Annotated in this window: 60 protein-coding genes and 2 pseudogenes (2 of these 62 cut by a window edge); 49 read left to right on the top strand and 13 right to left on the bottom strand. The window is 62.1% G+C overall.

Annotation, left to right across the window (positions count from 1 at the left end; all coding sequences use genetic code 11):
• The 27 genes from rplP to NKI31_RS13815 all read left to right on the top strand — a co-directional run.
• Nucleotides 1–301, top strand: the 3' portion of a protein-coding gene (gene rplP, locus NKI31_RS13685) for a 50S ribosomal protein L16 (protein WP_006205460.1). Its footprint begins 113 nt before the window's first position; only the last 301 of its 414 coding nucleotides appear in the window; its start codon lies beyond the left edge, outside the window; the stop codon is at nt 299–301.
• A 13-nt stretch (nt 302–314) separates the two neighbouring features.
• Nucleotides 315–515: a 50S ribosomal protein L29 gene (gene rpmC / locus NKI31_RS13690; RefSeq protein ID WP_006205459.1), complete on the top strand. Its 201-nt coding sequence runs from the start codon at nt 315–317 to the stop codon at nt 513–515.
• An 11-nt stretch (nt 516–526) separates the two neighbouring features.
• Entirely contained in the window at nt 527–766 is a 240-nt protein-coding gene (rpsQ, locus tag NKI31_RS13695; RefSeq protein ID WP_010909280.1) for a 30S ribosomal protein S17, read from the top strand.
• A gap of 72 nt (nt 767–838) precedes the next feature.
• Nucleotides 839–1,207, top strand: coding sequence for a 50S ribosomal protein L14 (rplN, locus tag NKI31_RS13700; protein WP_006205457.1), 369 nt, complete (start codon nt 839–841; stop codon nt 1,205–1,207).
• Between the two features lie 12 nt (nt 1,208–1,219).
• The gene (gene rplX, locus NKI31_RS13705) at nt 1,220–1,534 is read left to right on the top strand and encodes a 50S ribosomal protein L24 (protein WP_013531428.1); all 315 of its coding nucleotides are present in this window, start codon (nt 1,220–1,222) and stop codon (nt 1,532–1,534) included.
• The gene (rplE, locus tag NKI31_RS13710) at nt 1,527–2,126 is read left to right on the top strand and encodes a 50S ribosomal protein L5 (RefSeq protein WP_023672755.1); all 600 of its coding nucleotides are present in this window, start codon (nt 1,527–1,529) and stop codon (nt 2,124–2,126) included. Before rplX ends, rplE begins: the two co-directional genes overlap by 8 nt.
• Nucleotides 2,127–2,153: 27 nt before the next feature.
• Nucleotides 2,154–2,459 carry a 30S ribosomal protein S14 gene (gene rpsN / locus NKI31_RS13715; protein WP_010909282.1) on the top strand — a complete coding sequence of 102 codons (306 nt, stop codon included), beginning with the start codon at nt 2,154–2,156 and terminating at the stop codon, nt 2,457–2,459.
• Between the two features lie 12 nt (nt 2,460–2,471).
• Nucleotides 2,472–2,870 carry a 30S ribosomal protein S8 gene (gene rpsH, locus NKI31_RS13720; protein ID WP_006205453.1) on the top strand — a complete coding sequence of 133 codons (399 nt, stop codon included), beginning with the start codon at nt 2,472–2,474 and terminating at the stop codon, nt 2,868–2,870.
• Nucleotides 2,871–2,911: 41 nt separating this feature from the next.
• Nucleotides 2,912–3,445, top strand: a complete 534-nt coding sequence (gene rplF, locus NKI31_RS13725) for a 50S ribosomal protein L6 (protein ID WP_023682603.1) — start codon at nt 2,912–2,914, stop codon at nt 3,443–3,445.
• A gap of 139 nt (nt 3,446–3,584) precedes the next feature.
• A complete protein-coding gene (gene rplR / locus NKI31_RS13730) occupies nt 3,585–3,944 on the top strand; it encodes a 50S ribosomal protein L18 (protein ID WP_023682602.1) in 360 nt (119 codons plus the stop codon).
• 153 nt (nt 3,945–4,097) lie between these two features.
• Entirely contained in the window at nt 4,098–4,661 is a 564-nt protein-coding gene (gene rpsE, locus NKI31_RS13735) for a 30S ribosomal protein S5 (protein ID WP_006333394.1), read from the top strand.
• Between the two features lie 24 nt (nt 4,662–4,685).
• Nucleotides 4,686–4,883 (top strand): 50S ribosomal protein L30, encoded by a 198-nt coding sequence (rpmD, locus tag NKI31_RS13740; protein ID WP_006205449.1) that lies wholly within the window; start codon nt 4,686–4,688, stop codon nt 4,881–4,883.
• A 22-nt stretch (nt 4,884–4,905) separates the two neighbouring features.
• Complete coding sequence (gene rplO, locus NKI31_RS13745; RefSeq protein ID WP_023672760.1) at nt 4,906–5,376, top strand: 50S ribosomal protein L15; 471 nt, start codon at nt 4,906–4,908, stop codon at nt 5,374–5,376.
• A gap of 257 nt (nt 5,377–5,633) precedes the next feature.
• The gene (secY, locus tag NKI31_RS13750; protein ID WP_023672761.1) at nt 5,634–6,974 is read left to right on the top strand and encodes a preprotein translocase subunit SecY; all 1,341 of its coding nucleotides are present in this window, start codon (nt 5,634–5,636) and stop codon (nt 6,972–6,974) included.
• Nucleotides 6,971–7,579 carry an adenylate kinase gene (locus NKI31_RS13755; protein ID WP_352651839.1) on the top strand — a complete coding sequence of 203 codons (609 nt, stop codon included), beginning with the start codon at nt 6,971–6,973 and terminating at the stop codon, nt 7,577–7,579. The genes secY and NKI31_RS13755 overlap by 4 nt, the downstream gene beginning before the upstream one ends.
• 211 nt (nt 7,580–7,790) lie before the next feature.
• Nucleotides 7,791–8,159, top strand: coding sequence for a 30S ribosomal protein S13 (gene rpsM, locus NKI31_RS13760; protein WP_006205445.1), 369 nt, complete (start codon nt 7,791–7,793; stop codon nt 8,157–8,159).
• 127 nt (nt 8,160–8,286) lie between these two features.
• Nucleotides 8,287–8,676, top strand: coding sequence for a 30S ribosomal protein S11 (rpsK, locus tag NKI31_RS13765; protein WP_006205444.1), 390 nt, complete (start codon nt 8,287–8,289; stop codon nt 8,674–8,676).
• Nucleotides 8,677–8,778: 102 nt separating this feature from the next.
• A complete protein-coding gene (locus NKI31_RS13770; RefSeq protein WP_023682599.1) occupies nt 8,779–9,789 on the top strand; it encodes a DNA-directed RNA polymerase subunit alpha in 1,011 nt (336 codons plus the stop codon).
• 104 nt (nt 9,790–9,893) lie between these two features.
• Nucleotides 9,894–10,325, top strand: coding sequence for a 50S ribosomal protein L17 (gene rplQ / locus NKI31_RS13775; RefSeq protein WP_023682598.1), 432 nt, complete (start codon nt 9,894–9,896; stop codon nt 10,323–10,325).
• Between the two features lie 197 nt (nt 10,326–10,522).
• Nucleotides 10,523–12,016, top strand: a complete 1,494-nt coding sequence (locus NKI31_RS13780; RefSeq protein WP_023688416.1) for a DegQ family serine endoprotease — start codon at nt 10,523–10,525, stop codon at nt 12,014–12,016.
• Between the two features lie 47 nt (nt 12,017–12,063).
• Nucleotides 12,064–13,374 (top strand): replication-associated recombination protein A, encoded by a 1,311-nt coding sequence (locus NKI31_RS13785; RefSeq protein ID WP_023682595.1) that lies wholly within the window; start codon nt 12,064–12,066, stop codon nt 13,372–13,374.
• Between the two features lie 182 nt (nt 13,375–13,556).
• Nucleotides 13,557–14,387 (top strand): aspartyl/asparaginyl beta-hydroxylase domain-containing protein, encoded by an 831-nt coding sequence (locus NKI31_RS13790; protein ID WP_023738900.1) that lies wholly within the window; start codon nt 13,557–13,559, stop codon nt 14,385–14,387.
• A gap of 53 nt (nt 14,388–14,440) precedes the next feature.
• Nucleotides 14,441–14,815, top strand: a complete 375-nt coding sequence (crcB, locus tag NKI31_RS13795) for a fluoride efflux transporter CrcB (RefSeq protein WP_023682593.1) — start codon at nt 14,441–14,443, stop codon at nt 14,813–14,815.
• A gap of 133 nt (nt 14,816–14,948) precedes the next feature.
• On the top strand, nt 14,949–15,929 hold the full coding sequence (locus NKI31_RS13800) for an RluA family pseudouridine synthase (RefSeq protein ID WP_023672769.1): 981 nt from the start codon (nt 14,949–14,951) through the stop codon (nt 15,927–15,929).
• Nucleotides 15,930–15,991: 62 nt separating this feature from the next.
• Nucleotides 15,992–16,849: a DMT family transporter gene (locus NKI31_RS13805; RefSeq protein ID WP_502899137.1), complete on the top strand. Its 858-nt coding sequence runs from the start codon at nt 15,992–15,994 to the stop codon at nt 16,847–16,849.
• 11 nt (nt 16,850–16,860) lie between these two features.
• The gene (locus NKI31_RS13810) at nt 16,861–17,652 is read left to right on the top strand and encodes an ATP12 family chaperone protein (protein ID WP_352651841.1); all 792 of its coding nucleotides are present in this window, start codon (nt 16,861–16,863) and stop codon (nt 17,650–17,652) included.
• Nucleotides 17,653–17,830: 178 nt separating this feature from the next.
• Nucleotides 17,831–19,717 (top strand): MFS transporter, encoded by a 1,887-nt coding sequence (locus tag NKI31_RS13815; RefSeq protein ID WP_023743043.1) that lies wholly within the window; start codon nt 17,831–17,833, stop codon nt 19,715–19,717.
• Between the two features lie 94 nt (nt 19,718–19,811).
• Here the strand turns inward: NKI31_RS13815 and NKI31_RS13820 are convergent, their stop codons facing one another.
• Nucleotides 19,812–20,009 (bottom strand): DUF2735 domain-containing protein, encoded by a 198-nt coding sequence (locus NKI31_RS13820; protein ID WP_023672773.1) that lies wholly within the window; start codon nt 20,007–20,009, stop codon nt 19,812–19,814.
• 317 nt (nt 20,010–20,326) lie between these two features.
• Here NKI31_RS13820 and NKI31_RS13825 point away from each other — a divergent pair, with 317 nt between their 5' ends.
• Complete coding sequence (locus NKI31_RS13825) at nt 20,327–21,367, top strand: glutamine synthetase beta-grasp domain-containing protein (RefSeq protein ID WP_352651842.1); 1,041 nt, start codon at nt 20,327–20,329, stop codon at nt 21,365–21,367.
• A gap of 137 nt (nt 21,368–21,504) precedes the next feature.
• Here NKI31_RS13825 and glnA read toward each other — a convergent pair whose 3' ends face one another.
• Both glnA and NKI31_RS13835 read right to left on the bottom strand, forming a co-directional pair.
• Nucleotides 21,505–22,914 (bottom strand): type I glutamate--ammonia ligase, encoded by a 1,410-nt coding sequence (gene glnA, locus NKI31_RS13830; protein ID WP_023672775.1) that lies wholly within the window; start codon nt 22,912–22,914, stop codon nt 21,505–21,507.
• A 56-nt stretch (nt 22,915–22,970) separates the two neighbouring features.
• Nucleotides 22,971–23,309: a P-II family nitrogen regulator gene (locus NKI31_RS13835; RefSeq protein WP_006205430.1), complete on the bottom strand. Its 339-nt coding sequence runs from the start codon at nt 23,307–23,309 to the stop codon at nt 22,971–22,973.
• A gap of 384 nt (nt 23,310–23,693) precedes the next feature.
• On the opposite strand from NKI31_RS13835, the gene NKI31_RS13840 reads away from it, so the two are divergent.
• Together NKI31_RS13840 and NKI31_RS13845 are read left to right on the top strand one after the other, a co-directional pair.
• On the top strand, nt 23,694–25,247 hold the full coding sequence (locus NKI31_RS13840; RefSeq protein ID WP_352651843.1) for an NAD(P)H-hydrate dehydratase: 1,554 nt from the start codon (nt 23,694–23,696) through the stop codon (nt 25,245–25,247).
• The gene (locus NKI31_RS13845; RefSeq protein ID WP_352651844.1) at nt 25,244–27,244 is read left to right on the top strand and encodes a hypothetical protein; all 2,001 of its coding nucleotides are present in this window, start codon (nt 25,244–25,246) and stop codon (nt 27,242–27,244) included. The genes NKI31_RS13840 and NKI31_RS13845 overlap by 4 nt, the downstream gene beginning before the upstream one ends.
• Before the next feature lie 25 nt (nt 27,245–27,269).
• Here the strand turns inward: NKI31_RS13845 and NKI31_RS13850 are convergent, their stop codons facing one another.
• Together NKI31_RS13850 and NKI31_RS13855 are read right to left on the bottom strand one after the other, a co-directional pair.
• Nucleotides 27,270–28,340: a M48 family metallopeptidase gene (locus NKI31_RS13850; RefSeq protein WP_352651845.1), complete on the bottom strand. Its 1,071-nt coding sequence runs from the start codon at nt 28,338–28,340 to the stop codon at nt 27,270–27,272.
• A 6-nt stretch (nt 28,341–28,346) separates the two neighbouring features.
• Nucleotides 28,347–29,879: an acyl-CoA carboxylase subunit beta gene (locus NKI31_RS13855; RefSeq protein WP_352651846.1), complete on the bottom strand. Its 1,533-nt coding sequence runs from the start codon at nt 29,877–29,879 to the stop codon at nt 28,347–28,349.
• A 407-nt stretch (nt 29,880–30,286) separates the two neighbouring features.
• Between NKI31_RS13855 and NKI31_RS13860 the strand changes: the two genes are divergently transcribed.
• Nucleotides 30,287–31,723, top strand: a complete 1,437-nt coding sequence (locus tag NKI31_RS13860) for a DEAD/DEAH box helicase (RefSeq protein ID WP_031193338.1) — start codon at nt 30,287–30,289, stop codon at nt 31,721–31,723.
• Nucleotides 31,724–31,817: 94 nt separating this feature from the next.
• Here NKI31_RS13860 and NKI31_RS13865 read toward each other — a convergent pair.
• Together NKI31_RS13865 and NKI31_RS13870 are read right to left on the bottom strand one after the other, a co-directional pair.
• Nucleotides 31,818–32,795, bottom strand: a pseudogene (locus NKI31_RS13865) (alpha/beta hydrolase).
• A gap of 64 nt (nt 32,796–32,859) precedes the next feature.
• Complete coding sequence (locus tag NKI31_RS13870; protein WP_023726794.1) at nt 32,860–33,681, bottom strand: SDR family oxidoreductase; 822 nt, start codon at nt 33,679–33,681, stop codon at nt 32,860–32,862.
• 214 nt (nt 33,682–33,895) lie between these two features.
• Here NKI31_RS13870 and NKI31_RS13875 point away from each other — a divergent pair, with 214 nt between their 5' ends.
• The 6 genes and pseudogenes from NKI31_RS13875 (at nt 33,896) to NKI31_RS13900 (ending at nt 37,917) form a co-directional block, all read left to right on the top strand.
• Nucleotides 33,896–34,930: a cysteine synthase A gene (locus tag NKI31_RS13875; protein ID WP_023682581.1), complete on the top strand. Its 1,035-nt coding sequence runs from the start codon at nt 33,896–33,898 to the stop codon at nt 34,928–34,930.
• Nucleotides 34,930–35,673, top strand: coding sequence for an alanyl-tRNA editing protein (locus tag NKI31_RS13880; protein WP_023805243.1), 744 nt, complete (start codon nt 34,930–34,932; stop codon nt 35,671–35,673). Before NKI31_RS13875 ends, NKI31_RS13880 begins: the two co-directional genes overlap by 1 nt.
• A gap of 95 nt (nt 35,674–35,768) precedes the next feature.
• A complete protein-coding gene (gene sseA, locus NKI31_RS13885) occupies nt 35,769–36,620 on the top strand; it encodes a 3-mercaptopyruvate sulfurtransferase (RefSeq protein ID WP_352651847.1) in 852 nt (283 codons plus the stop codon).
• Between the two features lie 5 nt (nt 36,621–36,625).
• A complete protein-coding gene (locus NKI31_RS13890; RefSeq protein WP_023682574.1) occupies nt 36,626–37,189 on the top strand; it encodes a GNAT family N-acetyltransferase in 564 nt (187 codons plus the stop codon).
• Nucleotides 37,190–37,208: 19 nt separating this feature from the next.
• Nucleotides 37,209–37,310, top strand: a pseudogene (locus NKI31_RS13895) (OmpA family protein); the annotation flags it as partial.
• 139 nt (nt 37,311–37,449) lie between these two features.
• Entirely contained in the window at nt 37,450–37,917 is a 468-nt protein-coding gene (locus NKI31_RS13900; protein ID WP_352651848.1) for a DUF1203 domain-containing protein, read from the top strand.
• Nucleotides 37,918–38,302: 385 nt separating this feature from the next.
• On the opposite strand, the gene NKI31_RS13905 is transcribed toward NKI31_RS13900, so the two are convergent.
• Together NKI31_RS13905 and ald are read right to left on the bottom strand one after the other, a co-directional pair.
• Nucleotides 38,303–39,538 (bottom strand): outer membrane protein, encoded by a 1,236-nt coding sequence (locus NKI31_RS13905; RefSeq protein WP_352651849.1) that lies wholly within the window; start codon nt 39,536–39,538, stop codon nt 38,303–38,305.
• A 262-nt stretch (nt 39,539–39,800) separates the two neighbouring features.
• Nucleotides 39,801–40,916 carry an alanine dehydrogenase gene (gene ald / locus NKI31_RS13910; RefSeq protein ID WP_023713244.1) on the bottom strand — a complete coding sequence of 372 codons (1,116 nt, stop codon included), beginning with the start codon at nt 40,914–40,916 and terminating at the stop codon, nt 39,801–39,803.
• A gap of 155 nt (nt 40,917–41,071) precedes the next feature.
• Between ald and NKI31_RS13915 the strand changes: the two genes are divergently transcribed.
• A complete protein-coding gene (locus NKI31_RS13915) occupies nt 41,072–41,545 on the top strand; it encodes an Lrp/AsnC family transcriptional regulator (protein WP_023668897.1) in 474 nt (157 codons plus the stop codon).
• Here NKI31_RS13915 and NKI31_RS13920 read toward each other — a convergent pair.
• Nucleotides 41,542–42,207: a 5-formyltetrahydrofolate cyclo-ligase gene (locus tag NKI31_RS13920; RefSeq protein ID WP_023818868.1), complete on the bottom strand. Its 666-nt coding sequence runs from the start codon at nt 42,205–42,207 to the stop codon at nt 41,542–41,544. The two genes, NKI31_RS13915 and NKI31_RS13920, sit on opposite strands and share 4 nt — an antisense overlap.
• Nucleotides 42,208–42,385: 178 nt before the next feature.
• On the opposite strand from NKI31_RS13920, the gene NKI31_RS13925 reads away from it, so the two are divergent.
• Both NKI31_RS13925 and NKI31_RS13930 read left to right on the top strand, forming a co-directional pair.
• Nucleotides 42,386–43,651, top strand: a complete 1,266-nt coding sequence (locus tag NKI31_RS13925) for an NAD(P)/FAD-dependent oxidoreductase (RefSeq protein ID WP_352651850.1) — start codon at nt 42,386–42,388, stop codon at nt 43,649–43,651.
• A gap of 141 nt (nt 43,652–43,792) precedes the next feature.
• On the top strand, nt 43,793–45,772 hold the full coding sequence (locus NKI31_RS13930) for a bifunctional 2',3'-cyclic-nucleotide 2'-phosphodiesterase/3'-nucleotidase (protein ID WP_352651851.1): 1,980 nt from the start codon (nt 43,793–43,795) through the stop codon (nt 45,770–45,772).
• A gap of 61 nt (nt 45,773–45,833) precedes the next feature.
• Here NKI31_RS13930 and NKI31_RS13935 read toward each other — a convergent pair whose 3' ends face one another.
• Complete coding sequence (locus NKI31_RS13935) at nt 45,834–47,084, bottom strand: class I SAM-dependent methyltransferase (RefSeq protein WP_352651852.1); 1,251 nt, start codon at nt 47,082–47,084, stop codon at nt 45,834–45,836.
• A 258-nt stretch (nt 47,085–47,342) separates the two neighbouring features.
• Between NKI31_RS13935 and NKI31_RS13940 the strand changes: the two genes are divergently transcribed.
• The 6 genes from NKI31_RS13940 to NKI31_RS13965 all read left to right on the top strand — a co-directional run bounded on the left by NKI31_RS13940 (nt 47,343) and on the right by NKI31_RS13965 (nt 50,440).
• The gene (locus NKI31_RS13940) at nt 47,343–47,477 is read left to right on the top strand and encodes a hypothetical protein (RefSeq protein WP_023688440.1); all 135 of its coding nucleotides are present in this window, start codon (nt 47,343–47,345) and stop codon (nt 47,475–47,477) included.
• A 114-nt stretch (nt 47,478–47,591) separates the two neighbouring features.
• Nucleotides 47,592–47,882 (top strand): Dabb family protein, encoded by a 291-nt coding sequence (locus NKI31_RS13945; RefSeq protein WP_023682566.1) that lies wholly within the window; start codon nt 47,592–47,594, stop codon nt 47,880–47,882.
• Nucleotides 47,883–47,937: 55 nt separating this feature from the next.
• A complete protein-coding gene (locus NKI31_RS13950; RefSeq protein ID WP_352651853.1) occupies nt 47,938–48,810 on the top strand; it encodes a VOC family protein in 873 nt (290 codons plus the stop codon).
• Entirely contained in the window at nt 48,807–49,670 is an 864-nt protein-coding gene (gene kdsA / locus NKI31_RS13955; RefSeq protein WP_352651854.1) for a 3-deoxy-8-phosphooctulonate synthase, read from the top strand. Before NKI31_RS13950 ends, kdsA begins: the two co-directional genes overlap by 4 nt.
• Before the next feature lie 117 nt (nt 49,671–49,787).
• A complete protein-coding gene (locus NKI31_RS13960) occupies nt 49,788–49,991 on the top strand; it encodes a dodecin family protein (RefSeq protein ID WP_023668908.1) in 204 nt (67 codons plus the stop codon).
• A gap of 83 nt (nt 49,992–50,074) precedes the next feature.
• On the top strand, nt 50,075–50,440 hold the full coding sequence (locus NKI31_RS13965; protein WP_023668909.1) for a PRC-barrel domain-containing protein: 366 nt from the start codon (nt 50,075–50,077) through the stop codon (nt 50,438–50,440).
• A gap of 77 nt (nt 50,441–50,517) precedes the next feature.
• On the opposite strand, the gene NKI31_RS13970 is transcribed toward NKI31_RS13965, so the two are convergent.
• Together NKI31_RS13970 and NKI31_RS13975 are read right to left on the bottom strand one after the other, a co-directional pair.
• Nucleotides 50,518–50,640, bottom strand: a complete 123-nt coding sequence (locus tag NKI31_RS13970; protein ID WP_023688444.1) for a hypothetical protein — start codon at nt 50,638–50,640, stop codon at nt 50,518–50,520.
• 109 nt (nt 50,641–50,749) lie between these two features.
• The gene (locus tag NKI31_RS13975; protein ID WP_352651855.1) at nt 50,750–51,796 is read right to left on the bottom strand and encodes a glycoside hydrolase family 19 protein; all 1,047 of its coding nucleotides are present in this window, start codon (nt 51,794–51,796) and stop codon (nt 50,750–50,752) included.
• 638 nt (nt 51,797–52,434) lie between these two features.
• Between NKI31_RS13975 and eno the strand changes: the two genes are divergently transcribed.
• The 3 genes from eno to pdhA form a co-directional block, all read left to right on the top strand.
• Nucleotides 52,435–53,709: a phosphopyruvate hydratase gene (gene eno, locus NKI31_RS13980; protein ID WP_023682561.1), complete on the top strand. Its 1,275-nt coding sequence runs from the start codon at nt 52,435–52,437 to the stop codon at nt 53,707–53,709.
• Between the two features lie 137 nt (nt 53,710–53,846).
• Nucleotides 53,847–54,170, top strand: coding sequence for an FtsB family cell division protein (locus NKI31_RS13985; protein WP_023682560.1), 324 nt, complete (start codon nt 53,847–53,849; stop codon nt 54,168–54,170).
• Nucleotides 54,171–54,365: 195 nt separating this feature from the next.
• Nucleotides 54,366–54,989, top strand: the 5' portion of a protein-coding gene (gene pdhA, locus NKI31_RS13990; RefSeq protein WP_023668914.1) for a pyruvate dehydrogenase (acetyl-transferring) E1 component subunit alpha. Its footprint extends 423 nt past the window's final position; only the first 624 of its 1,047 coding nucleotides appear in the window; it begins with the start codon at nt 54,366–54,368; the stop codon falls past the right edge of the window.

Genomic DNA, 54,989 nt, shown 5'->3' on the forward strand with positions numbered 1-54,989 from the left:
GCCGAACCGCGTCACCGCGCGTGAGATCGAGGCGGCCCGCCGCGCGATCACTCGTGAGATGAAGCGTGCCGGCCGCGTGTGGATCCGTATTTTCCCTGATGTGCCGGTGACGTCGAAGCCGACCGAAGTGCGCATGGGCAAGGGCAAGGGCGCTGTCGATTACTGGGCGGCGCGCGTCAAGCCGGGCCGCATCATGTTCGAGATCGACGGCGTCAACGAAGAAACCGCCCGTGAGGCGCTGCGTCTCGGCGCGGCCAAGCTCTCGGTCAGGACGCGCTTCGTACAGCGCATCGCAGAATAAGGACGGGCTGATCATGAAAGCCGAAGACATCCGGACGAAGACCCAGGACCAGCTGACCGACGATCTGGCCAGCCTGAAGAAGGAGCAGTTCAACCTGCGCTTCCAGAAGGCCACCGGCCAGCTCGAGAAGACCGCGCGCGTGCGGCAGGTTCGCAAGGACATTGCGCGTATCAAGACCATCGCTGCGGAAAAGTCCGCGGCCAAGAAGGCTTAAGGACGAAAATCATGCCAAAGCGCATTCTGCAGGGCACTGTCGTCAGCGACAAGAACGAGAAGACGGTAGTCGTCAAGGTCGAACGGCGCTTCACGCATCCCGTGATGAAGAAGACCGTGCGCATGACCAAGAAGTACAAGGCGCACGACGAGAACAACGCCCACAAGGTCGGCGATCAGGTGTTCATCCAGGAATCGAAGCCGATTTCCAAGGACAAGCGCTGGATCGTCGTGTCTTCGGACCAGGCGTAACAAACCGAATTTTGGACAGACCGGGGAGGGGCTTTGAGCCCGTCCCGTTAGAAGAGAAGAAGGCGGCCAGTCATGATTCAGATGCAAACAAACCTCGACGTCGCGGATAATTCCGGCGCCCGTCGTGTCATGTGCATCAAGGTGCTGGGCGGCTCGAAGCGGAAATACGCTTCCGTAGGCGACATCATCGTGGTGTCGATCAAGGAAGCCATTCCGCGCGGCCGCGTTAAGAAGGGCGATGTGATGAAGGCGGTCGTGGTTCGCACGGCCAAGGACATCCGCCGCCCGGACGGCAGCGTGATCCGTTTCGACAAGAACGCGGCCGTTCTCGTCGACAACAAGAAAGAGCCGATCGGCACGCGTATCTTCGGACCGGTTCCGCGCGAACTCCGCGCCAAGAACCACATGAAGATCATCTCGCTCGCGCCTGAAGTGCTGTAAGGAGCCGGACCAATGCAAAAGATTAGAAAAGGCGACAAGGTCGTCGTGCTGGCCGGCAAGGACAAGGGCCGTTCGGGCGAAGTCCTCTCGGTTCAACCGAAGGAAGACACCGCGCTGGTGCGCGGCGTCAACATGATCCGTCGTCACCAGAAGCAGTCCCAGTCCCAAGAGGGCGGGATCATCACCAAGGAAGCGCCGATCCAGCTGTCGAACATCGCGCTCGCCGACCCCAAGGATGGCAAGCCGACCCGCGTCGGCTTCATCTTCCAGAAGGACGGCAAGAAGGTGCGCGTCGCCAAGCGCTCGGGAGAAGTCATCAATGGCTAAGGCTCAAACCACGAAGCCCAAGGCTGAAAGCAAACAGTCCAAGGCCCAGAACACGCCGCGCCTCAAGCAGGTCTACAACGAGACCATCCGCAAGGCGCTGCAGGAGCAGTTCGGCTACGAGAACGAGATGCAGGTTCCGCGCATCGACAAGATCGTGCTGAACATGGGCGTCGGCGAAGCGACCGCGGATTCGAAGAAGCCTTCGATCGCGGCCGAAGACCTGGCGATGATCGCCGGCCAGAAGGCCGTCGTCACCCGCGCCCGTAATTCGATCGCCGGCTTCAAGGTCCGCGAGAAGATGCCGATCGGCGCCAAGGTCACGCTGCGCAAGGAACGCATGTACGAGTTCCTCGACCGTCTCGTGAACATCGCACTGCCGCGCGTCCGCGACTTTCGCGGACTGAATCCGAAGAGCTTCGATGGCCGTGGCAACTACGCCATGGGCATCAAGGAACACATCGTGTTCCCGGAGATCAACTACGACAAGGTTGATCAGATCTGGGGCATGGACGTCATCGTTTGTACGACTGCGAAGACGGACGACGAAGCCAGGGCATTGCTCAAGGCCTTCAACTTCCCCTTCCGCCAGTAACGGCAGCGAGAAAAGGAAAAATCTGAAATGGCAAAGACCAGCTCAGTCGAGAAGAACAACAGGCGCCGCAAGCTTGCCGACCAGTACGGTCCCAAGCGCGCAGCGCTCAAGGCGATCATCATGGACCAGTCCAAGCCGATGGAAGAGCGTTTCCGCGCTCAGCTGAAGCTTGCTGCCCTGCCGCGCAACTCGGCCAAGATCCGCATCCGCAACCGCTGCGAAGTTACCGGCCGTCCGCGCGCCTATTATCGCAAGCTCAAAGTATCGCGCATCGCGCTTCGTGATCTCGGCAATAACGGCCAGATCCCGGGCCTGGTCAAGTCGAGCTGGTAAGGAGGACATAACATGTCATTGAGCGATCCTCTCGGCGATATGCTGACCCGCATCCGCAACGCGTATGGCCGTAAGAAGTCGAGCGTTTCGACGCCGGCGTCGCGCCTGCGTACCCGCGTCCTCGACGTGCTGAAGGCTGAAGGCTATATCCGCGACTACAGCCAGACCGACTTCGACAACGGCAAGTCCGAGATCGAAATCGAGCTGAAGTATTTCGACGGTGCTCCGGTCGTGCGCGAAATCGCCCGCGTCTCGAAGCCTGGCCGCCGCGTTTACGTCTCGGCCAAGTCGATCCCGCACGTCGCCAACGGCCTCGGCATCGCCATCCTTTCGACGCCGAAGGGCGTGATGGCCGATCACGAAGCACGCGAACAGAATGTCGGCGGCGAAATCCTCTGCCAGATTTTCTAATTCGGCAGACCTGAAACAAGAGAAGTGACGAGGACAACCAAATGTCTCGTATTGGAAAGAAACCCGTTTCGCTGCCGCAGGGCGTGACCGCGACCGTCAACGGCCAGACCGTGACGGCGAAGGGCCCCAAGGGCGAGCTGAAGTTCGTGGTGAACGACGAAGTGCTGGTCAAGATGGAAGGCAGCGAAATCGCTGTCCAGCCGCGCGACCAGACCAAGACCGCCCGCTCCAAGTGGGGCATGTCGCGCACGCAGATCGTCAACATCCTGCAGGGCGTCAAGGACGGTTTCGAGAAGAAGCTCGAGATCACCGGCGTCGGCTATCGCGCGGCACTCCAGGGCAAGAACCTGCAGCTGGCGCTTGGCTTCAGCCACGACGTCGTTTACGAGACGCCGGCCGGCATCACGATCACTGTGCCGAAGCCGACGGAAATCACCGTGACCGGCATCGACAAGCAGCAGGTCGGCCAGGTTGCAGCCGAGATCCGCGAGTATCGCGGTCCCGAGCCCTACAAGGGCAAGGGTGTCCGCTATGCCGGCGAGAAGATCGTCCGCAAGGAAGGCAAGAAGAAGTAGTAGGCCTGGCCCCGAAAAGTTGCAGACTTTCGGAAAAGGCCAAGCCAAAGAAGTGCAACGCCGCGGGGAGCGGTCGCGGGAGGCGCTTTCGCCTACCGCAGATGGCGGCCCCCGTTTTTTGAAGGCAAGGAAGACTATCATGGCTACCAAGGAATCCATCCAGCGCCGCGCGCAGCGCGTCCGCCGCCAGATCAAGAAGGTCGCCGGCGAACGTCCGCGTCTCTCGGTTCACCGCACGTCGAAGAACATCTACGTGCAGGTCATCGACGACGCCAAGGGCCATACCATCGCGGCTGCATCGACACTCGAGAAGGACCTCAAGGGTTCGCTCAAGACCGGCGCCGACACCGAGGCAGCAGCCGCTGTTGGCAAGCTGATCGCCGAGCGTGCTTCGAAGGCCGGCGTCAAGGAAGTCGTCTTCGACCGCGGCGCCTATATCTATCACGGCCGCGTCAAGGCGCTGGCCGAGGCTGCCCGTGAAGGCGGTCTGAGCTTCTAATTGCCTGATCCCGAACCGAAGGTCAGCGCAGCAAAAGTTGCAGACTTTTCGGACAAGATCATGCAAGGAAAAATAATTCGCCCCCGGTGACCCAAAGAGGCGCACCGGATCTTATCAGCAACCGTGCTTCCGGAAAAAAACAAGGAACAGGATATGGCACAGGAACGTAGGGATGGCGGCCGCGGCCGCGATCGTGAAGAACGCGATGACGGCATGGTGGACAAGCTCGTCCACATCAACCGTGTCGCCAAGGTCGTCAAGGGCGGCCGTCGCTTCGGTTTTGCAGCACTCGTCGTCGTCGGCGACCAGAAGGGCCGCGTCGGTTTCGGTCACGGCAAGGCGCGCGAAGTGCCGGAAGCGATCCGCAAGGCAACCGAGTCGGCCAAGCGCGACATGATTTTCGTGCCGCTGCGCTCGGGCCGCACGCTGCACCACGACGTCGAAGGACGCTGGGGTGCCGGACGCGTGCTGCTGCGCGCTGCCAAGCAGGGTACCGGCATCATCGCCGGCGGCCCGATGCGCGCTGTCTTCGAGACGCTCGGCATGCATGACGTGGTCGCCAAGTCGATGGGTTCGTCGAACCCCTACAACATGGTTCGCGCCACGTTCGACGCGCTGAAGAGCCAGATGCATCCCAAGGATGTGGCTGCTGCGCGCGGCATTAAGTATTCGACCCTTCAGGCCCGCCGCGGCACCGCCGTTGCGGCTGAAGAATAGTCGATCTGACCAGGGATTTTGACCATGGCCAAGAAAGCAACCAAGACCATCACCGTTGAGCAGATCGGTTCGCCGATCCGCCGCCCGAAGGAACAGCGCGCAACGCTGGTCGGCCTCGGCCTCAACAAGATGCACAAGCAGCGCACGCTGGAGGACACTCCCTCGGTGCGCGGCATGATCGCTGCCGTCCAGCATCTCGTCCGCGTCGTGGACGAGGGCTGAGCAAAAGCGCAGGAGAACCCAGATGAAACTCAACGATCTGCGTGACAAGGACGGCGCGACGCACTCCAAGAAGCGTCTCGGCCGTGGCATCGGCTCCGGCTCGGGCAAGACCGGCGGTCGCGGCGTCAAGGGCCAGAAGGCGCGCTCCGGCGTTGCCATCAACGGCTTCGAGGGCGGCCAGATGCCGCTCTACCGGCGCCTGCCGAAGCGTGGCTTCAATAACATCTTCGCCAAGAGCTTTGTCGTCGTGTCGCTGGCTCGTATCCAGACGGCGCTCGATGCCAAGAAGCTCGACGCCAAGGCGACCGTGACGGCCGAGGCACTCGTTGCCGCCGGCGTCATCCGCCGCGTCAAGGACGGCGTGCGCATCCTCTCGGACGGCGAGCTCAAGGCAAAGCTTGCCTTCGACGTCGCCGGCGCCTCCAAGGCCGCGATCGAGAAGATCGAAAAGGCCGGTGGTTCGGTCAAGCTGCCGGAAGCGGCAGCGGAGTAACGGCAATTCGAAGCGCGGCCGGCAGGAACGGTATCCGTTTTTGTTCACGATTGCGCTTTGATCCAATCAATTAGGCGGCCGCGTCAACGCGGCCGCTTGCATGTTTAGAGCCCGGAGCTTATCTCGTGAGCTTCGGTGCCACGCGCCGCCTGAGCTGCGGGCATCGAGCGTGACATACAAATCAAAGAAGTAGCGCATGACGTTGTCCGAAAACCGCTTCACACTTTTCGGCATCATGCTCTAGCGGAGAATCAGGCATGGCTTCGGCTGCTGAACAACTAGCCTCGAATCTGAATTTTGCGGCTTTCGCCAAGGCGGAGGACCTGAAGAAGCGAATCTGGTTCACCGTCGGCGCGCTGCTCGTCTATCGCCTCGGCACCTATATCCCGCTGCCCGGCATCAATCCGGATGCATTCGCGCAGGCCTTCTCTTCGCAGGCCAAGGGCGTGCTCGGCATGTTCAACATGTTCGCCGGCGGCGCCGTGCAGCGCATGGCGATCTTCGCGCTCGGCATCATGCCTTACATCTCAGCCTCCATCATCATGCAGCTGATGACCTCGGTCATTCCGTCGCTGGAAGCGCTGAAAAAGGAAGGAGAGCAGGGCCGCAAGGTCATCAACCAGTACACGCGCTACGGCACGGTACTCCTGGCGCTGGTGCAGGCCTACGGCATTTCGGTGGGCCTGGAAGGCGGCAACGGCATCGTCAACGATCCCGGCATGTTCTTCCGCATCTCGACCGTCGTCACGCTGGTTGGCGGCACCATGTTCCTGATGTGGCTGGGCGAGCAGATCACCGCCCGCGGCATCGGCAACGGCATTTCGCTGATCATCTTCTCCGGCATCGTCGCCGGCCTGCCGCGCGCCATCTCCGGCACGCTGGAGCTCGGCCGCACCGGCGCTCTATCGACCGGGCTGATACTCGCGATCATCGTGCTGGCCATCATCGTCATCGCGCTGATCGTGTTCTTCGAGCGCGCGCAGCGCCGCCTGCTGATCCAGTATCCGAAGCGCCAGGTCGGCAACCGCATGTTCCAGGGCGACACCTCGCATCTGCCGCTGAAGCTCAACACGTCGGGCGTCATTCCGCCGATCTTCGCGTCGTCGCTGCTTTTGCTGCCGGCAACGGTCGCCGGCTTCTCGCAGACGACAAACCTGCCGGCCTGGGCAAGCACCGTGCTCGCTTCGCTCGGCCACGGCCAGCCGCTCTACATGCTGTTCTATGCGGCAATGATCGTGTTCTTCGCCTTCTTCTACACGGCCATCGTGTTCAATCCGAAGGACACCGCCGACCAGCTCAAGAAGCATTCCGGCTTCATTCCGGGCTACCGTCCGGGTGAGCGCACTGCCGATTACATCGACTATGTCCTGACGCGCATCACCGTCGTCGGCGCCATCTATCTGGTGCTGGTGTGCCTGCTGCCCGAGTTCCTGATTTCGGCAACTGGCGTACCATTCTACCTCGGTGGCACATCGCTTCTGATCGTGGTCAGTGTAACCCTCGATACGGTGGCGCAGATCCAGGGTCACCTGATCGCGCACCAGTATGAGGGCCTGATCAAGAAGTCGAAGCTGCGCGGGGGGAAGAAGGCCAGATGAGATTGATATTGCTTGGGCCGCCAGGAGCGGGCAAGGGGACGCAAGCACAAAGACTAGTAGAAAAATACGGCATACCGCAGCTGTCGACGGGCGACATGCTGCGGGCCGCCGTACAGGCCGGCACTGAAGTCGGCAAGCGCGCCAAGGCGGTGATGGATGCCGGCGAGCTGGTTTCCGACGCCATTGTCAACGCGATCGTGGCCGAGCGCATCGACCAGTCCGATTGCACCAACGGTTTCATCCTCGACGGATATCCGCGCACGCTGGTGCAGGCTGATGCGGTTGAATCGATGCTCGCCGAGCGCGGCATTGGCCTCGATGCCGTGATCGAGTTCGTCGTCGACGACAAAGCGTTGGTCGGCCGCATCGTCAAGCGCGCCGACGACGCCAAGGCCGCCGGACAGCCGGTGCGCAAGGACGACAATCCGGTGGTGTTCGAAGAGCGCCTGCGGGAATATTACAAGAAGACCGCGCCTCTGATCGGCTATTATTATGCCAAACGCTCGCTTAGGAGTGTCGACGGCATGGCCCCTGTCGACACCGTGACGGCGGAGATTGAAGCGCTGCTCGCGGCGGTGACGCGGGAAACCGTTACGGCAAAGTAAAGATTGCGCTTGACTGGAACGGTTCGCTGGGTTATGGCGGCCCGTCTTCCTATCAGGCATGAGGCTTGCTTGTCCGCAAGGGCAAGGCAGCCGCATTGAAACTAGGGAACTCCCGCAGGGGCCGGCCTCCACCGGACGCGGGGTAATTTAAACAGCGCCGCGCATGCCTTGTTTTGAAGGCCGGCCGGCCCCACATGGAGCAGAGAAGAATATGGCTCGTATAGCCGGCGTCAACATTCCAACCAACAAGCGCGTCGTCATTGCGCTTCAGTACATTCACGGCATTGGCAAGAAGTTCGCCCAGGAGATCGTCGACAAGGTCGGCATCCCGGCCGAGCGCCGCGTCAACCAGCTGACCGACGCGGAAGTGCTGCAGATCCGCGAGACCATCGACCGCGACTACCAGGTCGAAGGCGACCTGCGGCGCGAAGTGTCGATGAACATCAAGCGTCTCATGGACCTCGGCTGCTACCGCGGCCTGCGTCACCGCCGTTCGCTGCCGGTTCGCGGCCAGCGCACGCACACCAATGCACGCACCCGCAAGGGCCCGGCCAAGTCGATCGCCGGCAAGAAGAAGTAAGTGAGCGAATAGCGAGTAGCCATTAGCGAGTAGGGGTCCCCTATTCGCTGGTCCCTGCTCACTACTCGCTTTCAAAGGTGGAGCCGCTGGCATTACGGCGGTGTAGAGATCAACTGAAAGGACTATCATGGCCAAGGAAGCCGCTCGTGTTCGCCGTCGCGAACGCAAGAACATCTCGTCGGGCGTTGCCCACGTCAATTCGACCTTCAACAACACGATGATCACCATCACCGACGCGCAGGGCAATTCCATTGCCTGGTCGTCGGCCGGTGCCCAGGGCTTCAAGGGTTCGCGCAAGTCGACCCCGTTCGCCGCCCAGATGGCTGCCGAAGACGTCGCCAAGAAGGCCCAGGAACACGGCATGCGCATGCTCGAAGTCGAGGTCTGCGGACCCGGCTCCGGTCGTGAATCGGCGCTTCGCGCCCTGCAGGCGGCCGGCTTCACCATCACCTCGATCCGTGATGTGACGCCGATCCCGCACAATGGCTGCCGCCCGCGCAAGAAGCGCCGCGTCTAAGACATTACCGAACGCCGCGTGAGCGCCTCAAGGCGCTCCTCCACGGCACTCCAGGTCGCCCGCCACGATTGGATGGTGGCGGGTCAACGGAAGGAAAGCATCATGATCCAGAAAAATTGGCAGGAACTGATCAAGCCGAACAAGATCGAGTTCTCGTCGAAGAAGAAGACGCTGACCACGCTGGTCGCCGAGCCGCTCGAGCGTGGCTTCGGCCTGACGCTCGGCAACGCGCTGCGCCGCGTGCTTTTGTCTTCGCTGCGCGGTGCGGCTGTCACCGCCGTGCAGATCGACGGCGTTCTGCATGAATTCTCGTCGATTGCCGGCGTGCGTGAGGACGTGACCGACATCGTCCTCAACATCAAGGAAATCGCCATCCGCATGGAAGGCGACGGTCCCAAGCGCATGGTCGTTCGCAAGCAGGGCCCAGGTGCGGTTCTGGCTGGCGACATCCAGACGGTTGGCGACGTCGAGATCCTCAACCCCGACCACGTCATCTGTACGCTGGACGAGGGCGCTGAAATCCGCATGGAATTCACCGTCGACACCGGCAAGGGTTACGTGCCGGCCGACCGCAACCGCGCCGAAGACGCGCCGATCGGCCTGATCCCGGTCGACAGCCTATATTCGCCGGTCAAGAAGGTCTCCTACAAGGTCGAGAACACCCGCGAGGGCCAGGTTCTCGACTATGACAAGCTGACCATGACCATCGAGACCGACGGTTCGATCTCGGGTGAAGACGCGGTGGCATTCGCTGCCCGCATCCTGCAGGACCAGCTTGGCCTGTTCGTCAACTTCGACGAGCCGCAGAAGGAAGTCGCAACCGAGGCCGTCACCGAGCTCGCCTTCAACCCGGCGCTGCTCAAGAAGGTCGACGAACTCGAGCTTTCGGTGCGTTCGGCCAACTGCCTGAAGAACGACAACATCGTCTATATCGGCGATCTCATCCAGAAGACCGAAGCCGAGATGCTGCGCACCCCGAACTTCGGCCGCAAGTCGCTGAACGAGATCAAGGAAGTGCTCGCGGCGATGGGCCTGCACCTCGGCATGGAAGTGCCGGACTGGCCGCCGGAAAACATCGAAGACCTCGCCAAGCGTTACGAAGACCAATATTGAGCATGAATTTCCAAGGATCGCGGCGTGAGCCGCTCGATCCGACGGTCATGCGGAAAACCATCAGAGGCCACGGCCTCTTGAACAACTGAAGAAGGAAAAGAGCCATGCGCCACGGTTTTAAAGGCCGCCGCTTCGCCCGAAGCATTAGCCATCGCAAGTCGATGTTCGCCAACCTCGCCGTGTCGCTGCTCGAGCACGAACAGATCGTCACCACCCTGCCGAAGGCGAAGGATTTGCGTCCGATTGTCGAGAAGCTGGTGACGCTCGGCAAGCGCGGCGACCTGCATGCGCGCCGCCAGGTCATTGCCCAGATCGGCAATGAAGGCGTCGTCAAGCGTCTGTTCGACACCATCGCGCCGCGCTACGCCACCCGCAATGGCGGCTATCTGCGCATCATGAAGGCCGGCTTCCGCCACGGCGACAATGCCGCCATGGCAGTCATCGAGTTCGTCGATCGCGACACCTCGGCCAAGGGCGCCGGCGACCGCGCCCGCATCGAGGCCGAAGGCACCGACGAGGAAGCCGCTGCCGCATAAGGCTCGGTTTTTCAGGAATGACTTCAAGGGGCCTTCGGGCCCCTTTTTTGCATTGTCGCGAGGGCATGCTTCGCCAGGCTTTTTTGCCTGCCGGCCAAGTGCTTTTGCACGACAATCGCCGCATTTCAGTGCATTAGCCTTTCATTCTGCACAATCGTCGGGACAATGCCCCCGAACTTGCCTTGGAGGATTCGCGAATGCGCGCCAACCGACTGTCTCTTGTTCTGCTCTTCGCCATGATGGCGTTCGCAGCCGCGCCGACAGTCAGGCAGGCTCTGGCCGAGGACGCCGCCAAGCCAGCCGACCCGGGGCTCTCCGATGTGCTGACCGACCTCCTGCATGGCGTCGAAGGCGAGAACGGCACCTCCGGTCCCGACAAGCGCGTGCCGTTCGGCCGCGAAGAGGTGCAGCTGTCGTTTGCCCCCCTGGTCAAGCAGACGGCGCCGGCCGTGGTCAATGTCTATGCTTCGCAGACGGCCAAGGTCACGTCGCCCTTTGACGGCGATCCTTTCTTCGAGGAATTCTTCGGCCGCGCGCAGCCGCGCGCACAATCCTCGCTCGGCTCGGGCGTGCTGGTCGACCCGAGCGGCGTCGTCGTCACCAATTTCCACGTGATCAAGGATGCCGACGAGGTCAAGGTCGCGACCGCCGACGGGCGCGAATTCACCTCGAAGGTCATGCTCAAGGACGAGACGCTTGACCTCGCCGTGCTCAAGATCACCTCCGACAAGCCGTTCCCGGTGATTGCCATCGGCGATTCCGACGCGCTCGAGGTCGGCGACCTGGTGCTGGCCATCGGCAATCCGTTCGGCGTCGGCCAGACCACCACCAGCGGCATCGTTTCGGCGCTTGCCCGCAGCCATATCGGCGTTTCGGATTCGGGCTACTTCATCCAGACCGACGCCGCCATCAATCCCGGCAATTCCGGCGGCGCGCTGATCAACATGGGCGGCCAGCTGGTCGGCATCAACACCGCCATCTACAGCCGCAGCGGCGGCTCGATCGGCATCGGCTTTGCCATCCCCGCCAACATGGTGCGCGCCTTCGCCGACGCGGCCAAGGCCGGGCTCGATTTCTTCGAGCGGCCCTATATAGGCGCCGAGTTCGAAGCGGTCACACCGCAGATCGCCGAATCGCTCGGCATGGAGAAGCCGACCGGCGCGCTGGTGTCGTCGGTTGAGGAAGCCGGACCGGCGGCCAAGGCAGGGCTGAAGCCCGGCGATGTCGTGCTGCAGCTCAATGGCACGACGGTCGAAGGCATCGAGGCGCTGGATTACCGCATGGCGACCCTGTCGATCGGCACCAAGGCGACCTTCGCCATCCTGAGCAAGGGCCAGCAGGCGACGATGGAGATCGCACTGGAGCGCGCGCCGGAAGGAGCCAAGGCTTCGGAAGTGACGCTGCATGGCCGCAGCCCGTTTTCCGGCGCCAAGGTCGCGGAACTGTCGCCCAGGCTCGCCCAGCGCCTCGGCCTGCGCACCGACCTCAAGGGCGTCACCGTGGTCGACATCAACCGCGATTCGCCGGCCGCCGATTTCGGCTTCCAGCCGGGCGACATCGTGCGCGAGGTGAACGGCACGACGGTCGATACGGCGGCGACACTGGCGCAGCTTGCCCAGCAGGATACACGCTGGTGGCGCTTTACCGTCGAGCGCGGCGGGCAGATACTGCGCCAGGTGTTGCGTTACTGAGGCGATCTTCCCATTTCTGAGGATCGTGCTCCAACCAGAAGACCTAGATGGCCGATCTGTTCAGCGTCGATGAACCGGAAAGAGCGCCGCCCGGCCGGCCTTTGGCCGATCGGCTGCGTCCGAAAAACCTCGGCGAGGTTGTCGGCCAGGAGCATTTGACCGGGCCGGACGGCGCGCTGACGCGGTTGATCAACTCCGGTTCGCTCGGCTCGATGATTTTCTGGGGGCCACCCGGCACCGGCAAGACCACGGTGGCGCGGCTGCTGGCCGGCGAGACCAGCCTTGCCTTCGAGCAGATCTCAGCGGTGTTTTCCGGCGTTGCCGATTTGAAGAAAGTGTTCGAGGCGGCAAAGCTGCGTCGCACCAATGGCCGCCAGACGCTGCTGTTCGTCGACGAGATCCATCGCTTCAACCGCGCCCAGCAGGATTCGTTTCTCCCGGTCATGGAGGACGGCACCGTCGTGCTGGTTGGCGCCACGACCGAAAATCCGTCCTTCGAGCTGAACGCCGCGCTTCTGTCGCGCGCGCGGGTGCTGGTGTTTCACTCGCTGGGCGAGGACAGCATTGCCAAGCTGATGACGCGCGCGGAGGAGACGGAGGGCAGGGCGCTGCCGCTCGACGACGAGGCGCGGGCGATGCTCATCCGCATGAGCGATGGCGACGGCCGGGCCTCGCTGACGCTGGCCGAGGAAGTCTGGCGCGCCGCCAAACCCGGCGAGGTTTTCGATCCCGAAGGGCTGCAGCGCATCGTCCAGCGCCGCGCGCCGATCTATGACAAGGGCCAGGACGGTCACTACAATCTGATCTCGGCGCTGCACAAATCGGTGCGTGGGTCCGACCCGGACGCGGCGCTTTATTATCTTGCCCGCATGTTCGACGCCGGCGAGGATCCGCTCTATCTCGGCCGCCGGCTGGTGCGCATGGCGATGGAGGATATCGGGCTGGCCGACCCGCAGGCGCTGGTTATCGCCAACGCCGCCAAGGACGCCTACGACTATCTCGGCTCGCCCGAAGGCGAACTGGCCTTCGCCGAGGCCACCGTCTATCTCGCCACCGCGCCCAAATCCAACGCCGTCTATACCGCCTTCAAGGCAGCCACACGGGCGGCGAAGGAGTTCGGTTCGCTGCTGCCGCCCAAGCACATCCTCAACGCGCCGACCAAGCTGATGAAAGAGGAGGATTACGGCGCCGGCTACCGCTACGATCACGACCAGCCCGATGCTTTTTCCGGCCAGGACTATTTCCCCGAAAAGATGGGCCGGCAGACCTTTTATGATCCGCCCGAACGCGGCTTCGAGCGCGATATCAAGAAACGGCTGGACTATTGGGCAAAGCTGCGCAGCGAGCGGGAAAAATAGGTGCACGGGACAAACGGGACGAACTCGGCCTGCCCGCGATGAACTGAAATTCTGTCCCCGCCAGTCACAGCAGTGTGATTGTACCGCATGACAAAAAGCCCTATCACGTCGCATGACTCGGCCGGGAGGCTGCCAGGACGGGCGATAATTCGGAACGGGGACAGCGCGCGGCGCGAACAGAAATGACAAAATCCCTTCGCAAAACGCTTCGCCAGGCTGTGATTGCTGTCCCGCTGCTCGTGCTCGGCTTCTATTTCATTCCGATCCTGACCACGATTTGGATCGTCTGCGGCCTGATCGATGTGCTGCGCAACGCCAGCAAGGATCTGTCGCTGTTGCGCGGCTATTTCCTCGGCAATGGCATCTTCACCTGGCTGCTGTCGCCCTTCAATCTGCTGGTGGACCTCGTTTGCTACCGCAACCCGGGTGTGTGGAAGCTGGAGCAGTTTCCTGCCGATTATCAGCGCGAGGTCAACGAGGTTCTTGACGTCTTCAAGGCGCGCAAGGACGAGATCATCGCCGATATCGACGCCAATTTCGGCACCGGTCGTCGCGGCATGTATGTCTATCAGTGGTACGGCAAGCACCGGATCGACAATGTTGCGGAATTCAACAAGGATTTCAAATACATCAAGACCATTGCCGTGTCTGTCTTCAGAGGCAAGGAATCGACTTCCTGGCATTTCGGACCGCTGCGGCTCAGCCTGCGCATCCTCTACAATCTCTTGCCGGTGAAGGCAGAGGTTTTCGTCGAATGCAACGGCGCCAGGAATTACTGGCACGACAACCCGCTCTATATTTTCGACGACACGCTGCTGCACCGCTCGGTCAACGAGTATGATGGGCGCCGCTACTGCGTGTTCATGGACATCATCCGCCCGTCGCCGTTCCCCGGTTTCATCGCCGGACTTCTGGCCATCGTTTCGGTCACCGTCGAGCGCATCAATTCCATGTTCTACAAGAACTGGAAGATGATCGGCTCGAGCAAGGCAAAGAAGGTCGAGACGACCTGAGGCGTTAGCCTGAAGGGATTGACCGCACTGCCTTGGCCGGGCAGTAAACGGGCATGTTCAATCTGCTTCTTGTTGTGGTCGGCGGCGGCATCGGCGCCGGCATCCGCCACCTGACCAACATCGGCGCCTTGCGCCTCGTCGGCCCCAACTACCCCTGGGGGACAATGGCGATCAACATCCTCGGCTCCTTTGTTATGGGGCTGTTCGTCGCCGCGCTGATGCGGCGCGGCGGTTCCAATGAGCTCCGGCTGTTCGTCGCCACGGGCATCCTTGGCGGCTTCACCACCTTCTCCGCCTTTTCGCTCGATTTCGCGACCCTGTGGGAGCGCGGAGCGACGCTGACGGCGTTGGGATATGCGCTTGCCAGCGTCGTTGGCGCCATTATCGCCCTGTTTCTGGGACTTTGGCTCGCAAGAACCGTTTCATAGTGTTATTGCCCCGACCTGGAGCACGCCGCATCCTCTGGACGCGCTGCAGAAACTTTGATCTTGCGCATGATCCTTTCCGAAAGCCGGAGTAGATTTTCGGGGTCACGCGTTAGAAACGGATAAAGCGAAAATCATGGCAGGCGTAGAACAGATCACGGTGGAGGCCGGCGAGGCGGGCATGCGGCTCGATCGCTGGTTCAAGACCCATTTCCCCGGCCTCGGCTTTGGCCATCTGCAGAAGTTGCTGCGCTCGGGCCAGATCCGCGTCGATGGCGGCCGGGTCAAGGCCGACAGCCGTGTCGAGCCCGGCCAGGTGGTGCGTGTGCCGCCGCTCGAGGTCGACAAGAAGGGCGAGAGTGCGCTTACGGGTTACTCGATCCGCAACCAGGGCGACGCCGATGTGCTGGCCAAGATGCTGATCCACGAAGATCCAAAAGTCTTCGTCTTCAACAAGCCGGCCGGCCTGGCGGTGCAAGGCGGCTCGGGCGTCACCCGCAATGTCGACGACATGCTGGAGGCCTGGCGCAGCCAGAAGGGCGAGAAGCCGCGCCTGGTGCACCGGCTCGACCGCGACACGTCGGGCGTGTTGGTGGTTGCCCGCACCAGGCTTGCGGCGATGAAGCTTTCCGAGTCATTCCGGGCGCGCGAGACCAAGAAGACCTATTGGGCGCTGGTCAAGGGCGTCCCGCCCAAGCGTGAGGACAAGATCTCGACCTGGCTGATCAAGGAGCCGACCGAGGACGGCGACCGCGTGCGCGTGGCAGCCCATGGCGAAAAGGGCGCCGACCACGCCGTGTCCTACTATCGCATCATCGAGCAGGCGGCTCAGACGATGACCTGGCTGGAAATGGAGCCGTACACTGGCCGCACCCACCAGCTGCGCGTTCATGCCGCCTATATCGGCTGCCCGATCCTCGGCGACCCCAAATATTTCGAGGCCGACACCAACTGGGACTTTCCGGGCGGCATTCAGAACCGCCTGCATCTGCATGCGCGCCGCATCGTCATTCCGCACCCGGACAAGGGCGTCATCGACGTCACCGCGCCGATGCCGCCGCATATGCGCCAGAGCTGGAACCTGATCGGCTTCGACGACGCCAGCGCGGAGGACTGACATTGGCCGTTGCCTCGGTATTGGATCGCCGCGATGCGGTCGATCTGGCGGCTGCTTCCATCATGGTCGGGTTGACCTTTTCCTGGGGGCTGAACTACGTCGCCGCCAAGATCTCCTATGCCGGCTGCGATCCGGTTTTCGTCTCGATCGCACGTTCGATCATTGGCGGGCTCTGTGTGCTCGGCTGGTGCTGGCTGCGCGGCATCAGGCTGTTTAAGGCCGACGGGTCGCTTGTCGCCGGCATCATCGTCGGCGTGCTGTTCGGCGTCGAGTTCCTGTGCCTCTATATCGGGCTGGAATACACGACCGTTGCCCGCAACACACTGCTGGTCAACACCATGCCGTTCTGGGTCCTGATCGGCGGCCATTTCCTGCTCGGTGAGCGTATCAACGCGCGCAAGCTTGGCGGGCTCGTTCTCGCCTTCTGCGGCCTGGTGGCGGTGTTTTCAGACGGGATTGCCGGCGGCACCGACGTGACCTTGATGGGCGATCTGCTCAGCCTCGGCTCCGGTATTCTGTGGGCGGCGACCAGTATCGTCATCAAGCGTTCGAAACTGGTCGAGACCAGTGCCGAGAAATTGCTGCTTTATCAGCTGGCCGGTGCGGCCATTGTCGGTGTCCTGGTTCTGCCTTTCGCCGGCCCGCCGATCCGCGCGGTCAGTGCCTTGCCGACATTGGCGCTGCTGTTCCAGTCGCTCTATATAGTTGCCTTCACCTATGTGCTGTGGTTCTGGCTGCTCAGGCGCTATCCGGCATCGGGCCTGTCGAGCTTCGCCTTCCTGTCGCCGGTGTTCGGCGTCCTCTGCGGCGCTATCATTCTTGGCGAGGCGCCAACGACCAGGATCTTTGTGGCGCTTGGGCTGATCGCAGTCGGCCTGATCATCGTCAACCGGCCGGCGCGCAAGCAGGTACCTGGATAGAAAGTTCGACCATGCGTGACATCCTCAACGACCTCGAAGCGGGAAAGCATCTGTCCGATCCGGATCCGGTCCGCCGCGCGCAGATCCAGATGAAGACGCACCTGCCGAAGCGCTTCTACAAGGACGTGTCGGTCGCAGCTGTGGAGGACGGTTTTGCCGTCCATCTCGACGGCAAGCCGGTGCGCACGCCGGGCAAGGCGCTGCTGGCGCTGCCGACCGAAAAGGCCGCCGCCCTGGTCGCCAATGAGTTCGCTGCACAGGGCGAGACCATCGACCCGGTCACGATGCCGGTGCTGCGTCTGGTCAACACCGCCATCGACGGCGTCGCCAGCGACCCGAAGGCGGTGCTGGAGGACGTCTTGCGCTTCGCCTCGTCCGATCTGACCTGCTACCGCGCCGACGCGCCGCAGGGGCTGGTCGAGCGGCAGAACCAGCATTGGGATCCGGTGATCGACTGGGCGAGGGCGACATTAGGGGCTCGGTTCAACCTCGCCGAGGGCATCATCCATGTCGAGCAGCCGCGCGAAAGCCTCGCCGTCCTCGGCGCCCATCTTGCCCAGCGTGCCGAGCCGCTGCGGCTGGCTGCAATCCATGTCATGACTTCGCTGACCGGGTCGGCGCTGCTGGCGCTGGCGGTCGATTACGGTGCGCTCGATGGCGATGCGGCTTGGGCCGCCGGCCATGTCGACGAGGACTGGCAGATCGAGCATTGGGGCCAGGATGCCGAGGCTGTCGCACGCCGCTCGGCTCGCAAACGCGACATGATGGCGGCCGTCGGCCTGCTCGATGCGCTGAAGACCTGATCCTCGGCCTTTTGCCGCACTGCACCTAATACCAAAGTCATAAATCCAAGGTCTGCCTGCCTCCGGCGGTCGCTTTCTGTCATTTTTTACGCCGATGTCGGGTTCGAGTCGCGTTCGGAGGGAACGCCGACGATGACGCCCAGCGTCGAAGGCAGACGATTCACGGGAGGACAGTTCAATGGCATTGGCATCGACCGCCGGCGGAAGCAGCCGCGGCATGACGCGGGAGGAGAAGAAAGTCATCTTCGCTTCCTCGCTCGGCACGGTTTTCGAATGGTATGATTTCTATCTCTACGGCGCATTGGCGGCCGCAATCGGCACCACATTCTTCGCCTCTTATCCGGAGGGGACGCGCAACATCTTCACGCTGCTGGTTTTCGCTGCCGGCTTCCTCGTGCGGCCGTTCGGCGCGCTGGTGTTCGGCCGTATCGGCGATCTCGTCGGCCGCAAATACACATTCCTCGTCACCATCACGATCATGGGCCTGTCGACCTTCCTGGTCGGCCTGCTTCCCGGTTCGGCGAGCTGGGGCATCGCGGCGCCCATCATCCTGGTTGGGCTGCGCATGCTGCAGGGCCTGGCGCTCGGCGGTGAGTATGGCGGTGCCGCGACCTATGTCGCCGAACATGCACCCGACGATCGCCGTGGCTTCTATACGTCGTGGATTCAGACGACAGCGACGCTTGGCCTGTTCCTGTCGCTGATCATCATCCTGGCCGTGCAGAATTCGTTGAGCAAGGAGGATTTCGCGGCCTGGGGCTGGCGCATTCCATTCCTACTCTCGGCCATCCTGCTCGCAATATCGGTCTGGATTCGCCTGACGCTTTCGGAATCGCCGGCCTTCGTCCGTATGAAGGAAGAGGGCAAGGGCTCCAAGGCGCCTTTGTCGGAAGCCTTCGGCCAATGGAAGAATGCAAAAATTGCGCTGCTGGCGCTTTTCGGCCTCACCGCCGGCCAGGCCGTGGTCTGGTACAACGGCCAGTTCTACGCACTGTTCTTCCTTACCAATGTGCTCAAGGTGGACGCGCAGTCGGTCAACATCATGGTCGCCATCGCGCTGGCGGTAGGCGCGATCTTCTTCGTCGTGTTCGGTTGGCTTTCCGACAAGATCGGCCGCAAGCCGATTATCATGGCCGGTCTTGCGCTGGCGATCGTCACCACTTTCCCGCTGTTTAAGGCGCTGACCTGGGCGGCTAATCCAGCTCTGGCAACGGCACAACAGACAACGCGTGCGACTGTGACCGCCGCGCCTGGCGACTGCAAATTCCAGTTCAACCCCACGGGCACTTTCAAATACACGACGTCATGCGATATCGCGACTGCCTTTCTCAGCAAGAACTCGGTGCCTTATGACGTCGTGACGACGGCAGCGGCTGGAACGCCTGCTACAGTCAAGATCGGCAACGAGACAGCTGAATCCTATGACGCGGTCGCGGCTGGCGATCAATTGAAGGCCAAAGAGGCAGCCTTCGGCAAGGCAATCAATATTGCCTTGCAGGATGGTGGTTATCCGCTGAAGCGCGCTGCCGCCAAGGTTGCCGACCAGAAGCTCGACGCCTTTGTCGCGGCCAACCCCGAACTGAAGCTCGACGCGGCAGCCATCCGCGCAGGCGAAAAGACCGCAGTCCCGACCGAGCAGGCGATCAAGGACAAGGTGCTGACCAAGGATGAGGCAGCCGGCGCCACCGAGGTGACCGTCTACAGCATTCCGGCAGCGGGTGCGTTTGCGATGTTTGCCGACCCGGCACAGGTCAACTGGGCCAAGGTCATCGGCATCCTGTTCATCCTGGTCCTCTACGTGACCATGGTCTACGGGCCGATCGCGGCGATCCTGGTTGAGATGTTCCCGACCCGCATCCGCTACACCGGCATGTCGCTGCCCTACCACATCGGCAATGGCTGGTTCGGCGGCTTCCTCCCGGCGATCGTGTTCGCGCTCAGTGCCTACAAGGGCGATATCTACTACGGGCTCTGGTATCCGGTGGTGATCGCGGCAATGTCGCTGATCATCGGCATGATCTTCGTCAGGGATACGCTCGGCACCGACCTGCATACCAAACAGTAGCCGACAGGTCTGTGTCATACAAAAAACCCGGCGCGAGCGATCGCGCCGGGTTTTTCATTTGTGGGCCTGTTCGATCTATCAGCGCGGAAGACGCCTAGCTCTTGCGAGGCTGTTCGGCGTCCGCAATGGCGGCCTCATGATACCAAGCCTCGCCATGGTCAAGCGGCTGATCGCGCAGCGAAGCAAGCTCTGCCGCAAACTTGGCCTTTACGCCTAAATTTGAGGCACCCGCACGCGCTGCCACCGGGAACATCAGGATTTTGGCCGACGGACGGGCTGAGGTGATTTCCATGGTCGGTCTCCTTTCTTCTGGAGAGGCTCTTCGATTCATCTTTCCATCAAGGTAAGTCCTGCAATCCATTTAGGCAAGATGCCTAAAGAAAGATCGGCATTTGCCTGTTATTTAAGCAAATTCTGCCTTTGATCGATCCGGGCGCATTGCTTAGGCGGCTTGCCTTCGTCACCGGCATGAAAGGGCATTTTTGCCGCACCCTGAACAACTGAAGTGGCACACGATTTGCATTTTATTGGCTTGGCAGCTGGGCTGCTGGATGGCTCGGCGCGCCGGCGTCATCCAGGTTCGGTGATCAAGCAACGAGAGGCTCTAGAATGACGAAATACAAGCTCGAGTATATCTGGCTCGATGGTTACACGCCGGTCCCCAATCTTCGCGGCAAGACCCAGGTCAAGGAGTTCGCCGAGTTCCCGACGCTCGAGCAGCTGCCGCTGTGGGGCTTTGACGGTTCCTCGACGCAGCAGGCCGAAGGCCATAGCTCCGATTGCGTGCTGAAGCCGGTTGCCGTGTTCCCCGATCCGGCCCGCACCAATGGCGTGCTGGTGATGTGCGAAGTGATGATGCCAGATGGCGTGACGCCGCATGTGTCCAACAAGCGCGCCACCATCCTCGACGACGAGGGCGCCTGGTTCGGCTTCGAGCAGGAGTATTTCTTCTACAAGGACGGCAGTCCGCTCGGCTTCCCCGAGAGCGGCTATCCGGCGCCGCAGGGTCCGTACTACACCGGCGTCGGCTATTCGAATGTCGGCCCGATCGCGCGCCAGATCGTCGAGGAGCATCTCGACCTCTGCCTCGCAGCAGGCATCAACCATGAAGGCATCAACGCCGAAGTGGCCAAGGGCCAGTGGGAATTCCAGATTTTCGGCAAAGGCTCCAAGAAGGCCGCCGACCAGATGTGGATGGCCCGCTATCTCTTGCAGCGCCTGACCGAAAAATACGAGATCGACATCGAGTATCACTGCAAGCCGCTCGGCGACACCGACTGGAACGGCTCGGGCATGCACGCTAACTTCTCGACCGCCTATATGCGCGAAGTCGGCGGCAAAGCCTATTTCGAAGCGCTGATGGCTCAATTCGACAAGAACCTGATGGACCACATCGCCGTCTACGGCCCGGACAACGACAAGCGCCTGACCGGCAAGCATGAGACCGCGCCGTGGAACCGCTTCAGCTACGGCATCGCCGACCGCGGCGCCTCGATCCGCGTGCCGCATTCCTTCGTCAACAATGACTACAAGGGCTACCTGGAAGACCGCCGCCCGAATTCGCAAGGCGACCCCTACCAGATCGCTTCGCAGATCCTGAAGACCATCGCGGAGGTTGCGACCAGCGCGCAGGTTTCGGCGGCCGCCTAAGCATCTATAGCGGCGCAGGCTTCGTAAGCCTGCGCCGTAGCCTGCTGCTATCACGTCTACGGTCTGCTATTGGTCAAACAAAAACCCCGGCGTCTGAACTGACGCCGGGGTTTTTCCTTGTCGCTGAGGCTTATCGTTCAGACCGAATAGTACATGTCGTATTCGACCGGATGCGGGGTCATTTCGAAGCGCATCACTTCGGCCATCTTGAGCTCGATGTAGGAGTCGATCTGGTCGTCGTCGAAGACGCCGCCGGCCTTCAGGAAGCCGCGGTCCTTGTCGAGGCTCTGCAGCGCTTCGCGCAGCGAACCGCAGACGGTCGGAATCTTCTTCAGTTCCTTCGGCGGCAGATCGTAAAGATCCTTGTCCATCGGCTGTCCCGGGTGGATCTTGTTCTTGATGCCGTCGAGGCCGGCCATCAGCATGGCGGCGAAAGCGAGGTAGGGGTTCGCGCCTGGATCGGGGAAGCGGACCTCGACGCGCTTGGCTTTCGGGGACGAGCCGAACGGAATGCGGCACGAGGCCGAACGGTTGCGCGCGGAGTAGGCGAGCAGCACCGGGGCTTCATAGCCAGGTACAAGGCGCTTGTAGGAGTTGGTCAGCGGGTTGGTGAAGGCGTTGATCGCCTTGGCGTGCTTGATGATGCCGCCGATGTAGAACAGGCACGACTCCGACAGGCCGGCATATTCATTGCCGGCGAAGGTCGGCTTGCCGTTCTTCCAGATCGACTGGTGGACGTGCATGCCCGAGCCGTTGTCGCCGAAAATCGGCTTCGGCATGAAGGTGGCCGTCTTGCCATAGGCGTTGGCGACCTGGTGCACGACATATTTGTAGATCAGCATCTTGTCGGCGTTGCGGACCAGCGTGTCGAACTTGATGCCGAGCTCGTGCTGGGCAGCGGCAACCTCGTGATGGTGCTTTTCGACGCGCACGCCCATTTCGGCGAGCACGGTCAGCATTTCGGAGCGCATGTCCTGCGCGCTGTCGATCGGCGGCACAGGGAAGTAGCCGCCCTTGACGCGCGGGCGGTGGCCGAGATTGCCGGTCTCGTAGTCGGTGTCGTCGTTGGACGGCAGTTCGGTCGAGTCCAGCTTGAACCCGGTGTTGTAGGGATCGGCCTTGTACTTGACGTCGTCGAAGACGAAGAACTCGGCTTCGGGGCCGACATAGATGGTGTCGCCGATGCCTTCGGCCTTCATGTAGGCCTCGGCCTTCTTGGCGGTGCCGCGCGGGTCGCGGTTGTAGGATTCGCCGGAGACCGGATCGAGAATGTCGCACAGGATGACCATGGTCGACTGGGCGAAGAACGGATCCATATGGACGGTGTCCGCATCGGGCATCAGCACCATGTCGGACTCGTTGATCGCCTTCCAGCCGGCGATCGAGGAGCCGTCGAACATGACGCCGTCGGCGAACATGTCTTCCTCGACCTCGATGACATCCATCGTCACGTGTTGCAGCTTGCCCTTCGGATCGGTGAAGCGCAGGTCGACGAATTTCACGTCGTTGTCCTTGATCTGCTTCATGATGTCTTTGGCTGTCGTCATGTCGTTTCTTCCCTGTGTGATGACTTCGAGGAGACGTTAATCTGAAATCAGAAAGCTCAGACGGCGTCCATCCCCGTTTCGCCGGTACGGATGCGAACGACCTCCTCGATGTTGGAGACGAAGATCTTGCCGTCGCCGATGCGGCCGGTCTGCGCCGCCTTGCGGATGGCTTCGATGGCGCCTTCGACGGCGTCGTCGCCCAGCACGACTTCGATCTTCACCTTGGGCAGGAAGTCGACGACATATTCGGCGCCGCGATAGAGTTCGGTATGGCCTTTCTGGCGGCCAAAGCCCTTAGCCTCGGTCACGGTAATGCCTTGCAGACCGGCCTCCTGAAGCGCTTCCTTCACTTCGTCTAGCTTGAACGGCTTGATGATCGCTTCGATCTTTTTCATGTAAAAAGTGGCCTCCACTGCCAAAAAAACGGGTTGTGCGCCCCGCTTGCGCCTCCATCAAGCACGAACTGTGCCAATTTCAGCCCACGCGAAGCGGTTTCGCGCAATTCCAATGCCGCGCCGCGCCGGGATGCACATTCGCGTCATCCTCTGCTTCGGCTGCGGCAAAGCTGCCCGAAGCCTACACATTGCCGCTTCGGGCGTCTGCACGATAATTAGGCAGATTGCGCATTTTGCAGGCCTGCGCGGATCCGTGGCACCAGTCTGCGAAAGGATTGGCCGCACGCCAACGCAGCACCTGGCCGTTTGCTTCGAATCCGAAACTGGACAATGCTCGATAGGGACAAAGGGGTCGGCCTTGAACGAAATGCGGATCGGCAATCCATGAGCAATGAAGTCCTGTCGCCGGCCGAGATGGGCGAGACCGACCGGCTGGCGATCGCGGCCGGTCCGCTCGACGGCTATGGCCTGATGCAGCGCGCCGGCGAAGCGGTCGCTGCTGTGGTCCTGGCACGCTATCCCGCAGCAAGCCGCGTGCACGTGCTGTGCGGCCCCGGCAATAATGGTGGCGACGGCTATGTTGTAGCGCGGTTGCTGGCCGAGGCTGGTGTGAATGTGGCGCTCTGGGCCGAAGGCAAGCAGAAGCCCGGGAGTGATGCGGCGCGAGCTTCCGAGGCCTGCAATCTGCCGGTCGAGCACATCGGACACTGCTACCCGGAACCGGGTGAAGTCGTCGTGGACGCGCTCTATGGTGCGGGATTGTCGAAGAAGATATCCCTGCATGCCTCTGCCGTCTCAGGATTGGCCGCGGCGGAGCGCGTGCCTGTGGTGTCAATCGATCTGCCTTCTGGTGTGTCGGGCGAGACCGGCTTGAGCAACGCTTATTTCAAGGCCGACGTGACGGTGACGTTCGTGCGGAAAAAGCCCGGCCATCTGCTGATGCCGGGGCGCAGCCTCTGCGGCGAGATCATCATCGCCGATATCGGCATTCCGGATGCGATCGTCGATGAGTTCAAGATCAAGACGTTCGAGAACACGCCTGACTTCTGGCTATACAGTTTTCCGAAAACGGCGGTCGATACACATAAGTATAAGCGCGGCCACGTCAGCGTCTTTTCCGGCGGGCCGAGCGCGACAGGTGCGGCGCGGCTGTCGGCGATGGCTGCAGCCAGAGCCGGGGCAGGGGCGGTGACCGTGCTCTCGCCTGAAAATGCCATGCAGGTAAACGCCGCGCATCTGACATCGATCATGCTGCGCGAGGCCGGTTCGATGGAGGAAGTGCAGGAATTTTTGTCGGCGAGGCACCCCGAAGTACTTGTGTTCGGACCAGGGCTCGGGCCGAAACCCAAAGTGGGGGATTTCGCGTTGCAATTGATCGCGACGGTCGCTGACCTAAACCGCACGTCGACGAGTTCATTCGGAATTCAGCGCCCTGCCATTGTCTTGGATGCTGACGCCATCACGTCATTGGCGCATCAGCCTCAGGCCCTGTTCGACGCCGCGCTGCTCCCGTTGGGGCCGGTATTGGTGCTGACGCCGCATGAAGGCGAATTCGCCAGACTTTTTCCCGACATCGCGAAGGACAAGAAGCAGTCGAAACTCGCCAAGGCGCGCGCAGCCGCTGAACGAGCCAACGCCATCATGGTTTACAAGGGCGCCGACACCGTCATCGCGGCGCCGGACGGCCGCGCGGTGATCAACGCCAATGGTGCACCATGGCTCGCCACCGCCGGTTCCGGCGACGTGCTGGCGGGCATTGTCGCCGCGCTGCTGGCGCAGGGCATGCAGGCATTCGAGGCCGCCTGCGCAGCGGTCTGGATACACGCCGAGGCCGGCAGCCGCTTTGGACCGGGTCTGATCGCCGAGGATCTCCCGCTGGCACTGGTGCCGGTGCTGCGTGAACTGGTCGATGCACGGCAGAAGGTGGCGATCAGATGAAGCATTTCGCGTTCGTCGTTGCGGCCATCATCGCGCTGTTCGCGTCACATGGCGTGCGTGCTCAAGAGCCCGTGACCATCGTCGACGATCCGGCGGTGCTCGCCGCCCTCGATGCCAAGGGTTTTGGCTTCGCCCGCATTTTCGCCGTCGACGACGCGGACGATCTGAAGACGCTCTACAGCGAGGTGCCGGCCTATCGTGCTGTTGTCGACATGGTTGCGGCCGATATTGCCACGCTGCGGGCCGAGATAAAGGCCGGCGGGCGCACGCTCTACGAGGTGACCGACGGCAATGTCGGCCGCATCATGGATATGCGCTGGCTGAAGACCGAGGCCGCGCGCTTCCGCCTGGTCGGCGTCGTCAACCGGCTGGACCGGCGTGACTTCACCGCGCTGCAAGGTGACAAGAGCTGTGGCGAGGTGCGCTTTGTCTATCGCCTGGCCTACAGTTTCCGCAAGAACGGCAAGGTTCTGGCATCGCGGCTGCCATTCAATTTCAACGCCGTCTACAGCGTGGCGCCGGATGCCGATGGCGGCTGCGTCGGCGTTGCCGGGCGCTGGACACCGCAGATCGACGAAAACGTTGATGCCGGCTGGCTGGCCGGCGGGCCGCTGGCACCGGAGGAACTGAACTTCAAACAGCTTGAGCTCAATGCGCAGGTGGTGCGTTTTCCCTCGGGACAGGAGACCGAATTCGGCGGGCAGGCGGCCTATCTGATGCGGATCTTCGGCATCGATGGCGCTGCCATCAGCGAGAAGCCGCTGGAGAATACGCCTGACGTTGCGCAGCTCTCGGACAATGCTGCACTCAAGAAAAGGCTCGCCGACTACGTCATCGCCGATGTCGCGGCGGTCGATCTCGGCGTCTACGAAATCCCCGACGAATTCCTGGCGAAGAAAATCATTTCGTGGTCGACCTTCGGCAGCGCGAGACAGGCCAACCATCCGTTCACGCCGCTGTTCCAGCCAGCGGATTTCGCCGGCCTGGACTATGCGGCGCTAAAGCTGGTGCGGACACCGGAGGCGCTGGTCGAGCGGCTGGACAATGGCGCCTGCCAGGGCTGCCACCAGGCGGGCTCGACGGCCGGCTTTCACTTCATCGGCCTCGACGACAAAACGACGTCGCCGCTCAACCGCATCGAAGTCGGCATCTCGCCGCATCTCCATGCCGAGATTGCGCGACGTGAGGCCTGGCTGCGCGCGACCGAAGAAGGCAAGGAGCCGAACCGCTACCGGCCGCTGTCCTTTGCGCCGCCGGCGACATGGACCGATGCCGGCGATGTCGACTACGCCCCGGCCGAGATGGCGATGACGTGCCTGATGCCGGATGATGCAAGACGCTTCGGCGCGACTTGGCAATGCGGTAGCGGCACCGTCTGCACGCCGCTGGCGACGGCCTCAGGCGTGCGCACCACGCTGGCGCAATGTCTGTTGCCCAAGGACAGTCCAAAGATGTTTTCGGGCCATCCCTGCCTGACCGGGTCGATCGCCAGCAACCCGTCTCAGCCGTTCAACGACCGCTACAAGATCACCGGCCAGTTCGCTGCTTTTGCGCCGACCTTTTCGCGGACCGCCTACACCTGCCGGCCACCGAAAATCGGCGTACCGGCAGGCATCGCTTATCGCGGCTGCGACGACAAGGACCGCAGCTTCGCCGCCTTCAAGACGGGCAAGCCGATGCCATCGGAAATTTGCGGCATGGTCGGCGGCAAGAAATTCGACACCTGCGTCGCCACCAACAATTTCGACCAGTGCCTCGGCGGCGCGGTCAACCGCGGCAACCGTCCCGCCTGTTCGGCCGATCATTTCTGCCGCGAGGATTATATGTGCCAGTCGCTGCCGCCCGACACGCCGGGCGCCGCCAAGGTGAAAGGCATCGGCTACTGCTCGCCGACCTATTTCATCTTCCAGATGCGCATCGACAACCACGCGACGCCTTGGGCGAGCGCGACCAGCGCCCCCAGGGATGCGGGGTTCGGGGCGGCAGAAGAGGAGTGAGCCTGGGAGTTGGGCGACCACCAGTTCAGCGCTGCAGATGGTCTTCCATCCGCGCAGTCCATTTGGTGTCGAATTCCGCAATATGCCGCTGTGCTACGCTCGAGTTCAGCAGCGTCGAGAGCGCGGTCACGGCGATCGGGTCCAGGTCGGGCGGCTCCGTGTAGCCAAGCGCCGCCAGCCGTTGAGCCCAAGACGGATGGGTGGACTTTGCGTCATCCGGGCTTGCCCACGCCCTGCGGGCGCAAACATTCAGGCAATTGGGTTCTCGCAGCTGACCGGCAGCTTCCAGCATGCGATCGAGCGGCGGTCGCGGCGGACGCAAAGCACCTCGCAATTCATGCTGCAAAGGGTCATAGACCGTCTCCGTGAAATGCACGTCTGCCGTGGCAAGAAGCAACAGCGCGCGTGCGGCGTGCTCGGCGTCGCCGGAGGATGCCGCGTGTCGATCTGCCTTGATCTCCGCTTCGCGCGAAAGCCGGATTTCTTCCCGCTCGAACGATTGCGACAGCCAGCCGATAGCGGCGTGGAGCAGGCTGCCTGTGATCGTGGTTCCGGGCGGGGCATACTCGAAGACAAATCCGAAACCGTTTTCGAACTCAGCGAGATTGAGGCTGCCATTGGTATCCTTGTTGCGCACATGCGCGTCCTCATGGGCAAGGATCGCGGCAAGCGCTCTTTCATCGGTCACTGCGAGGAGAGGGATGCCAATGGTTAGAAACAGCCGATTGCCGAGAAGGCCGAGAAGCGTGCGCTCTTCGTGCACGCTGGCGTTCAGGTTGCCCTCTAGTATGACAACCGTGCGCGCAGCACGGCGCGGTCCGGCGACGCTCCGCCACAGCGCCCAGAGGCCGGGCGCTTCTGCTTCACTGACGCCTTTGATCTTGCTGCGTCGGAAGCCCGCAAACAATGTGCCGAACAGAAATGCCAAGGCCGTGGTGGCGATCGGCATGACGACGAAGCCGCTGGCGATAAACCAGATTGGATGGTTGTCGAGCAGGGACATCCAGACGCAGAAGATGATGAGAGCGGGAACAACGAAAAACAGGACCGTGAACCTGCCAAACCGCCGACCGGCGCTGATGATCAGTCGCGACATTGGATGTTACAACGGGATGTTGTCGTGCTTCTTCCAAGGGTTCTGCATGTCCTTGTTGCGCAGCATGCGCAGCGCGCGGGCAATGCGGCGGCGGGTCGAATGCGGCATGATCACCTCGTCGACATAGCCGCGTTCGGCGGCGACGAAGGGCGACAGGAAGCGGTCTTCGTAAGCCTTTGTGTGAGCTGCGATCTTTTCGGCGTCGCCAATATCCTTGCGGTAGATGATCTCGACCGCGCCTCTCGCCCCCATCACCGCGATCTGCGCCGTCGGCCAGGCATAGTTCATATCGCCGCGCAGATGTTTTGAGGCCATCACGTCATAGGCGCCGCCATAGGCTTTGCGGGTGATGACGGTGATTTTCGGCACGGTCGCCTCGGCGTAGGCAAACAGGAGTTTCGCGCCATGCTTGATCAGGCCGCCATATTCCTGCGCGGTGCCGGGCAGGAAGCCGGGGACGTCGACGAAGGTGACGATGGGAATGGAAAAACAGTCGCAGAAGCGCACGAAGCGCGCCGCCTTGCGGCTTGCGTCGGAATCGAGCACGCCGGCCAGCACCATCGGCTGGTTGGCGACGAAGCCGACGGTGCGGCCTTCGACGCGGCCGAAACCGGTGACGATGTTCTTGGCAAAGTTCTGCTGGATCTCGAAGAAATCGCCTTCATCGGCAACTTTGAGGATCAGCTCCTTGATGTCGTAAGGCTTGTTGGCGTTGTCTGGGATCAGCCGGTCGAGCGACAGATCATGGTCGGTGACCGACTGGTAGCACTCGATCACAGGAAGCTCCGACGTATTTGACGCGGGCAAAAGGTCTACCAGCCGGCGCATCTGCAACAGCGCCTCGACGTCATTGTCGTAGGCGCCGTCGGCAATCGACGATTTGGTCGTGTGGACGGACGCGCCGCCAAGGCTCTCGGCCGTCACCGTCTCGTTGGTGACCGTTTTGACCACATCCGGCCCGGTGACGAACATGTAAGAGGTGTCGCGCACCATGAAGATGAAGTCGGTCATCGCAGGCGAATAGACGTCGCCGCCGGCGCACGGGCCCATGATCACGGAAATCTGAGGAATGACGCCGGATGCGAGCACGTTGCGCTGAAAGATCTCGGCATAGCCGCCTAGCGCCGCCACGCCTTCCTGGATGCGGGCGCCGCCGGCGTCGTAGATGCCGATGATCGGCGCGCGGTTGCGCAGCGCCATCTCCTGCACCTTGATGACCTTTTCGGCATGAGCCTCCGACAGCGAGCCGCCGAAGACGGTAAAGTCCTTGGCGAACAGATAGACCGGACGGCCATTGACCGTGCCCCAGCCGGTGACGACGCCATCGCCGGCGATCTTGGTCTTCTCCATGCCGAAATCGGTCGAGCGATGCTCGACATACATGTCGAACTCCTCGAACGAGCCTTCGTCGAGAAAGACCTCGATACGTTCGCGCGCCGTCAGCTTGCCCTTCTTGTGCTGGGCGTCGATGCGGGTCTGGCCGCCACCCATGCGGGCGATCTCGCGGCGGCGCTCGAGTTCCTTCAGCACGTCCTTCATCGCTCGGTCTCCAGAAATGGAAGCTGCATTTGTGGTAATGATGCCTGCAGGCGTGTGCAAGCGCCGCTTTCGGCCTCGATTATTGCGCTGCAACATGTGGCCCCTTGCATTCCGGAGCGAACTCAGCCATATGCAGCCCATAGGCGCTTGGGCCGGAGATTCCGGCCTTCTCGACAAATGAGACTGGTTGCGTCTGTTTTCCCTCTTTCCGGTATATCGGCCCCTCTTTCCGATACATCACGAAGTGGCGAAAGAGCCCCGTGGCATGACGCCTGCGGGCACGACAGCGCAGCCGAGTGGACGTTTCCGTCCGCCCGCCTTGTCGTTTCATATCAAATTTCTCGACGGCAGGTTGCGCCCTGCCGCCATCGATGTTTGCGGCCAAGACCGCGTGAAAGAAGACTATTTTGACCAACGAAAACACCTCAGCCGGTAACGCGATCTCGACCGGCAACACTGCGGACCTCACCGGTTTCGCAGCTCTTGGGATCACGGGCGCGCTGCTCAAGGCGACGCATGGCGCCGGCTTCACCGAGCCGAAGCCGATCCAGACGCAGGCGATCCCGCCGCAGATGGAAGGCCGTGATATCTTCGGCATCGCCCAGACCGGCTCGGGCAAGACCGCTGCCTTCGCGCTGCCGATCCTGTCGAAGATCATCGCGCTCGGCACCAAGCGCCGGGCCAAGACCACCCGTGCGCTGATCCTGGCGCCGACGCGCGAACTCGCCGTCCAGATCGAGGACACCATCAAGATCCTCGCCAAGGGCGCGCATGTCTCAACCGCTCTCGTGCTTGGCGGCGTCTCGCGCTTCAGCCAAGTGAAGAAGGTTGCGCCCGGCGTCGACATCCTGATCGCCACGCCCGGCCGCCTGACCGACCTGGTGCGCGAGGGCGACCTCATCCTCTCCGACACCAAATGGCTGGTGCTCGACGAGGGCGACCGCATGCTCGACATGGGCTTCATCAACGACGTCAAGCGGATCGCCAAGGCGACCGCGCCCGACCGTCAGACGGTGCTGTTCTCGGCCACCATGCCCAATGAAATCGCCGAACTGGCGAAGGGCCTGTTGAAGAACCCGATCCGCGTCGAAGTCGCGCCGCAGAGCACCGCTGCCGCCGAAATCGTGCAGGGCGTTGTCTTTGCCCGCACCAAGCAGAAGCGCCAGGTGCTGTCGACGATGCTCGCCGACGAAGCGATGAAGTCCGTCATCATCTTCTCGCGCACCAAACATGGCGCCGACCGGGTGACCAAGGACCTCGAACGCGACGGCTTCAAGGCCGCCGTCATCCACGGCAACAAGTCGCAGAACGCCCGCCAGAAGGCGCTCAACGATTTCCGCGAGGGCTCGGTGCGCATTCTCGTCGCGACCGATATCGCGGCGCGCGGCATCGACGTCCCCGGCATCAGCCATGTGGTGAATTTCGATCTGCCGGATGAGGCCGAAAGCTATGTCCACCGCATCGGCCGTACCGGCCGTAACGGCATGGACGGCATCGCCATCACGCTTTGCGATCCTTCCGAAAACAGCAAGCTGCGTCAGGTCGAGCGCATCATCCGCAGCAAGCTGCCGATCGTTGCCGACCATCTCGGCAGCCCGGATCCGGTGCGCAATCCGGCCGAAAAGAACGAGCGCTTCGAGCCCGCCAATGATCGCAACGACCGCAATGGCCGTCGCGACGGCAGGCGGCCCGGTGGCCAGAACAACGGCTTCGCCAAGAAGCGTTTTGGTGACAAGCCGGCCTTTGCGGGTGCAAGCGAGCGCAAGCCGGAAGGCGCCAAGGCCTTCAAGGGCAACAACAAGCGCCGCTTCGGCGGCAAGCGGCCCGCGGCGCGGGCTGCCTGATCAGACGAACCGGTCAGGCTCGTCGAGCCTGGCTTGATTGCTGACGATCGAGTATGAGGACGGTCGGGGCAATGCTTCGGCCGTCCTTTTTCGTTTAGGGCTGCCCGGTAATTGCCTGAACCCACACGACGATCCGCTGCGCCAGGAATGCCGTGGTCGAGGGCGACAGCGCGTCGCCGGCAATGACGTGGTCGTCGGGATCGCCATTGTCGTCGACGGGCACCAGTTCATGCGGTGCGCCCCAGCGGCCGGCGATTTCGCGGGTGCGATCCTGGCGCACCACCTTGTCGGCGAGAAGATGAACAGCGCCGGTATGGTTGCCTTCTCCACAGGCGCTGCGTAGGCAAGGTTGGTCAGCGCCGCCATCGGTAGCACGGCCGCCATTGGATAGGTGTGCGTCCAGAGTTTCCCGTGCAGCGCGTTGCGGGTCGTAAAGCTGCGCTCCTTGCCGCCGACGAACTCGGCGATCTGCCTGCCCCAGGGCATGGTCAGCAGCTCGGCGCCTGAAGCCCTGATGCCGAAATTCGGCGAGATGAATGCGATTGCAGCGACGCCGTCCGATGCGCCAGGCTCAGTCGCCGCCCATGCCGCCAGCGATCCACCGGTCGAGGTGCCGATGACGATCACCTTGTCGCCGATGGCCCGGCCGATGGCGAGCGCCTCCTCATAGTCGTTGATCCAGGCATTGACGCTGCCTTGCGCCATAGCAGCGCCGTCCTGCCCATGACCGGTGAGGCGGGTGTAGAAAAGGTTGGCGTCGAGTTGGTCGGCGACCTCGTCGGCCAGCGGGCGAACCTCGCCCTTCGATGCCGAAAAGCCATGGATATAGACGATCGCCAATGGCGTCCTGGCGTGAACCATCGGATCGGCCCAGATGATTTCTTTCTCGAGCCCGTCGCGGACGTTGGGCACGGCAGCCTCTTCACGCGCGATATACGCTTGCGGATCGTCGCCGATCACCATTGGGGTCGAAGCTGATTGTTGTGTCGACGGGAATGCGCGGACCAAGCAGGAGGGCCAGGACAAGGATGATGACGACACCCAGCACCGCAAGCACGATCCGTCGCCCCATCTCAGACTCCATTCTAAAGCCTATGGTGGCCGGTGCAGTCAGGCAACAGCCGGGCTGTGGACAGCTATTGGTTCGGCGGCTTGCGGTCGAAATTCAGCGGCCGCCCTGTCCAGCGGGTCGCCGTGCTGATGAACCACCGGCAGACTGGCCTTGGCAGCAGTGCCAGCAGCTTCAGCCCCCAGCTCAGCCGGTGAGGGAAGGTAACCTCGAAGCCGCCATGCTCGATGCCGCGCAGCATGCGGCGCGAGGCGCGGTTGACCGGCATCAGTCCCGGCATTGGCAGCATGTTCTTTTCGGTCAGCGGCGTGTCGATGAAGCCCGGATTCATCACCTGGATCCGGACATTCATCTTGTCGAAATCGTATTTCAGCGACTCGGCCAGGATGTTGATCGCCGCCTTCGAGCCGCCATAGGCCGCCGTGGTCGGCCAGCCGAAATAGGCTGTGACGGATCCGACAAGCACGATATGGCCGCGCGCACGGATGCGCATGCGCTCCATGAGCGGGACGAGGCCATTGATGATACCGAAATAGTTGACCTCGAAGGTCTGGCGAAAGTCGCGGACCCTGAGGTCTTCGCCGGGCGTGGCGATGTAGTTGCCGGCGTTGAAGACGGCGAGCACGATCGGCCCGAGCTCCTTTTCAATCGCCGCCACCGTGCTTGCCATGCGCGGCTCATCGGTGACGTCGCAAGGGTAGGCCACGACACGTCCCGGCATCTGCGCCGTCTCGACGATGAGCGCGTCGAGTGGGTCGCCGTCGAGTGCGGTGACCGCGACGACAAAGCCCTTTGCCGCGAGGTCCTTTGCCAGCGCACGGCCGATGCCGCTGCTGCCGCCGGTTATCCAGGCGACGCCGTGCTTCGGGTTGGCCCGGTAAAGTGTCATTCTGCGCCCTGCCGATCTGTCATTAGTGCTCTAGCGGTGAAAAAATCGAATGAAAAGAGCGCTTTTCCGTACTGGTTGAAATGATCGTCATCGCGCGATGTCCGGCCGCGGGAGATTGCAGTGCCCGAAATGCGACTGGACCAGGCGAATTCTTGCCTTGAAACGCACGCTTCGGGTTTCTAGGGTCTCGCCGCAGCTACATAAGGAATCCCGGATGCCCCGTTCTGTGATCGAAGCGATCGGCAACACGCCCCTGATCCGCCTCAACAAGGCCTCGGAGCAGACCGGCTGCGAGATCCTGGGCAAGGCCGAGTTCATGAACCCCGGCCAGTCGGTCAAGGATCGCGCCGGCCTGTTCATCATCCGCGACGCCGAACAGCGCGGGCTGTTGAAGCCGGGCGGCGTCATCGTCGAGGGCACGGCAGGCAATACCGGCATCGGCCTGACGCTGGTCGCCAAGGCGCTGGGCTATCGCACAGTGATCGTCATTCCCGACACCCAGAGCCAGGAAAAGAAGGACACGATCAAGCTGCTTGGCGCCGAGCTGATCGAAGTGCCGGCGGTGCCTTACAAGAACCCCAACAATTACGTGAAACTGTCGGGGCGGTTGGCCGAGCAGATGGCGAGGTCGGAGCCGAACGGCGCGATCTGGGCCAACCAGTTCGACAACGTTGCCAATCGCGACGGCCATATCCGCACCACGGCGGAAGAAATCTGGACGCAGACCGGCGGCAAGGTCGACGGTTTCGTCTCGGCGGTGGGTTCGGGCGGAACGCTGGCCGGCGTCGCCTTCGGGCTGAAGGCCAGGAGCAGCAACGTCAAGATCGCACTCGCCGATCCGCTGGGTGCGGCGCTCTATTCCTTCTACACCAGTGGCGAATTGAAGTCCGACGGCAGCTCGATCACCGAAGGGATAGGGCAGGGGCGTATCACGGCAAATCTCGATGGGTTCACGCCGGACTTCTCGTTCCAGGTGCCGGACGAGGAAGCGCTGCCGATCGTCTTCGACCTGATCCAGGAAGAAGGCCTGTGCGTCGGCGGTTCGACCGGCATCAACATTGCCGGCGCGATACGGCTGGCGCGCGAGCTTGGCCCCGGCCACACCATCGTGACCATCCTTGCCGACTATGGCACGCGCTACCAGTCGAAGCTGTTCAACCCGGAATTCCTGCGGGATAAGAACCTGCCGGTGCCGGGCTGGATGGATGAGCGCAGCACAATTTCGGTGCCGTATGAGAAGGTCGCCTGATGGCGCACAGAACAGAAGCGCTGTTTCGCGACGACGCCTATCTCAGAGCGGCTGACGCCACTGTTGTCGCCATCAACGAGCGCGGCGGCATCATTCTCGACCGGACCATCTTCTATGCCACATCGGGCGGCCAGCCTGGCGATACCGGAACATTAGAGCGCGCCGACGGCAGCCGCATCGCCATTGCCGCCACCATCACCGGCGAGACCAAGGACGAGATTATCCATGTGCCGGCGCCGGAGCAGCCGGCACCCGAGGTCGGCGAGCAGGTGAAACTCGCCATCGACTGGGAGCGGCGGCATCTCCTGATGCGCATGCACGCAGCTTGCCATTTGCTCACCGTAGTCTGTCCGTTTCCGATTACCGGTGCTGCGGTTTCCGAAGATGACAGCCGCGTCGACTTCGACGCTCCCGATGCCGGCTTCACCAGGGAAGACGTCACCGCCGGGCTGATGGAACTGGTGCGAGCCGATCATCCGATCTTCATCAGGCTGATCACCGACGAGGAACTGGCAGCCAATCCTGGCCTGGTGAAATCCAAGAATGTCCGGCCGCCCGCAGGCACCGGCAAGATCCGCCTGGTCTGCATCGGCGACAACGCTTCGATCGACAGCCAGCCCTGCGGCGGCACCCATGTCAAAGGCACCGGCGAAGTCGGTGAAATCCATATCGGCAAGATCGAGAAGAAGGGCCGCGAAAACCGGCGTTTTCGCATTCGCTTCGGACCGCTGCCGGTAGCTTGAACGAACCATGATCCCGAAAAGTGGAAGCCGGTTTTCGGGGAAGATCATGGTCAACAGGAAGCAATGCTTCGCCAAGGCGGAGCAGGAGAAGAACAATGGCCGATGACAGCCCTTTCACCGTCGATGCGGACTGGTTGCAGAGCCGTCTTGGCGAGCCCGGCCTGACGATCGTCGATGCATCCTGGTATCTGCCGGCGCAGAAGCGCGATGCGCGCGCCGAGTATGAGGCTGCGCATATTCCGGGTGCGCGATTCTTCGATCATGATGCGGCCTCCGATCCTGATGCCAAGCTGCCGCACACGCTGCCCTCGCCACAGCATTTCGCGCAATATGTAGGCGCCATGGGAATTTCGGCCGATGACACCATTGTCGTCTATGACGGTCCGGGTTTCTTCTCGGCGCCGCGCGCCTGGTGGATGTTCCGCGTCATGGGCGTGTTCCAGGTCTATGTGCTCGACGGCGGCTTCGACCGCTGGAAGGCGGCGGGCCGGCCGGTGACAGCGGAGCCGACCAAGATCGCGCCAAACGTGTTCCACGCAGATTTCGACGCCGCCCGCGTCGCCAGGCTAGCCGACATGCGTCGCATCGTCGAGACTGGCGAGAGCCAGATTGCGGACGCCCGAGGCGCGGGCCGCTTCACCGGCGCCGAGCCAGAGCCCCGCGCGGGTGTTCGCTCCGGCCACATGCCCGGCGCGCGCAATTTGCCTTATTCGGCGCTGTCACAGAATGGCGCGCTGTTGTCGAAGGACCAGTTGCGCAAGGCCGTTGAGGGTGCCGGTATCGATCTGTCGAAACCGGTCGTCACCTCTTGCGGTTCCGGCATAACGGCGGCCGTCGTCACTCTGGCGCTGGAGACGCTCGGTCACACCGACAACCGGCTCTATGACGGCTCATGGACGGAATGGGGCGGGCTGGCAGACACGCCTGTGGTGACGGGCAAGGAATGATGGCGATGGAAAATGGCGCGCTGGACGACATCGAGGTCACGGTCACGTTTCTGGAAATGCATGTGCCGCCGGCCTATTCGCCGCCGTTGCCCTACAACAGGCAGATCGCGCTGCTCAGGACCAAGGACATTCCGCTGCATTTCTACCGCTATCTGATGGATCGGGTCGGACGCAAATGGCACTGGGTCAATGTCCTGAGGCTGGACGATGACGAGCTTGCCGCCGGCATCCACCGCGAGGACCGCGACATCAGGGTGCTTTATCTCGACGGCGCGCCGGCCGGGTTCTTCGACCTCAAGCCGCATTTGCCAGAGGAAGTCGAACTCGCTTATTTCGGCATGATGGAACATGCGACCGGGCAAGGCATCGGCCGTTGGTTCCTCGGTGCGGCGATCGCCGCAGCATGGTCGTATGGGCCGAAACGGGTGACGGTGCAGACCTGCACGCTCGACCATCCGGCTGCCTTGCCGCTCTACCAGAAGCTCGGTTTTGCGCCGGTGGCGCAAAAGAAGGAGACCGTGCATCCGCTGTCGTTCGCCGAGCGCTCGGCCAGCGTTATGCGGCCGTGACTTTCTCCGACTGAAGGCCGAACCGACCGTTCATGGCGAGGAATTCCTGCTCGTGCGGACCCAGGACGAGAACTGGCGCAGCCGCCGGGTGACGCTGCGCCGCTTCGACGATTTTATTCGCGGATCAAGGCAGGTTTCTAAAGCAATGTCTCTGCAGTCCGGCTTGACATGGCCGGGCGGTCTGGCAGCTTTGGCAGGAATCGGGTGGGAAGCGCCGGTGTGGCGGCATATTTTGCGGTCAACGACACCGGAGATTTGCCATGACCGCTCAGTTCAAAGCCTTGCCGACTGAAGATGTGAGAGCGCTGCAGCGCGGCGGGGCGGACGCCTATGGCCAAACGCCGGAGCGGAAGGTTTCCGATGGCGACGGCGTGCCGTGCCGGCATTGCCTGAGAAACGTCGCCGAAGGCGATGGCTATCTGATCCTGGCCTACCGGCCGTTTCCGGCGTTGCAGCCTTACGCCGAGACAGGGCCGATCTTCCTGCATGCGCAGGAATGCGAACGCGCAGCCGAGACGGAAGCGCTTCCAGAGATGCTTGAGAGCAGCGACTATATCGTGCGCGGCTATGGTGCGGATGACCGCATCGTCTATGGCAGCGGCGGCGTCATTCCGGCTGGCGGCATTGCGGCGCGGGCAGAGACGCTGTTTGAGCGCGCTGACATCGCCTATGTCCACGTCCGCTCGGCGCGCAACAATTGTTATCAGTGCCGCATCGAGCGTTTCTGACAAAAAGATGCCCGCCGGTGGTCTGGCGGGCAGTTGGGAACCGTGTGACGGCTCGATCCGTCAAGTTGGCAGCTCTGTCTGCGCATGCTTTTCGAATGGCGGATGTGAAGCACTTCACACAGCATCGCGATTGTCGCCGGCATGGCGACTCACGCCGATGCCGGTTGGGACTTGTCGTACTCCCGTCGCATTCTCGCGCTAAAAACCAGCGTCGATGGATTGCCGACCGCGGATGAACCGGCGGGGATCTCGACGACCGAGGAAGCGGGGCTTTGGCTCCGCTTTTTTGTTGTCCGCCGGCCTGTTCAATGCCGATGTCAGGTTTTGCGCAAAGAAAAAGCCCGCCGGAATTGACCGACGGGCTTTGACGTTGCCGGAGCGGCTTTTAGTTGAATTTATACTTCGCGCCAAGGCGAACGGTCTGGAAAGAAGGCTCGTCGGTGAGGAAGCCGCCCGAACCGAAATCCTCTTTCTCATACTGCGAATAGCGGTATTCGAGGCCCAGCGTCATGTTGCTGGAGACGGCCGTTTCCAGGCCGCCGCCGACCGAGAAGCCGCTCGAGCCCCAGTCGATGATGTCGCCAACGGGCGAGGAGGCATGCAGGTCGAAATGCTGCCAGCTATAGCCGCCGAGGACATAGGCCAGAGTCGACTCGTTGACCTTGGCGCCGATGCGGGCCAGGGCATCGAAGCCATAGTCGGCATCGCCCTTAATGGAGCCGCCGAAGAGATCCAGCTTCGAGCGAATGCCGGAATAGCGGGCATCAAGCAGCACGCCGGCGACCCATCCGCCGAAATCATGGTCGTAACCGATGCTCGCCTCGCCGAACACGCCTTCGCCACCGATGCCATCCAACTCGAGGGCACCGCCCAGCGTCAGGTCATGTACCACCGTGCCGGCGCCAAGCGCGCCGCCGACATAGAAGCCGGTCCAGTTGTAGGTCGGAGCAGCAAACGAGGCCCCGCCGCCATTCTGGGCGCCGAAGCGGTAGTTGGCCGCGATGTGGAAGGTGTGGCTGGATGGCTCGACATCCAGAGAGGTTCCCGGGCCGCCAATAATGCCGAGGTCAGCCACCGAGTCGTCGCCATAGTTGGCGTAGCGGTACTCGGTCTTAATCGTCCAGTTGCCGCGCAGCACGGTTTCCATGCCAACGCCGACGACATAGCCGCCACGGTTCTCCGTGAAATCGAGACCGTCGGCAAAGCCCGAACCCTCGAGCTTGAAATGGTTCCAGGTGTAGCCGCCGAGCACATAGCCGAGCGTATCGGGGTTCAAGAGATAGCCGGCGCGCAAGCCGACGTCGAAGCCATAAGCGTTCGTCAGGTCGATATCAGCGCCCGGAAGGCTGATCGACGGACCGATATTCCCGATGTTGGCGTCGATGAAGCCGCCAAGCAGGAAGCGCTCGGAGACCATATAGTCGTAGCCGGCGGTGATTTCGCCAAACACGCCGTTGCCGCCGATCCCGTTGAAGTCGATCACCGGGTCGACGCTGATGCGATGCACGGTGGCGCCGAAGCCGCCGCCGATGCCGACATAGGCGCCGCTCCAGTTGAAACCGGCAGGTTCTTCCACTGGCTGCACAACATCGGCGGCATGCGCTACCGATATCAAAGCCATTGCCGAAACGGCCCCGAGAAGAACGGATTTAGCAGAGATGAACATTTTAGCCCCTTAGCATAAGAACAAACCCGTCCGTGTTCTAACAGGACGCTCGCCAATATTGGAATGACAAAAATGCCACATCGGCAGGCAAAAGCACCGCCAAGCCGGGCCGTTTCGCCGTGATGTTGCCTTAGAGCCCGCAATTTGTGAGCACGCGGCCAATAAAAAACCCGCCGGCACAACCGGCGGGTGAGGGAGGCAAAAATGCCAGGTCTGGTCAGGCCGCCAGAACCACTTTCGGTTCGACCAGCTCATAGCCGAGTGCTTCGGCGACGGCGCGATTGGTGATCTTGCCCCTGTGGACATTGAGGCCGTTGCGCAAATGGTGGTCGTCGACCAGCGCCTTCAGGCCCTTGTCGGCCAGCTGCAGGCCATAATGCAGCGTCGCGTTGTTGAGCGCGTGCGCCGAGGTCACCGGCACGGCGCCCGGCATATTGGCGACGCAGTAATGGATCACGCCGTCGACCTCATAGGTCGGCTCGGCATGGGTGGTGGCGTGCGAAGTCTCGAAGCAGCCGCCCTGGTCGATAGCGACGTCGACCAGCACCGAGCCCTTCTTCATGCCCGACAGCATTTCGCGGGTCACCAGCTTGGGTGCAGCAGCACCCGGGATGAGCACGGCGCCGACGACGATGTCGGCCGAGAAGCATTCTTCCTCAAGCGCCTCGACTGTGGAGTAGCGGGTGTGGACGCGGCCTGTAAAGAGGTCGTCCAGCTGGCGCAGGCGCGGGATCGAGCGGTCGATGATGGTGACGTCGGCGCCGAGGCCGACCGCCATGCGGGCGGCATGCAGGCCGACGACGCCGCCGCCGAGCACGGTGACCTTGCCGGGCAGTACGCCGGGCACGCCGCCGAGCAGCACGCCGCGGCCACCATTGGCCTTCTGCAGCGCGGTCGCGCCGGCCTGGATCGACAGGCGGCCGGCAACTTCCGACATCGGCGCCAAGAGTGGCAGGCCGCCGCGGTCGTCGGTTACGGTCTCATAGGCGATTGCGGTGACGCCGGACGCGAGCAGGCCCTTGGTCTGCTCCGGATCCGGGGCCAGGTGAAGATAGGTGTAGAGGATCTGGCCGTCGCGCAGCTGCGCCCATTCGTTGGGCTGCGGCTCCTTGACCTTGACGATCATGTCGGACTTGGCGAACACGTCGGCGGCACTCTTGGCAATAGTGGCGCCGGCGGCGCGATACGCATTGTCATCGGCGCCGATACCGGCGCCGGCGCCGCTTTCGACCAGCACTTCATGGCCATGCGCGACATATTCGCGGACGGAGCCCGGCGTCAGGCCGACGCGGTATTCGTGGTTCTTGATTTCCTTGGGGCAGCCGACGCGCATAGTCTTCTCCTGATCCGGCCCTTCGGGCTCGTTCCCTGTATCAACCGAGTGAACCACGAATCGTTGCGCAGGTGTTTGCGAATGCGCTTGCGCGGGGTCACGCGTTTCGATAATCGTTGCGCGAAATCAAGGAAATTTCGCAGGAATCACGAGAAATGCCGCTCGACAGGATCGATATCGCCATTCTCGAGGCACTGCAGAAGGATGGCCGCATACCCAATGCGGCGCTCGCCGAAAGGGTCGGCCTGTCGCAGTCGGCCTGTTCGCGCCGGCTCGACAATCTGGAGAAATCCGGCACCATCCGCGGCTATCACGCCCGGCTTTCGAACGCAGCGCTCGGCCACCAGATGACGGCGATCGTGCACATATCGCTGTCGGGACAATTCGAAAAGACGCTGTCGGATTTCGAGGCGGCGATCAAGCGCTGCCCCAATGTGCTGTCCTGCCACCTGATGTCGGGCGAATATGACTATATCCTGCGCATCGCCGCCAAGGACCTGGTCGACTATGAGCGCATCCACAAGGAATGGCTGTCGGCGATGCCGCACGTGACCAAGATCAATTCGTCGTTTGCCCTGCGCGAGATCGTCGATCGCACGGCGATGGGGATGAAGCCGGAACTGGCCTAGCCCTGAGCAGCCTCGGTGACGAGCCGGTCCATCGGGATGTCGTGTGGCTGCGGGTAGATGGTGGCTATGCGCTGCAGTTCGTAGCCGACGCCGATGACCAATGGCTTGAACGGCATGGCAGCCAGCGTGCGGTCGAAGAAGCCACCGCCATAGCCCAGGCGGTAGTTTCGCGGGTCGATGCCGACGATCGGCGAGATGACGATGTCGGGCAGCACCGGCTCGCCTTCGGCCGGGATCGGGATGTTCCAGATGCCTTTTTCCAGCCGGTCGCCGGGTACATAAGCGCGGAAGATCAGCGGCTGGCCTTTCTCGATCACGATGGGCAGCGCCGTGCGGCCGCCGCGTTCGTTGATCGACGCCATCCACGGCCGCAGGTCCGGCTCGCCGCGAAACGGCCAATAGAGGCTGACCATGCGGCCGGCAATGTCGCCGATTGCCGCGTCGAGCCCTTCGGCGATAGCCCGCGACATCGCCACCCGCGCATCGGCGGAAACCGCCAACCGTGCCGCGATCAGACGCTCGCGCTCGGCCTTGCGCCAACGGCGCACATCGGTCCAGTCGGTCAATGGCGCGCGAAATTCCGGATCGAGTTCGTGCATGAAGCAAGGCGGCGAAGAATATTGCGCCCGCCCTTTGCCATCTTTGTCATCGTCGTTGGCCATGCTTCACTCCCGTGGTTCCAGCCCTGCAAGGCTATACCCGTCCATGCTTGCCGACATAGGCATTCGCGACATCCGGCGACGAGTCCTGGGCAGCCTTAAGCGGCAATCTAGCTCGCCGCGACATTGTTGCGGTGCACAAAAATCACTAGATAAAGGGAGACAAACAGGGGTGAATGCGATGAGTGAAACCAGCCATCATGTCGTTGTCGTCGGCGCAGGGTTCGGCGGTCTCGAACTTACCCGGGCGCTGGCCGGCGCACCCGTGCGCATCACCATGATCGACAAGCGCAACCATCACCTTTTCCAGCCGCTGCTCTACCAGGTGGCGACCACCTCGCTGGCGACCTCGGAAGTCGCCTGGCCGATCCGTCATCTGCTGCGCAAGCGCGAGGACGTGACGACCCTGCTCGGCAACGTCACCGGCGTCGACCGTCCAGGCAAACGCGTGCTGCTTGAGGACGGCAGTTCTGTTCCCTACGACACGCTGGTGCTCGCCACCGGCGCGCGTCATGCTTATTTCGGCCACGACGAATGGGAGCCTTTCGCGCCCGGGCTGAAGACGCTTGAAGACGCAACCACCATTCGCCGGCGCATCCTGCTCGCCTTCGAGCAGGCCGAGCGCGAGACCGATCCGGCCAAGCGCCAGGCACTGCTGACACTGGTCATCGTCGGCGGCGGCCCGACCGGCGTGGAGCTTGCCGGCACCATTGTCGAACTCGCGCATGAAACGCTGCGCGGCGAATTCCGCAACATCGACACGCGTGAGGCGCGTGTGGTGCTGGTGGAGGCCGGAGACAGGATCCTAGCCAATTTCGCGCCAAAGCTGTCCGACTATGCGCGCAAGGCGCTGGAGCGGCGGGGCGTCACGGTCGAGCTTGGCCGCGCCGTCACGCGCCTCGATGCCGAAGGCGTCGTCTTTGGCGAGACGCATCTGCCGGCGCGAACCATCCTGTGGGCCGCCGGCGTAGCGGCTTCGCCCGCGGGAGAGTGGCTGGGCGCGCCGGTGGACCGGGCGGGCAGGGTAATGGTCGAGCCCGATCTGACCGTGCCGAACAGTCCGGAGATCTTCGTCGTCGGCGACACAGCGCATGTCTTGCGGCCGGACGGCAAACCGGTGCCCGGCGTGGCGCCCTCGGCCAAGCAGGAGGGCAAGCATGTTGCCGCGACGATCAGGGCGCGGCTGGCCGGCGATAGCGCGCCGCGCCCTTTCCGCTACAAACATGCCGGCGACCTGGCGACGATCGGCAAGTGGGCAGCCGTGATCGATTTCGGCTCGATCAAGCTCACGGGATGGCTTGCCTGGTGGCTGTGGGGCGTGGCGCATATCTACTTCCTGATCGGTTTTCGCAACCGGCTCTCGGTGTCGCTTAGCTGGCTATGGATCTATTTCACCGGCCAGCGCAGCGCGCGGCTGATCACCCAGGGCGATGATAACAAGGGCTGAGGTTCTCAACCGCGGCCAAGGATATTCATCCAGCCGTCACCTTTAGCTGATCGACTGACTTCCCGATGGACATGGCCGGTTTTCGGCGCGAAGCTTCCGCCCGGGGCTGGGATCTTGTCACGTCGCTGGGAAGGAAAACCAATGCCGCATCTCAATTACCCCGTCTCCCGCCGTAGTTTTCTTGCCGGTACGGCCGCCAGCGGGGCGCTGATCATGCTCCATCCGTTTTCCGCCCGCGCGCAGGCCAATCAGGCGCATCTGAGGATCATGGAGACCACCGACATCCATGTGAATGTGCTGCCTTACGACTACTACGCAGACAAAGCCAACGACACGATGGGCCTGTCGCGGACGGCGTCACTGATCGCGGCGGTGCGCAAGGAAGCCACCAATGCGATGCTGATCGACAATGGCGATCTTTTGCAGGGCAATCCGATGGGCGATTACATCGCCTATGAAAAGGGCCTCAAGGAAGGCGATCTGCATCCGATCATGAAGGGCATGAACCTGCTGGGCTATGAATGCTCGACGCTCGGCAATCACGAGTTCAATTACGGCCTGTCGTTCCTCGACAAGGTGCTGGCCGGAGCCAATTTCCCCTTCGTCTGCGCCAATCTGATCCGCGGCACCGAGCTTGCCGCCAACCCGCGCGACGACAAGCTCTACCTCAAGCCCTATGTCATCCTCGACAAGAAGATCAAGGACGGGTCGGGCGTCGAGCAGCCGATCAAGATCGGCATCATCGGCTTCGTGCCGCCGCAGATCATGGTCTGGGACCTGAAGAACCTGGAAGGCAATGTCAGGACGCGCGACATCGTCGAGGCGGCCAGGGCATGGGTGCCGCAGATCAAGGAGGAGGGCGCCGACATCGTCATCGCGCTCTCGCATTCCGGCATCGATATCAAGCAGGGCGACGGCATGGAGAACGCCTCCTTCTTCGTCGCCGGCGTCGAAGGCATCGATGCGGTGTTCACCGGCCATCAGCATCTCGTCTTCCCCGGCAAGAAGGATTTTCAGGCGCTCGAAGGCGTCGACACCGAGAAAGGCACGCTGCAGGGCAAGCCCGCCGTGATGGGCGGTTTCTGGGGCTCGCATATGGGACTGATCGATCTGCTTCTGGAACGGGACGGATCGAAATGGCGCGTAGCCTCGGCCACATCCGAGGCAAGGCCGATCTACGAGCGCGTCGACAAGGCAAACAAGCCGACGGTGGCGGACGACCAGCGCGTCGTCGATGCGCTGAAGGCGGACCATGAGGCGACACTTGCCTATGTCCGCCGACCGGTCGGCAAGACCTCGGCGCCGCTCTATTCCTATTTCGCGCTGGTCGCCGATGATCCGTCGGTGCAGATCGTCAACCAGGCGCAGAGCTGGTACCTCAAGGACATATTGAAAAGCACGCAGTGGAAGGACGTGCCGCTGCTGTCGGCGGCCGCACCCTTCAAGGCCGGCGGGCGCAACGGCGCCGACTACTATACCGACGTGCCGGTGGGCGACATCGCCATCAAGAACGTCGCCGACCTCTATCTCTATCCGAACACGGTGCGCGCCGTCGAAATCACCGGCGCGCAAGTGAAGGAATGGCTGGAAATGTCGGCCGGCATTTTCAGGAAGATCGAGCCGGGCAAGGCCGACCAGGCGCTCATCGACACCGAATTCCCGTCCTACAATTTCGATGTGATCGATGGCGTCAGCTACGGAATAGACCTGTCGCAGCTGCCGAAATACGATGCCAAGGGTGGCGTCGCCAATGCCGGCTCGAACCGCATCTTCGGCCTCAGCTTCGACGGCAAGCCTATTGATCCGGCAGCGAAATTCGTCGTCGCCACCAACAATTACCGCGCCGGCGGTGGCGGCAATTTCCCCGACATCAATGCCTCGAAGATCATCTACGAGGCGCCGGACACCAACCGCGACGTGATCGTGCGCTACGTCGTCAGCGAAGGCACGATCAACCCCTCGGCCGACGACAATTGGTCGTTCACGCCGCTGCCCGGCACCAGCGTCGTGTTCGAGACCGGCCCCAAAGCGAAGGATTTTATATCGGGAGTGAAATCGCTCAAGATCGAGCCGGCCGGCGAGGGCGAATCCGGGTTTGCGAAGTATCGCATCCTGCTTTGAGGCAAACGCGCAGGTAACAGGGAAAACGAGCGGGCATACGCCCGCTCAATCACGCTTCGGATCAGGCCTTGTAGACCACCTGGCGCACGTCGATGTAGCTGGCCCTGAAGCCGGCTTCGCAATAGTGGAGATAGAATTCCCAAAGCTTCTTGAAGCGGTCGTCGAAGCCGAGCGGGACGATCTTTTCCCACGACGCCCAGAAGCGGTTGCGCCATTCGGCAAGCGTGCGGGCATAGTCGTCCGGAAAGACGCGCTCGCGCAGATGGGAAAGGCCATGGTCGCTGCCCAGCGTCTTCAGGATCGACGGCGTCGGCAGCATGCCGCCCGGGAAGACATAGCGCTGGATGAAATCCGGCCGCGCCCGATAGGTGTCGTAAGCGGCCTCGTTGATGGTGATGATCTGCAGGCCGGCGGTGCCGCCGGGCCTCAGGCACGCCTTCATCTTGCCGAAAAATACGGGCCAATATTTTTCGCCGACCGCCTCGAACATCTCGATCGAGGCGATGCGGTCGTAAGTGCCCGTTTCGTCGCGGTAATCCTGCAGCTTGATCTCGACCTTGTCGGCAAGCCCGGCCTTCTGGATGCGCGCCTTGGCAAAATCGTGCTGTTCGCGGCTGATGGTCAGGCCGGTGACGCGGCAGCCGATCTCGCGCGCGGCAAATTCGGCAAAACCGCCCCAGCCGCAGCCGATCTCGAGCACATGGTCCTTCTTGCCGATGCCGGTATCCTTGGCCAGCGCGCGGTATTTGGCGGCCTGAGCGCTTTCCAGGTCGTTGGCGCCGGTCGCATAGAGCGCCGACGAATAGGTCATGCTGGGATCGAGCCATTGCTTGTAGAAGGCGTTGCCGAGATCGTAATGCGCCGAGATGTTGCGCTTCGAGCCTGTGCGGGTGTTTTCGTTAAACCAGTGGCGGATGCGCTGGACCGTGTTGATGAGCCAGCTGGCGCCGCCGGCAATGCGTTCCCCAACGGCCGAGTTGACGACGAACAGTTCGAGGAAGCTGGTTACATCAGGGCTTTCCCAGTCGCCGTCCATGTAGGATTCGGCAACGCCGATGGTGCCGCCGGAAAAGGCACGGCCGGGCAGGCGCCAGTTCTTCAACACCAGTTCGGCATCCGGCCCGGGTCCATTGCCGCCGACAAGCACCGCCCGGCCATCCGGCATCCTCACCTTCAGCGAACCGCGCGGCAATTTCATTGCCGCCGACAGCACCATGCGCGCCTTGGCCGGCAGGCCCTTGACGATCTCGGCGAAATTGAGTTCGTCCAGCCTGATGGCGTCGCCGATGCCTTTGTATTCCCTGACAGCCATCTCACACCCCCCTGGACTTCCGCGGGGCGGCGCAAGATCTGCCGGCCCCCACATCCTCCACTTTCATTCGCCAGGCGCGAATGCCGCTGCCTGCGTGAATTTTCGCCACAATCTTCCATGGCATTGGCCGAAACTTCAAGAGGCAAGCTTCGCGCGGCGCTGGCCCAGCTTGCCGGCCCGAGGCCAGAATCCGCGGGAGAGCGCGGCCCTCGGTGAAATCGCTATGGTTACGAACAGCCACATACGTTAGTTTCAGCCATGCGTTATGTCATCGTCATCGTCGCCATCGCCTTTTTCCTGATCTGGGACGGCCTCTACAATCAGGGCCGCTATCTCGACACGACGGTCAGGGAGATGTCGCGCGTCGTGCGCTACGTCACCGGCAAAGCCTAGCTTTTTGCGCCTCTGCAAAGTCGCCTGCCGGCATTGCCGGGCGCGACATCGTGGCGGTTGACGCGACGGTCCCGCTCACACAAAACATGCCGCAAATCGAACGTGGAGGCAGGCGTGATCCGGCATATCGTTTTCTTCAGCGCGCGGCGCAAGGACGATGTCGAGGCCGTGCGCACGGGCTTGCTCGCGCTGGGCAAGATCCCGCATTCAAGCCTCTTCGAGGTGACGCTCAACACCAAGGTCGATCCGCTGTCGGATGCGATCGACGTGGTCGTCTATGCCGAGTTCGAGGATGATGCCGCGCTTGCCGCCTACAAGGCGCACCCGCTCTATGCCGAGACGACCAGCCGGGTCAAACCATTGCGCGAATTGCGCTATTCGGCCGATGTCGTGGCGATGGCCTGATCGGGCTGGAAAGAGGCCTTGAACCGATTTCCGGAATGATGCACACCGCGCCGGCATGACCAGCACGATCCATCCGCTTGACCATCTTGTGTTGCCGACGGCGAGCCTCGCCGTGGCGCGGGCGCGGCTGACATCGCTTGGCTTCATCGTCGCACCAACCGGCATCCACCCTTTCGGCACCGAAAATTGCTGCGTCTTCCTTGCCGACGGCACCTATCTCGAACCGCTGGCGGTCGGGAATGAACAGGCTGCAGACGAGGCATTTGCCGGTGGCAATGTCTTTGTCGCGCGCGACCGGCTCTATCGCGCCAGGCTGGGCGATGAGGGCTTTTCCGCCGTGGTGCTGGCCACCGACGAAGCCGATGCGGACCATGCGCGCTTTATCAAAGCCGGCCTGTCGGCGGGAGACGTACTGAGCTTTTCCCGCGCCTTCACCGACACGGCCGGAAAGAGCGACATGGCCTCGTTCAAACTGGCTTTCGCCGCCGGCGCCGAGACGATGGACGCCTTTCTGTTCGCTTGCGAGCGGATCAACGCCCCTCAAATCGACCGTACGGCACTGCAGGCCCATACCAACGGCGTGACCGGCATTGCCGAAATCGTCGCGGTCAGCGACGCGCCTTCCACGCAGATCAGCCTGATCTCGACAGTGGTTGGCTCGGAGCAGCAGAGCAGCGCGGTCTTCGACCTGCCGAATGCGCGTCTGACCGTTCTGGATCCTGCGGCTTTCACCGCGCGCTTCGACATTCCGGCCGGTGCGCCGACAAGAGTTCGCTTCGCCGCGATTGTCTTTTCAGTCCGCAGTGTCGGCGCTGTCGCGAGGCTGCTTGCAGACAACGCCGTCGGGCACGATATAGCGGGCAACGAAATCGTCGTGCAGCCGGCATCCGGACAGGGCGCGGCTTTCATCTTCCGGGAGACCCCATGAGCAAGCCGCAAGGGCCCAATTCGCTGGCGCCGAATTCGTCGGTAACCGTCGGCAACGTCGTCTTCGACAACAGCGGGCCCTTGGCGTTGATCGCCGGCCCGTGCCAGTTCGAATCGCGCCAGCACGCTTTCGACATGGCCGGCGCGCTGAAGGAACTGACCGGCAAGCTCGGCATCGGCCTCGTCTACAAGACCAGCTACGACAAGGCCAACCGCACCTCGCTGTCGGCAACGCGCGGCGCCGGCATGGACGCGGCGCTTCCGGTGTTCGACGAGTTGCGCAAGGAATTTTCGGTTCCCATTCTGACCGATGTCCACACCGAGGAGCAGTGCGCGATCGTAGCGCACCATGTCGATGTGCTGCAGATCCCGGCCTTCCTGTCGCGCCAGACCGACATGCTGGTCGCCGCCGCCAAGACCGGCAAGGTGATCAACGTCAAGAAGGGGCAGTTCCTGGCGCCTTGGGATATGAAGAACGTGGTGGCCAAGATCACCGGTTCGGGCAACCTCAATGTGCTGACCACCGAGCGCGGCGCGTCTTTCGGCTACAACACGCTGGTGTCGGACATGCGGGCTTTGCCTGTGATGGCCGAGATCGGCGCGCCGGTGATTTTCGACGCCACCCATTCGGTGCAGCAGCCAGGCGGGCAGGGCGGTTCCTCCGGTGGCGAGCGCCGCTTTGTCGAGACGCTGGCGCGGGCTGCCGTTGCCGTCGGCGTCGCCGGCGTGTTCATAGAGACCCACCAGGATCCCGACAATTCGACCTCCTCCGACGGGCCCAACATGCTGCCGCTGAAGGACATGCAGGCGCTGCTCGAAAGACTGATGGCATTCGACCGCATCGCCAAGAATGCTTGCTGACCTGAACCGAGGCTGATGGTTTCGGCTACGGCGCTCGCGCGCGCTGCCCTGCTTGTGGAAGGCATAAGCCGGCTGTAGGCTCGCTGCTGCAAATGAGCGTCTTGGCAGGAGGAAGCCATGTCCGTCGCCCGCGTCACCGAAATCACGTCGTCATCGAAAAAGAGCTTTCAGGACGCCATCGAGAAGGGGATTGAGCGCGCCTCAAAGACCCTGAAGAACGTCGAAGGCGCCTGGATCCAGGACCAGAAGATCGTCGTCGAGGACGGCAGGATCGCGGCCTATCGCGTCAACATGAAGGTGACGTTCATCCTCGCGGAGTAACCCCCCGCCGCTCGAAAAACGGGAACTTTCGCCCGCGCACCTCATTGTCAAAGTATCGATCAACGAGATGAGGAGCAGCAGCCATGACCACCCAGACAGGCCACACCGAAGCCATCGCCGCTTCGCGCGTCATCGGCACGTCGGTCTACAACACCGAAGGCACGAGCATCGGCAGCATCGAGGACATCATGCTCGACAAGACGTCGAACGGCATCATGTTCGCGGTGATCGGGTTCGGTGGATTTCTCGGCATTGGCGAGAAGTATCACGCCATTCCGTGGGCGAGCCTCGACTATGACGAGGACAAGGGCGGCTATGTCGTGCCGTTCTCGAAGGAGCAGCTGAAGGCAGCACCCGCCTATTCGATCAATGAACTGGCCGGCGCCGATGGCGAGGCCGCACGTGATGCTTCCTATGATTACTACAAGGTCACGCCGTATTGGCATTGATCAGCTGCGCTGACGCCTGACGTGAAAAGGCCCCCGAATTCCGAAACGGGGGCCTTTTCAGTGCAACCCGACAGTTTCTATTCTGCTGCGTAAAGCGTGGACAGCTGCGTCGCCGCCTTTGGCGGCTGCTGCGTATCGCACGACGTCAGGAACGCCGCCGCGATCAGGAACAAACTCACGATACCGCTCAACTCGGACATGGCGAAACTCCTCCTGTTTCGCCCCGCGCATCACCATCCTAGTCGACACAGAGATTGTTATCTCTGAATTATGATGACGTGGTGTTGTCGAACGTGATCCGAGGCATGCTCAGCCGAGGAGTCCGGCATTCTTCACCGCCTTGAAAACCTTTTCGTGCCAGGCGATCCGATCCGCTTCGCCATTGGCCTGCGTGGCGGAATTGGCGTTGCCGACGTTGATCGCGCGCGAGATCTTTTTGATCAGGCCGGCATCGGCAAAGGCATTGCAGCCTGACCCTTTCCATTTGGCGCAAGCTGCGAGCAGCGAAGTCTGCGGATCCTCGATCAGTTCAGGATGATTGGCGAGGTCAACCTTGGCGAGCTTGCCCTTGGCCGTGTACGCGTCGCGCCCGGTGGTCTGGAACGTGCCGCCGCCGCGGAAATTGAAGCCGTCCAACGTTCCTTTCACATTGCCCATGCGGCCGCCATAGGCCCAGTCGCCCAAAGCTTGCGGCTTGCGCAGCAGGTTGTCCTCGATCCACTGATCGGTCTTGCCCGCGGCTCGCGACCTCCATGCTTTCCGGATTGCCGCCACGGTCGTGTAGGACAGGGATTCGCGAATGAGGGTGAAGCCACCGGTTTCCATCGCCGCTTGAGCGAAGAAATGCATCAGCCGATCATAATTGTTGCATACGCCATGATCGCCAAGTGTCTTGAGGCCTTTGTGGGAGGTAAAGGCGCCGATGTAACCGTCATAGATTGTTCGCTTGGAACCGCTTGCCGGTCTCGGCGCGAATTTCTGGAAGACCGCTGCTGGCAAACCCTTGTTCGGATCGCCCGCAACGGCTTCGAGCACGCTCTCGACACTCTCGGTCGACAGCACCGGTTCGCCTTCGACGACCACCGAAGCATTGGGAATTCGCTTGCCGTTGCTTTTCGGGAAGCCACCGCCGGCAAAGGTTTTCAGATCGTCGATGAGGGCGATTACGCGTGTCCGGCTCTCCGTGAAATCCATGTCGGAAAGAGGACCGCTCACCTTCTTCGTCGGGTTGATGCATCCGACGCTGGACAGGAAATTGACGCCCGGATGGATCAGGATTTCGGTGCGCTTGTTGGTCTTCAGCAGTTCGAGTCCAGGTTTGGGTGGCGTCTTGGCGCCAGTGTAGCCGATCGTCACATATTTGCCTCCGGCCTGTGTCGCCAGTGGATAGGTGCCGGGTTCGATGCGTCTGCCATTGTCTTCTTTGGAATTGTCGCCTGGGCCGCGAGATTCACACACGAACCCCGATAGACCCGTTACTGCCGTGCCGTTGTGAAAGACTTTATAGGTCCCAACTGTCCTGCGTCTGGTGCCCCTCATATGCTCGACTTTGCGGCTAATAAGAAGTTCCCAGCCAGTACCTGAAATCGCTGCCATTGCCGCCTCCCCAAAGAGTTCAAGCTTGTTCATTTCACTGTGGTCGCCAAATAGTTCGCGTTGTAGATGTGACCCTAACATCTTCGAATTCTCTGCATTGTGAAGTTTATCACGTTGGCGGTAGCCTCTTTTGAAGCATCGGCTGGAGTTTGTGCGCCGCCTGGTATTCGTGATAAGGCATTGCCGCGATAAAAGGGGAGGGGCAGCCGCCCCATGGGCCTAGACATATGAGGTCAGGTAGGGGTTGTTGTTTGCGTCAGATGGCGTCGCCCATGGCCCCTGGGCCTGGCCGCATGGGGCGATCGTCGCTATTATTTCATGCCATTCCTGATTGCCTTTTGCGGCACTTTGGATAAGAGGGGCGCGACGCTTTCAATCGATCAATCGGGGACATCGCAATGACCGCCATCATCGACATTGTCGGGCGTGAAATCCTGGACAGCCGTGGAAATCCGACCGTCGAGGTCGACGTCGTTCTCGAAGACGGCTCGATGGGCCGCGCCGCGGTGCCGTCGGGCGCGTCGACCGGCGCGCATGAGGCCGTCGAACTGCGCGACGGTGGCGCCCGCTATCTCGGCAAGGGCGTGCTCAAGGCGGTCGAGGCCGTCAATGGCGAGCTGTTCGAGGCGATCGGCGGCATGGAAGCCGAAAACCAGATCCACATCGACCAGACCATGATCGAGCTCGACGGCACGCCCAACAAGAGCCGGCTCGGCGCCAACGCCATTCTCGGCGTTTCGCTGGCGGTCGCCAAGGCAGCAGCGGAAGCCGCCGGCCTGCCACTCTACCGCTATGTCGGCGGCACCAAGGCGCATTTGCTGCCGGTGCCCATGATGAACATCATCAACGGCGGCGCGCATGCCGACAATCCGATCGATTTCCAGGAATTCATGATCCTGCCGGTCGGCGCGCCGACGCTGCGCGAAGGCGTGCGCTGGGGCTCCGAAATCTTCCACACGCTGCGCAAGAAGCTCAAGGATGCCGGCCACAACACCAATGTCGGCGACGAAGGCGGCTTCGCGCCCAATCTGAAGAGTGCGCCGGTGGCGCTCGATTTCATCATGGAATCGATCGAGAAGGCCGGCTTCAAGCCGGGCGAAGAGATCGCGCTCGGTCTCGACTGTGCGGCGACCGAATTCTTCAAGGACGGCAATTACGTCTATGAGGGCGAGAAGAAGACCCGCGATCCCAAGGCGCAGGCCAAGTACCTGGCCAAGCTTGCCGCCGACTATCCGATCATCTCGATCGAGGACGGCCTGGCCGAGGACGACTGGGAGGGCTGGAAGTACCTGACCGACCTGATCGGCAACAAGACGCAGCTGGTTGGCGACGACCTCTTCGTCACCAACACGGCGCGGCTGCGCGACGGCATCCGCATGGGTGTCGCCAATTCGATCCTGGTCAAGGTCAACCAGATCGGCTCGCTCACCGAAACGCTCGACGCTGTCGAGACCGCGCACAAGGCAGGCTACACAGCCGTCATGTCGCACCGTTCGGGCGAAACCGAGGATTCGACCATCGCCGACCTCGCCGTCGCCACCAATTGCGGGCAGATCAAGACCGGTTCGCTGTCGCGCTCGGATCGCATGGCCAAGTACAACCAGCTGATCCGCATCGAGGAAGAGCTCGGCAAGCAGGCGCGCTACGCCGGCAAGTCGGTGGTCAAAGCTTAAATTCTGCCGAACTGGCGAAAACGACGAAGGGCGGGATTTTCCCGCCCTTTTTCGTTGCGGCCGCTGGCTAATGCACCTGTCCGTAACCGTCCATTAAGCACAATCGAGCGACAAATGGCGGTCAAAGGATTGCGACCATGTGGACACGCCAGCACAAGCAGAGAAACACCGGCCGGCTGATCATCCCGTCGCTTTGCGTGGCGTTCCTGGCCTATTTCGGCTTCCATGCCTATCATGGCGAGTTCGGCATCAATTCCAAATATCAGCTCGAAGCGCAGACCATCGAATTGCAGGCCAAGTACGATGCCATCAAGGCGCGCCGGATCGATCTGGAGCGGCGCGTCCAGCTGATGCATGAGGGCACGCTTGAAAAGGATATGCTCGACGAGCAGGCACGCCGGGCGCTCAATCTGTCCCAGCCCGATGAAATCACCATCATGCTGCCGGCCAATTCGAAATAATCGAATTTCGGTTAATCGCTGTTATCTCTAACGATTCTGGGCGTTTAGGCGCATGCCAGCCATGCGTTTTTCTGCATGGCGAAACGCGGTCTCGCATGTTAGCTTCCTTCCAATCGGTGGGGAGGAGCTGATCCTCCCCGGAGCAGACATGGTCTGCTTTAGTGTCCGCGAAGAGACGCCAACAGGGAGTGATGCATGGCCACCGCCGCCAAAAAAGCGCCTGCCAAATCCGTTAAATCGACATCCGCCAAATCAACGGGGCTTTCCGCCCCCAAGCCGGCCGACTTCACCAAGGACGAGGAGCTTGCCGCCTACCGGCACATGCTGCTTATCCGTCGCTTCGAGGAAAAGGCCGGCCAGCTCTACGGCATGGGCTTTATCGGCGGCTTCTGCCACCTCTATATCGGCCAGGAAGCGGTCGTCACCGGCATGAAGATGTCGCTGATCAACGGCGACCAGATGATCACCGCCTATCGCGACCATGGCCACATGCTGGCGATGGAACTGTCACCGCGGGGCGTCATGGCAGAGCTGACCGGACGCCGTGGTGGCCTGTCGAGGGGCAAGGGCGGCTCCATGCACATGTTCTCCAAGGAGAAGCATTTTTACGGCGGCCACGGCATTGTCGGCGCGCAGGTCTCGCTCGGCACCGGTCTCGCCTTCGCCAACCGCTACCGCGACAACAACAATGTGTCGCTGACCTATTTCGGCGATGGCGCTGCCAATCAGGGTCAGGTCTATGAAAGCTTCAACATGGCCTCGCTGTGGAAGCTGCCGGTGATCTACATCATCGAGAACAACCGCTACGCCATGGGCACT

Source organism: Mesorhizobium sp. M0659 (assembly GCF_040320605.1).
Lineage (GTDB): Bacteria > Pseudomonadota > Alphaproteobacteria > Rhizobiales > Rhizobiaceae > Mesorhizobium.

Bases quoted from the DNA above. Each gene is read 5' to 3' on its own strand.
- NKI31_RS13965 (WP_023668909.1), top strand. From the start codon at position 50,075: ATGACCACCCAGACAGGCCACACCGAAGCCATCGCCGCTTCGCGCGTC.
- rpsH (WP_006205453.1), top strand. From the start codon at position 2,472: ATGTCATTGAGCGATCCTCTCGGCGATATGCTGACCCGCATCCGCAAC.
- rpsQ (WP_010909280.1), top strand. From the start codon at position 527: ATGCCAAAGCGCATTCTGCAGGGCACTGTCGTCAGCGACAAGAACGAG.
- rplR (WP_023682602.1), top strand. From the start codon at position 3,585: ATGGCTACCAAGGAATCCATCCAGCGCCGCGCGCAGCGCGTCCGCCGC.
- rpsN (WP_010909282.1), top strand. From the start codon at position 2,154: ATGGCAAAGACCAGCTCAGTCGAGAAGAACAACAGGCGCCGCAAGCTT.
- NKI31_RS13785 (WP_023682595.1), top strand. From the start codon at position 12,064: ATGGCCGATCTGTTCAGCGTCGATGAACCGGAAAGAGCGCCGCCCGGC.
- NKI31_RS13845 (WP_352651844.1), top strand. From the start codon at position 25,244: ATGAAGCATTTCGCGTTCGTCGTTGCGGCCATCATCGCGCTGTTCGCG.
- rplQ (WP_023682598.1), top strand. From the start codon at position 9,894: ATGCGCCACGGTTTTAAAGGCCGCCGCTTCGCCCGAAGCATTAGCCAT.
- NKI31_RS13770 (WP_023682599.1), top strand. From the start codon at position 8,779: ATGATCCAGAAAAATTGGCAGGAACTGATCAAGCCGAACAAGATCGAG.
- NKI31_RS13930 (WP_352651851.1), top strand. From the start codon at position 43,793: ATGCCGCATCTCAATTACCCCGTCTCCCGCCGTAGTTTTCTTGCCGGT.
- kdsA (WP_352651854.1), top strand. From the start codon at position 48,807: ATGAGCAAGCCGCAAGGGCCCAATTCGCTGGCGCCGAATTCGTCGGTA.
- NKI31_RS13810 (WP_352651841.1), top strand. From the start codon at position 16,861: ATGCGTGACATCCTCAACGACCTCGAAGCGGGAAAGCATCTGTCCGAT.
- rplE (WP_023672755.1), top strand. From the start codon at position 1,527: ATGGCTAAGGCTCAAACCACGAAGCCCAAGGCTGAAAGCAAACAGTCC.
- NKI31_RS13800 (WP_023672769.1), top strand. From the start codon at position 14,949: ATGGCAGGCGTAGAACAGATCACGGTGGAGGCCGGCGAGGCGGGCATG.
- NKI31_RS13755 (WP_352651839.1), top strand. From the start codon at position 6,971: ATGAGATTGATATTGCTTGGGCCGCCAGGAGCGGGCAAGGGGACGCAA.
- NKI31_RS13825 (WP_352651842.1), top strand. From the start codon at position 20,327: ATGACGAAATACAAGCTCGAGTATATCTGGCTCGATGGTTACACGCCG.
- NKI31_RS13935 (WP_352651852.1), bottom strand. From the start codon at position 47,084: ATGGCTGTCAGGGAATACAAAGGCATCGGCGACGCCATCAGGCTGGAC.
- NKI31_RS13850 (WP_352651845.1), bottom strand. From the start codon at position 28,340: ATGTCGCGACTGATCATCAGCGCCGGTCGGCGGTTTGGCAGGTTCACG.
- NKI31_RS13815 (WP_023743043.1), top strand. From the start codon at position 17,831: ATGGCATTGGCATCGACCGCCGGCGGAAGCAGCCGCGGCATGACGCGG.
- NKI31_RS13960 (WP_023668908.1), top strand. From the start codon at position 49,788: ATGTCCGTCGCCCGCGTCACCGAAATCACGTCGTCATCGAAAAAGAGC.
- rpmC (WP_006205459.1), top strand. From the start codon at position 315: ATGAAAGCCGAAGACATCCGGACGAAGACCCAGGACCAGCTGACCGAC.
- NKI31_RS13925 (WP_352651850.1), top strand. From the start codon at position 42,386: ATGAGTGAAACCAGCCATCATGTCGTTGTCGTCGGCGCAGGGTTCGGC.
- glnA (WP_023672775.1), bottom strand. From the start codon at position 22,914: ATGACGACAGCCAAAGACATCATGAAGCAGATCAAGGACAACGACGTG.
- rplO (WP_023672760.1), top strand. From the start codon at position 4,906: ATGAAACTCAACGATCTGCGTGACAAGGACGGCGCGACGCACTCCAAG.
- NKI31_RS13905 (WP_352651849.1), bottom strand. From the start codon at position 39,538: ATGGCTTTGATATCGGTAGCGCATGCCGCCGATGTTGTGCAGCCAGTG.
- NKI31_RS13870 (WP_023726794.1), bottom strand. From the start codon at position 33,681: ATGACACTTTACCGGGCCAACCCGAAGCACGGCGTCGCCTGGATAACC.
- NKI31_RS13940 (WP_023688440.1), top strand. From the start codon at position 47,343: ATGCGTTATGTCATCGTCATCGTCGCCATCGCCTTTTTCCTGATCTGG.
- NKI31_RS13820 (WP_023672773.1), bottom strand. From the start codon at position 20,009: ATGGAAATCACCTCAGCCCGTCCGTCGGCCAAAATCCTGATGTTCCCG.
- NKI31_RS13855 (WP_352651846.1), bottom strand. From the start codon at position 29,879: ATGAAGGACGTGCTGAAGGAACTCGAGCGCCGCCGCGAGATCGCCCGC.
- rpmD (WP_006205449.1), top strand. From the start codon at position 4,686: ATGGCCAAGAAAGCAACCAAGACCATCACCGTTGAGCAGATCGGTTCG.
- sseA (WP_352651847.1), top strand. From the start codon at position 35,769: ATGGCCGATGACAGCCCTTTCACCGTCGATGCGGACTGGTTGCAGAGC.
- NKI31_RS13790 (WP_023738900.1), top strand. From the start codon at position 13,557: ATGACAAAATCCCTTCGCAAAACGCTTCGCCAGGCTGTGATTGCTGTC.
- rplX (WP_013531428.1), top strand. From the start codon at position 1,220: ATGCAAAAGATTAGAAAAGGCGACAAGGTCGTCGTGCTGGCCGGCAAG.
- rplF (WP_023682603.1), top strand. From the start codon at position 2,912: ATGTCTCGTATTGGAAAGAAACCCGTTTCGCTGCCGCAGGGCGTGACC.
- secY (WP_023672761.1), top strand. From the start codon at position 5,634: ATGGCTTCGGCTGCTGAACAACTAGCCTCGAATCTGAATTTTGCGGCT.
- NKI31_RS13880 (WP_023805243.1), top strand. From the start codon at position 34,930: ATGGCGCACAGAACAGAAGCGCTGTTTCGCGACGACGCCTATCTCAGA.
- NKI31_RS13835 (WP_006205430.1), bottom strand. From the start codon at position 23,309: ATGAAAAAGATCGAAGCGATCATCAAGCCGTTCAAGCTAGACGAAGTG.
- ald (WP_023713244.1), bottom strand. From the start codon at position 40,916: ATGCGCGTCGGCTGCCCCAAGGAAATCAAGAACCACGAATACCGCGTC.
- NKI31_RS13780 (WP_023688416.1), top strand. From the start codon at position 10,523: ATGCGCGCCAACCGACTGTCTCTTGTTCTGCTCTTCGCCATGATGGCG.
- rpsE (WP_006333394.1), top strand. From the start codon at position 4,098: ATGGCACAGGAACGTAGGGATGGCGGCCGCGGCCGCGATCGTGAAGAA.
- rpsK (WP_006205444.1), top strand. From the start codon at position 8,287: ATGGCCAAGGAAGCCGCTCGTGTTCGCCGTCGCGAACGCAAGAACATC.
- NKI31_RS13840 (WP_352651843.1), top strand. From the start codon at position 23,694: ATGAGCAATGAAGTCCTGTCGCCGGCCGAGATGGGCGAGACCGACCGG.
- NKI31_RS13985 (WP_023682560.1), top strand. From the start codon at position 53,847: ATGTGGACACGCCAGCACAAGCAGAGAAACACCGGCCGGCTGATCATC.
- NKI31_RS13970 (WP_023688444.1), bottom strand. From the start codon at position 50,640: ATGTCCGAGTTGAGCGGTATCGTGAGTTTGTTCCTGATCGCGGCGGCG.
- eno (WP_023682561.1), top strand. From the start codon at position 52,435: ATGACCGCCATCATCGACATTGTCGGGCGTGAAATCCTGGACAGCCGT.
- NKI31_RS13920 (WP_023818868.1), bottom strand. From the start codon at position 42,207: ATGGCCAACGACGATGACAAAGATGGCAAAGGGCGGGCGCAATATTCT.
- rpsM (WP_006205445.1), top strand. From the start codon at position 7,791: ATGGCTCGTATAGCCGGCGTCAACATTCCAACCAACAAGCGCGTCGTC.
- NKI31_RS13900 (WP_352651848.1), top strand. From the start codon at position 37,450: ATGACCGCTCAGTTCAAAGCCTTGCCGACTGAAGATGTGAGAGCGCTG.
- NKI31_RS13875 (WP_023682581.1), top strand. From the start codon at position 33,896: ATGCCCCGTTCTGTGATCGAAGCGATCGGCAACACGCCCCTGATCCGC.
- NKI31_RS13950 (WP_352651853.1), top strand. From the start codon at position 47,938: ATGACCAGCACGATCCATCCGCTTGACCATCTTGTGTTGCCGACGGCG.
- crcB (WP_023682593.1), top strand. From the start codon at position 14,441: ATGTTCAATCTGCTTCTTGTTGTGGTCGGCGGCGGCATCGGCGCCGGC.
- rplN (WP_006205457.1), top strand. From the start codon at position 839: ATGATTCAGATGCAAACAAACCTCGACGTCGCGGATAATTCCGGCGCC.
- NKI31_RS13915 (WP_023668897.1), top strand. From the start codon at position 41,072: ATGCCGCTCGACAGGATCGATATCGCCATTCTCGAGGCACTGCAGAAG.
- NKI31_RS13890 (WP_023682574.1), top strand. From the start codon at position 36,626: ATGGAAAATGGCGCGCTGGACGACATCGAGGTCACGGTCACGTTTCTG.
- NKI31_RS13805 (WP_502899137.1), top strand. From the start codon at position 15,992: ATGGTCGGGTTGACCTTTTCCTGGGGGCTGAACTACGTCGCCGCCAAG.